This is a genomic window from Streptomyces sp. NPDC033178, from assembly GCF_055577685.1.
Genome location: NZ_JBVIPT010000037.1, coordinates 1 through 51,632 on the forward strand (window position 1 = coordinate 1; position 51,632 = coordinate 51,632).

Below are 51,632 nucleotides of genomic sequence, written 5' to 3' on the forward strand. Positions count from 1 at the left end.
GCTCCCATAAACCGTCCGGGACCATCCGCTCAACAAGCTCAGCAGTCACCGGTCCAGACTGCCGCAAGATCACACCAAACGAAATGGCGTCTAAGTCTCCGTTGGCCGGGGTGAACATCGTGTGCCCGTACGCGGAGCCACCAAGGTGGACACCGTCGGAGGAACTGGAGCGCATGGACGGCGCGTAGTAGCCGATCATCTCCAGGTCGCGGCGCCCGGCGAGATACCAGAGTGCCTCGGCGAACTGGAAGACCGGATTGACCTTGCGCTGCGCCAGGTAGGGGAGGCGCTGACGGGGGTCAGGCAACCGGAAACCGACTCCGATCGCCTCTCGCGCCTCGTTGCCGCGCGCAGCGATGCGGTGCTCGAACTCCCTTGCGGCAAGTCTGAGCAGGGCCAAGTACGCGCCTTCGACACTGCGGAAGGTTGTGGTCGTGAGCAATGCACTCTCCAGTGTTAGAGATCAGGCACGGGCGATTGCGGCCCTCTGCGCCGCCCCTGCCACGGTGGTCTTTGCTCTTCACGAGCTGCCGTAGCAGGGGCAGGCGAGGGGCGGGGCTCTTTGCCGTCAGCCGCGGGAAGCGGGGCGTGATCTGCGACGGGGCCGGACCGTGCGGGTCTCCAGCCAGGACCAGCCGACCCCGGCGAGCATGAGGAAGCACACTCCTAGGAGCGGCGGCATCCCGAACAGGATGTTGACGACGTTGTAGGTGGCGTGGGCCAGGATGAGCGGGATCACCCGGCGGTAGCGGTGATACAGCCACCCGGCCGTGATGCCCAACGGCAGTACGGCCAGGGCCGGCCACAGCCCCAGGTAGAGGTGCGGGAGGGTACGCATCAATGCTGTGACGAGCAGGACCTCCCACAAGGGCCGGCGTGCGGCCGTCAGCACGGCCACGACCACCGCTGTCGCCAGTACCTCCTCCACGGTCGCGGACCACAGCGCGTGGGCCAGATGCGGCCCGAGGTCGGGGACCCCGGCCGCGGTCGCCTGATCGCCCTTGAGGACAGGGCCCGGCAGCCGCGCCAGCACCCCCATAAGGAACACGGCCGCGCAGATCGCTGCGGCATGGGCGAAGAAGACCAGCTCCCCCAGCGCTCTCTGCGCGCGCTCGGCTTTGGTGCGCTTGCGGAACAAGCGCACCGGTCGGGCCAGGTCCAGCCGTTGGAGGGTGATCCCGCACCGGGCGGTCACCTCGACGCACAGCCAGACCCAGACCACCAGCTCGGCGAGATGCCCGGCGATCTGCGTGGAGGCGCGGTCAGCGGTGAACTCTCCGGCCTCGTCCGCCACGATCACGGCAAGCGACCCGACCAGCACCGTCACCTTCCGCACCGGCCACCCTGTGCCGTGCGGGCGAGGGCGGGTGGGGATCAGTCCCAGCAGCCAGGCCGCGGCCCCTGCGAGGCCGACCAGTCGGCCGATCTCCTCAAGGCGAGGGGCCGCGCCGGGGACCTCTGCGCCGGACAGTTGCAGGAAGGCCACGACGGCGCCGGCCAGATGAGGACCGCCGGCGAGGGCGAACAGCGTGAGTGCCAGTGCGTACGCGCGTGCCGTAGTCCAGGACACGGGCAGTCGGCCGGTGACCGAGGGCTGGCTGGCGCCGGAATCCTGCTCTTCGTGGGGCAGATTGGCCAGGTCAGGCTGCTGGGCCGGCACTGCGTTGTCAGGCATGGAACAGCCCCCGCTCTCGGTATGCGTCAGGGACCTGGCCGCAATCCGTGTCCGCGTCACCTGCGCCAGGCTGGGGGCTGGCGTCGGATGCGGTGCGCTTGGCGACCACGGTGCCGTAGTGGGCGGTCAGGCCGGCGTTCGAGAGGATGCCTTCGTCCTTCAGTGGTCGGATGGCCAGCGAGATGGTGGATTTGGCAACGCCGAACTCCTTGCCCAAGAGGGCGACGCTGGGCAGGAGTTCGCCGACGGGATAGGTGCCGTCACTGATCCGCTTGCGGACGGCGTCTTCGACGTCGTCCCTGTGCGCGACCTGCTGCCATGCCGATGGCGTGGTGCCGCACGGGGCGATACCGCCTCCGCCACCGGCTCGCGTTTCGACGAGGCCTTCCTTCCGGAGCAGCTGAACGGTCCTGCTGATCACGTGCGGGGTAGTCCCGAAACGCCGTCCCAGGTCACCGGATCGACGGACAGTGCCAGGGGCCCAGGTGCCATCAGTGATCTCTTCACGCAGGGTGGCGGCGAACTTCTTGCTGGGGTGGACCCGCAGCCAGCGGGGTACGTAGTCGGGGTCGTCACGCATCGTCGAACCCCCGTTTCAGTTCCACGTCCGTGACGCGTCCGAGCCAGGCTTCGGGGTCGAAGAGCTCCCTTGCGGTGGGCTGCAGGATTGTGTCCTTCCAGACCTTGTTGATCACGTCGGTGCCGGTTGTGGCGCTGACATCGGCGAAGAAACGGAACTCCGGCCTGTACGTTTCACGGTCTGGGCCGAGACGACCGATGCCGGGCAGGCGATTGTGGAGCCGGTAGCGCCACGACTTCGAGGCATCCCGGCGGTGATCGACGGGGGCGCCGAACAATCGGGCTGTGATGTGACGATCGGCCCAGGCGGCGTGGCCTTCTCGGAAGGCGATGACGCTATCGGGGTCGATACCCCGGACCTGGGGGAAGAGGGATTTCCACACGGTCCCGCCGGCCGCAGCGAACTGGAGATGGTGGACCAGCTCATGAGCGACCACCTGGAGAAGGGAGGGCTCGTGGGCGAGGACTCCGGCGTGGCGTAGGGATATGGGCGCCATGAGGGTCTCGTACGCTCCGCCGTCGACCTCCATACTCGTTGCGAGCATCAGAGGATCGACCAGTGCTGCGGTGACGGGGGTGATCTTGATCGATATGCGGGCGGCGGTGATGTGCGCGGGTTCCAGGAGCAGGTCCGCGGTGTCCCGGTCCAGGATGCGCTGTGCGTTCTGGACTTGCGCGTGCCGCCGGGCCTTCGGGGTCAGCAGACGGAAGCAGACGTGGGCAGGGAGGGGCAGGCCGGTGGTCGTCTCCACGTCCGGGGCCACTTTGTGCAGGATGTCGGAGATCCGCTCGCGCAAATCGTCGTGGTGGCGGGTGTCGTCGTGGACGGTAAAGCTGGTCACTGATGGTCCTGTTCAGAGATCGTCCCGGCGTCGCAAGGCACCGGCTCACACGTGGCGTTCCTGACGGGAGCAGGGGGTTTGGAAGTCGGCCGGGCGGAGTACGCCCGCCCCGGTCCGTTGACGATGAGCCCTTCCGTCCTGAGCGGTCTGATTGCCTTCGAAATCGTGGTCAGCCCCACGTCGAACTCAGTGGCCAGTTCCGGATTGGCGGGCAGTCGGCTGCCGGGCGGATAGATGCCATCACCCAGCCGCTCCCGGAGTGCCTGCCCGACGTACGCCACGGTCTTCGACGCTCTGTCGGACGGAGGAACCCCGGGCTGTCCCGGGTCGACGACGTAGGTACCCAGTGGTCTGAGCGAGGCGAGGAGCTTCTCCTGATGCAGTGGTTTCAGGGCCGTTCGGATGCTGGTGGGAGTCACCCCGAACTCGACGGCAAAGTGCCGCAGCGACGGCAGCCACGTCCTGACGGCATACGTGCCGTCGCCGATCCGCGAGCGGACGATCTGCTCGATCTCCTTGATCCCGGGGAGCGGCACGAGAGACTGCGGGTCCGGAACCCGGGTTCCGCGGCGGCCCCCCGATGAGTGGAGATCGCCGTTGTCCCTCAGCGGTTGGAGAGCACGGCTGACCATCCACTTGGGCACACCGAATTCAACGGAGAGAGTCCGCTCCGAGGGCAGCTGAGTCCCGGGACCGTACGTGCCATCGGCGAGCCGTATCCGGATGACCTTTCTGATCTGTTCGGGAGTCACGCGATGGCGATGCGATGGGGGTTCAGGCACGGTCGAACCCCCGTTTCAGTTCGGCATCCGTGACGCGATCGCGGTGCCATCCGATCTCGTGCTGGGCCGCGTAGGAGTAGTGGTTCACCGCGGACGGCCCGAACGCGTCGAGCGCGATCGTGCTGTTGTCGAAGTAGGCCAGGGATTCGCCGAGATCGGCCGGTACCCGCAGGGCATCGGCGGTGTAGGCGTCGCCTGTGATGGCGGGCGGTAGCACTGGTTTGTCGGTGAGACCGTGGTGGATGGCGGCGAGGGCTGCGGCGAGCGCGAGGTAGGGGTTGGCATCGGCGCCGGCGAGACGGACCTCCAGGTGCGCGCCGTCACCGTGGCCGGTGACGCGGATCGCGCAACCACGGTGGTCGAAGCCCCAGGTGAAACGGGTCGGGGCGAACGAGTGCGCCACGAACCGCTTGTAGGAGTTGACGCCGGGTGCCCACAGCGGGCCCAGGTACGGCATGGCGGAGATCAGCCCCGCAATGGCCCACTGCATCGTCTCGGGCAGCAAGCCCTCGCCCGGGACACCAGGGACGGCGAAGGTGTTGCGCCCGTTGTCCCACAGGGACAGGTGCAGGTGCAGGCCGCTGCCCACGCGGGCCTGGGGGCTGGCCATGAACGTGGGCGTCATGCCGCGCCACCCGCCCAGGTGCTTCACGGCATGCTTGTAGACGGTGTACGCGTCACAGGCCGCCAGAGCCTCCCCGTAGGGGAACGTGACCTCGACTTGACCAGCGGCACCCTCGGCTTTGACCGCCTCGACCGGCATCCCGGCATCACGCAGCGTCTCCTCCAGCACGATGAGGAAGTCCGTCAGGTGCGGAGGCAGGTCGAGGGCGTAGTCGAGGTTGTGGGGTGCCACCGGCTCCAGACCCTGGTACCCGGCCGCGTGCGCGTCTTGCGCGGTGCCCTGGTAGAGCACGAACTCGCTCTCCAGACCGATCCCCACGTCCAGGCCGAGATCCCTGATGCGGTCGATCTGGGTGCGCAGCATGGTGCGGGGCGCGACGTCGACGGGCAGGCCGCTGCGGTGGAGGGCGTTGGCGTGGATGAGGACCGTACCCGGCAGGTACGGCAGGCGGCGGATGGCGTTGAGGTCGGGGACGATGTGGACGTCCCCGAACCCCTGCTCCCAGCCGGTCAGTTCGAAGCCGTCCAGGTCCTCCATGTCGACGTCGGTGGCCAGGATGTAGGCGCACATCTCCGCGCCGCCCTTGATCGTCTTCAGGAAGCCGGAGGCATCGAGGCGCTTGCTGTTGTCTCGCACTGAAACGTCCGAAATTCTCTTTCATCTGAATGCCGCTTAGAAAGCTTTGTGAGCTGGTGTGTTGATTCCGTGGCGTGACATTGCACGAAAGATGGTCACGGCAAGTCATGCAAAAACACAGGACATCCCGATGCGAATCGCGTAGGAGATTTGATCTTGTTTCGTGCGACTGAAGTGCCCGGTGTGGCCTGTGAACTCGTAGCGCGGTAAATCGATATCTCTCCGTGTGTGCGGACCGAAATACACCGGGGGGCCAGAGAAGCGGTCGTGCTGAACGGAAACCTCTCCGCGTGTTGCGTGTGCGACCGAACGACGGGACTTGAACTCGGGCCGGATAGGCGGGCGGCACATCTCCGCGCGTGCGGACCGTACGTGACTTCGACCTGGCCGGGCGCTCCCTCGGTCGGTGCATCTCCGCGCTTGCGGACCGTACTTGATGCGGTCGCCGCCAGTCAGGAGCCTGAACGGTGCATCTCCGCGTGTGCGAAATGGACTTGGACTCGCGGCCCACCAGGGACACGACCTGCAGTACATCTCTGCGTGTGCGGAGTGGGCCGCGCCCAGCGCATCCTGGACAACCTCGGCGCCGGTGCATCTCCGCTCGTGCGGACCGGTCTCGTACTGGAACAGTCTGGAGTACTCGATCAGCGGTACATCTCCGCTCCTGCGGATCAGTGAGCGGCCGCGACCTGACGGGGTGCCAGTACATCTTCGCTGTGCGAGTCACGCGGAGTTTCCCTGGACTTGCACCAGACCTGGAACCAGCTCCCGGGCATCGGTACATCTCTGCGTGTGCAGAGTGGACGCGAGGATGGCGATGCCCCACAGGGACAGCCACGGTGCATCTCTGCGCGTGCGGAGTGGACCAGAGCAGACCGAGCGCCGCCAGTGCGGTCTTCGGTGCATCTCTGCGTGTGCGGAGTGGACTCGTACTGGAACAGCCGGGCGTACTCGATCAGCGGTGCATCTCCGCTCGTGCGGAGAGGACGGCGGGGAAAGGCGGTAGGGATCCTCGCCGGACGGTGTATCTCTGCGTGCGCGGACTGGACCCCACGCGGGCCCGGATCGCCGGGTGGCGGCACGGTGCATCTCTGCGTGTGCGGAGTGGGCGAGGAAGGCACACGTTCGCACCCACCAGGCGACGGTGCATCTCTGCGTGCGCGGACTGGACCCCACGCGGGCCCGGATCGCCGGGTGGCGGCACGGTGCATCTCTGCGGGGGTGGAGTGGACATCTACGCAGGGGTGTAGGGACCGAGAGGGATCGGTGCATCTCCGCGTGCGCGGAGTGGGCGTCTCCGACGCGATGGCGATGGTCTCGCCCGGCGGTGCATCTCTGCGAGTGCGGAGTGGACTGAAACATCGTCGGGCGGCCGCAACAGGGGCACGGTTCATCTCTGCACATGCGGAGTGGACTCTTGTTGACCTGCGGTTGTGTGGTGGCTTTGCCGTTACGTGATGTGGGTGCGGGGTGGGCGGCTCGGGGAGTCTGCCCCGCCTTCCGGGCTGATGATGCGTGTCATGGGGGCGATTCACTCAAGCGGGCGGTTGTGGGCAGGAGCTGGCGAGTGCCGGTGTACGGCGGGGTAGGGGAGGCCGCGTTCGGTTCCGGTGACTGTTGGGAGGATGACCGCGGGCGTGGGGGTTGTAGAAGAGAGCTGGATCGAGGGGCTGTCGTTGTGTCTGTGGGGCAAGTACTGCGCCCGGCACGGGTTGGTCTACCCGGTGCTGTTTCACATGCTCGATACGGCTGCTGTGGCGGGGGAGTTGTGGGACCGGCTGCTGACTGGGACACAGCGCGCCGCCATCGCCCGGGGGCTGGGGATGAGTGAGATGCAGGCCTGCCGTGTGGTGATGTTCATCGCGGGCCTGCATGACCTGGGTAAAGTGAGCCGTTTCCAGGCCTGTGAACCGGTTGCGTGGGCACGGGTCAGCGATGCGCTGCGGGCCGATACGGGCCGCTGGAGACTGATGCGGCACGAGCGGGCTTCCGCGCACGCCCTGGTCGGGATCCTCGCAGAGATGGGTTACGAACTGTCGGATGATGCCAGCCCGGCCGTGCGGATGGCACAGATCGCCGGCGGCCACCACGGACGTTTCCCGCAGCTTGATGTGCACGGTGCGGCCAGCACCCGGCGTGTGCAGGCCGACCTGGGCGGCCGGCTGTGGCAGGAGATCCGCTACCGCTACGCCGCCCAGGTACGGCATCTGACGGGTGCTGAGGCCACGCCGAGGCAGGTGTCCGTCACGGCTGCGGTACTGATGACCGGACTGGTGATGGCCGCCGACCGGCTGGCCAGCCAGCGCAAGGTGTGGGCGCCGCGGGCGGACATGCCCGCCTATGGTGCGGCCGAGCACTTCGCCTGGGCCCGCTGGAAGGCCCGCGAGGTGGTGGAGGAGTCACGGCTGGCACGTATCGAACTGCCGGAACTGCCGTTCTGCGCCGCGCATCCCGGTCTGCGCACCCCGAACCCGCTGCAGGCCTCCGTCCTGGACCGCCTCCCTCAACTGGCCGGTGCACGAGGCGCGGGGATCCTACTGGTCACCGACGGCACCGGCGCGGGCAAGACCGTCACCGCGCTGGAGGCGGCCCGTATCCTCAACGACGCGTGCGGCACCTGCGGACTGTGCTTTCTGCTGCCCACCACGGCTACCGCGGACGCCGCCTACGACACGGTGTGCGGCTATCTCCGTGCGCACCGTCCCACTCCGGCCGTGCTCACGCTCGCGCACAACCACAGCTGGCTGAACGCCGCCTACACCGACGAGATGCTCGCCCCCGGCGACGTCCCTGTCTGCACCGGCGACGACCCGCACACCGACGACGACGAGGACGACGACGAGGACGACGGCTGCCGGCCGGCCGGCAGCCGGGGGAGGGGCGGTACCTGGCGTCGGATCCTCCCGGACGGCTGGGTGCGTGGCTGGGACCGTGCGCTGCTGGCCCAGTTCACCGTCGCCACCGTCGACCAGGCACTGATGGCTGCACTCCCGGTGCGCGACAGCGCTCTGCGGATGCTGTCCCTGTCGGGCAAGTGCGTCATCGTCGACGAGGCCCATGCGCTCACCGCGTTCAGCCGGCGCATCCTGACCCGCCTGCTGCACTGGCTGGGCAGCCTGCGTGTCCCTGTGGTGGTGCTGTCGGCGACCCTGCCGGGACAGGAGGCGCGTGAACTCGTGTACTCCTACCTGGCCGGTGCCGGCCACCGCAGACGCAATCTGATGGCGCGCGCAGACGAGTTCACCGTGCCCTACCCGGGCTGGCTGTTCGCCGATGCCGCCACCGCCCAGGCCGCCCTCATCCCCGCCGACGCACGCACACAGCACGCCGCAGCCCAGCAGCGCACCGTCACTCTCCGATTGCGGCCGGCGCACTACAGGCGCCTCGATGTCCCGGCACGCCGAGCCAGAACGGGGGAGCGGCTGGCCCGCATCGCCGCAGAGGTCGCTCCCGTGGCCCGGCTGGGCGGATGCGCCGTCATCGTGTGCGCCACGGTTGCCGACGCCCAGGACACCTACCGCTACCTCCAGCGGTTCCTGGAGTGGCCCGCAGGGCCGCAGGAACTGCTGCTGGTGCACGCCCGGTTTCCCGGCCACTACCTCGAACGGGCTCTGGCGCAGGTCCGTACCGGGCTCGGCCCGATCGGTCCGCGCCCGGAACGGCTGGTGGTGGTCACGACCAGTCTTCTGGAACTCAGCCTCAATATCGATGCCGACCTCGTGGTCAGCGACCTCACCTCACTGGCCCGGCTCATCCAGCGCGCGGGACGGCTGTGGCGCTTCGAACAGACCTGGCAGAACGAGCGGCCTCCCGGCATCGCCCCGCGTCCGCCCTGGATCCGGGCCCGCGGCCCCCGTCTCACCGTCGTGCACCCTGTCGACCACGACCGCACCACCCTGCTGCCCGATGCCTGGGCCGCGACCGAACACCCCTACCTCCAGCACGCCACCGCCCACCTGCTCACCCTTCCCGGCCACCACCAGATCACCCTGCCCGGGCACGCCCAGCACCTGGTCGAACTCATCCACCAGTCCAGCCGGCCGGCCACCTGGTCTGACCGTCTCGCTGCCCTGCACGCCCAGTACCTGGCGGCAGAGCGGGCCGAGGAACACACCAGCAGCGCCCACCTCGTGCCCCCGCACGACCGTGTCGCCTCCCTGTCCGACCTGCACCGCCAGAAGCTGACCGCAGCCCAGGCAGCCACCCGCCCGCACGACAGGCCCGGCCGCGTCCTTGCCTGCTACCGGCACCGCGACCGCCCGCCCACCCTCGACGCGGCAGGCCAACTCCCTCTGCCCCAGGGGCCCCACCTGCGCCCAGCCGCGATCCGTACCGTCCTGCAGCACTGTGTGCCGGTACCCAGTGCCTGGGTCGCTGCCGCCACCCAGGAGCATCACGGTCCCGAGGCCTGGCAGCAGCACCCCTTGCTCGCCGACCTCGTCCTCCTCCCACACGACCCGGTCCGCCCGCAAGCGGCCCGGCTGGGCCGCCACCAGCTGTATATCGATGACGAACTGGGTCTGATCCACACCGCAACGGCCTGACCCGGCAAGACCAACGCGCGTTCCTGAACCGAGACGCCACGGGCAGGGCCGTTCACCGGTGTGCGGCATCGCCTGTCGCCGATGCCTCAACGCGCCTGCAGTGACAGTCCGTTGCCATGGCCACGTCCGCGAGGACTCCCTCAACCAGCGCACGGCCTCCTCGCCAGGCAGCACGAGCATGTCCACCCGCCCCGGGGCGAGGCGCCGGTGCGTCAGCAAGAGCCGCCCTCCGTCCCTGTGCGCAGGGCACGGCGCACGGCGGTGTACGCGGCGCGCACCGCCCCTGACGCGCGCCCCGGCCTGCGCGCCAGCCGTTGGTCACACTAGTTCGCAGGCTCTGTACGGCAGTTCACCGCGGATGCTTTCCTTGATCCATGTGACGCGTATCGCTCGTCACGGAATGTGTCCCTGCTCTCGTCTCAGCGGCCGCTTCGATCTGCTCCCGCCGCCGGAACCCCGCTCTTCACGGACCCTGCCCGGGCGCACCTCTCACGCCGCATCCCGTCCATACCGCTCTGTCCGCGCGCCTTGTGCCACGTCCTCGCCATGGCCCCGTATAGGCCGGCGGCAAGCGAAGAGGGAGTGTTTGTGATGCCACCGCCGAGTTACCGGATCGACCTGAGACCCTGCATCCCGGTGCGCTGCGGCAAGCACATCGAGTACGTCGGCTTACGCGACCTGCTGGCGGACGCACACCGCATCGACGACCTGGCCCTGCCCCTGCCGCCCGCCCAGTCCGCCCTCTACCGCGTCCTCACCGCGATCTGCGCTCCCATCACCGAACTCGACGACCCGGACCAGCACATCAAGGACTGGCTGGAGCACCGGACAGAACTGCTCAGAGGCACAGACGGCTTCGACACCGACGCGGTGCATGCCTACTTCGATGCAGATCCCGACGCCTTCGACCTTTTCCACCCCGTACGCCCGTGGTGGCAGGACGCGGCACTGGCCGTCCAGTGCTCCAAACGCAGCGGGATCAACTCCCTCGTCTACGGCCGCGCGGCCGGCCGCAACCTGGTCTGGTTCAACCCCCGTCACACCGACACCGATCCCCAGCCCGTGCCCGCCAGGGAAGCCCTGTGGAACCTGCTCGCCTACCACTACTACGGGCGCTCCGGACGGTCCACCGCACGCACCGTCGACGGCGTGAGCGGCGGACAGTTGCAAGCCGGCCCGCTGCGCTCCACCGTCTCCTTCCACCCCCGCGGCCGCACCCTGTACGAGACCCTTCTGCTGCACCAGGTGCCCTACCGCGGCGACGACCAGGCCCCCGGCAGCGACGCCTGCCCCTGGGAACAGCCCGCCGCCGATCCGCTGCAGACACCGCCCCAGGTGACCTGGCCCAGACGGCTGCTGACCGGCCGCTCCCGGCACGCCGCGCTCCTGGTTCCCGACGCGAGCGGCGAGCACGTCACCGACGCCTACCTGACCTGGGCCACCCAGCATCCCCCGCTGGAGGCCACCGACCCCTACCTCGTCTACGACATCAACCCCGCGGCACCCGCGGAGCGCCGGCGCAGCCCGCGCCGCGCGGACGCCGACTACGCCAAGTTCCGGGCGCTGTCCGCGCTGGCACTCGCCGGTGACGAACACCGGCCGGGCTGCCGGCCCGAGGCATTCACCACGATCAACAGCCTTCCCGGGGACACCCGCGCCAGTCTGCGGGTATGGGTGTGCGGATTCGATCAGGAAGGCCAGGTCAACAACCGCATCTGGTACACCGGCCTGACCCCGCCGATCTGGCCGCTGGCCCAGGAGAACGACCCCGTCAAGGCCTCCCGCATCGTCGAGTGCTGCGCCGCCGCGGAGACCCTGGGCGCCGCCCTGCGCCAGGCAGCCGACCAGGCCTGGAAGGACAGCGGCCTCACCCGGCGCACGGCAGCCTCACCCCGAAAGGGCAGCGGGAAAGGGGACGCCAGTCTGTGGGCCGGCCAGGCCCTCGCCGACTACTGGCCGCGCGCCGAGCAGGCCTTCTGGCAGCTCGTCGACGACACACGGCCCGCTTACGGGGTGTTCGCCGCCGCGGCCATCACGGCACTGTCCGAGACCACCCGCGACGCCCTCAACCGCCTGCCCAAGGCCGGCCCGGCACTTGCCCGCGCCGTGCAGAGCCTGCGACGCGCCGGCACAGCCCCTGACGACACGCTCCGCCCGACCGGAGGACCGCATGCCCAGCCGTGACGAACGCCGCTGCCACTACGACGCCTTCGTCGCCCACGTCCGCGGCTTGTGCCGCACCCCGCGCATCCGCAGCCGCCTGGAGAACGGCCGCGGCCAGCCCCTCACCGAGTGCCCAGGTATGGACGCCTACCTTGTCAAACCCTGCCAGGGCTTCGGCGCCCGCCGCGCCCACTACACGATCGCCTCCCTGATCGCGCTGGAACGTCCCGTCCCGGACTGGACCGAAACAACCCCCTCCTCGCCAGCGCACCGTGGCCTCGACCCGGACGACCCCCTGGAATCAGAATCAGCGCTGCTGGACGGCTGGTCGCGGCGCCCCAACCTCGGCCGCACTCTGGCCGACGCCGCCCGCGCACACCCCCACACCGCCGCAGGCTGGCAGCGCGAAGTGGAAGTGATGGGCGTGCTCTCCGCCGACCTGCTGCACACCCGGCTGCCCCACACGATCCGCCGGCTGCTCAATCTCGGCCTGGCATGCGACTTCGCCGTGCTGCTCGAGGACCTTGCCCAGTGGGACTTCGACCCGCTGGAAGTCGCCGGCCGCTGGCGTCACGCCTTCTTCCTGACCGTCCCCGACACCCTCCTGGAGCTGTGATGCACACCCGCTACCTCGACATCCACATGCTTGAGCACAGGCCCCCGTCCTGCCTCAACCGGGACCAGCACAACGTGCCCAAGACCATGACCGTCGGCAACGCCAAGCGCATCATGGTCCCCGCCCAGACCCAACGACGCCCCTTGCGCCTGGCACTCGAGGACACGCTCGAAGAGCCCGCCGCCCGCACCCGCTACCTGCCCCCGCATGTCGCCGAGGCGCTGCGCGCAGCCGGCTGGCCCGAGGACCTGGCCCACTTCGCCGCCGGGCAGATCGCCCGCTCCGCCACTGCCAAGGGCCTGGACACCGACCCCAAGAACGGCCACCGCACCAACGCCATGCTCCTGGTCGCCGCCGACTCCATCGTCGAGGACCTCGCCGAGCTGTGCACCGATCACCGTGCCGCCCTGGAGAAGGGCCTGGCCCGCCTCCAGAAGAAGGAGCCCGACGACAGCGCCGACACCAAGCCCGGCCGCGGCAAGCCGCCTGCCCTGCTGCCCACCGACAAGGTGGCCGCCTGCCTGAGCCGGCCCACGGCCACCATCCACCTCTTCGGCCGCATGCTCGCCGGCCTGACAGACGCCGACGTCCCCAGCGCCGTGCAGACCGCCCCCGCCCTCACCACGCACAAGAGCGATCTGCAGCCGGATTTCGTGACCGCGGTGGACGACTGGCTCGGCGCGGGCGACCGCGGCAGCGCCTTCATGGACACCTCGTTCCTGACCAGCGGAGTGTTCTACCGGTTCACCACGGTCAACCTCACCGACCTGACCCGCAAACTCGACGGCGACCAGAACCAGGCCCTGCGCCTGACCGGCCTGTTCCTGCGCGCGGCCATCATGACCGTGCTCCCCGCGAAGCAGACGTCCACCGCCCCGCACACCGTGCCCGACCTGGTCGCCTACGCCGTCCGCGACGGCCGCCCCGTCACCTACGCCAGCGCCTTCGAACAGCCCGTGCAAGCCGCCCCCGGCGGCGGCTACCTCACCCCCAGCTACCAGGCCCTGGACACCTGCGCCGGCGTCACGCACCGGCTGACCGGAACCAGCGACCTCGTCGGCCACGGCTACGCCAGCGCCCAGACCGGCGACGCAGCCCACCTCGGCACCCGGCACGACAGCTTCGACGCCCTCATCGCCGCAGCCCTCACCCACGCGGCCGCAGAAGCCACCGGCCAAACGCCGGCGGACGCCACGTGAGTGCTCTGCTGCTGCGCCTCGCGGGCCCCCTGGCCGCCTTCGGCACCAGCGCCGCCTTCCACGACCGCGACACCGCCCCCCACCCCACCCGCTCCGCCCTGATCGGCATGTTCGCCAACTGCGCCGGACGCGCGCCCCAGCACGTTCTCGATCCCTTCACTGAGCTGCCCGGCCAGCCCTGCTATCGGGACCTGGGATTCCTCATCCGCATCGACCGGCCCGGCACTCCCCACACCGACTTCCACACCGTCGGCGGCGGACACCCGCGCGACAAGCAGCTGCGCACCAGCGGCGGCCCCCAGCGCCCTCAGACGGAGTCCACCCTCGTCTCCCACCGCCACTACCTCGCCGACCCGGTCTTCACCGTCGCCGTCACCGGCCCCACCCCCCTCCTGCAGACCATCGCCGGCCACCTCCGCCATCCCCGCAACGCCCCCTACCTCGGCCGCCGCACCTGCGTCCCCACCGAACCCCTCGTCCTGGCCACCGCCATTCCCGACCCCATGAACGAACTCACCCGCCGCACCCCCCTCAGCCTCGCCCGCCCACCCCGTCCCCACACCACCACCGTCAACGTCGACTTCATCCACGAAGACCCCCCACTCGACCCCACCACCGCCATCGACCACTACGAACTGTGCGACCAGCCCGTCGACTTCACCCCCGGCCGACGCCGCTACCACCCACGCACCGTGTGGCGCACCCGCATCCCCCTGCCCACCGCCCTCTACGCCGGCCCCAACCCCCTCACCACCCTCGCCGACTACATACACCCGGAGCAGCCATGACCCCCACCGCCACCCTCACCCGCATCCGCCTCAACCCCGCCCACCACGCCGTACGCCGTGACCTGGCCGACCGCGTCCAGCTCCACAAAACCCTCATGCGTCTGACCCCCGGCACCCCCAGCCCCCACCCCCGCCGCGACGCCGGCCTCCTCTTCCGCCTCGACACCGACCAGGACGAGCCCACCCTGCTCGTCCAGACCGCCCAGCCACCCAACCTGGCCAGCCTGCCCGCCCACTACGGAACCCTTCTCGCAGCCCGCGACCTCACCCCCGTCCTGCACGCCCTCACCACCGGCCAACACGTGCGCTACCGCATCACCGCCGCCCCGGTCCGCCACCTCCGCGGACCCCTCTGCGGCCGACGACCCGACGGCCGCCTCCTGCGCCGCCGCGGCACCCCCACCGCCCTGCACGGCCACGACGCCGCCCTGTGGTGGCAGCGCAGAGCCGGCCAGTCCGGCCTCGCCCTCACCGACATCAGCCTCACCCCCCAAGCCTTCGAACGCTCCCCGCACACCCCCCACCGGCCGGGCCTCGACCACCAGCTCATTCAGTTCGACGGGCACGCCCGCATCACCGACGCCCGCCTCCTCGCGCAGAGCGTCTGCCGCGGCATCGGCCGCGCCCAGTCCTACGGCGCGGGCCTGCTCAGCCTCGCCCCCGCCTGACCAGCACCACCGCATGCAGGCAGAGCCGTCCCCTGGGAGGACACTCCGTGACCATCGAGCAGCCGCTGCGCGACACCAGCCTGCGCCGGGCAGCCGTCAGCCGGCTCATGTTCCTCGCCCAACAGAACAGCCTCACCACCGACCACATGACCACCGTCGCCGAAGTCTTCGGAGTCTGCCCGAGCAGCGTGCGCCGATGGATGGACAACGCCGCCCAGCACAACGGCCGCTACACCCCGCAACGCCCCGCCGCCTTCGCCCTCACCCAGGTGATGCGCGACGCCGTCGCCCTCTTCTGCGGCAACATCGCCGCCGCCTACCGGGACTTGTGCAAAAGAGGCCACCTGGGAGACGACCCCGTCTCCTACGCCACCTTCCACCGCGCCGTCACCACCGCCTACACCCCCGGCTTCCTCGCCGGCCTACGCGGCGGCGAGAAGGAACGCCGCAAATTCGACGTCCACTTCACCCGCGACATCGGACACCGCAACCAGGCCTGGGAAGCCGACCACGTCGAAGCAAGCGTCTGGGTCAACGTCAACGGCCACCGCCGCAAACCCTGGATCACCTGGTTCATCGACTGCGCCAGCGACGCCATCTGCGGCCTGTCCGTCTCCGCACAGACCCCCAGCCGGGAGAACATCCTCCTCGCCATCCGGACCGCCGTCCTGCGAGGAGGCGACCACGGCCCCTTCGGAGGCAGCCCCGGCCTCGTCCGGGTCGACAGAGGCAAAGACTTCCTGAGCGACACCGTCGCAACCGCCTTCGGCATCCTCGGCGTCCGCGTCGTCGACCTGCCCCCCAGGCACCCAGAGCTCAAGGGAACTGTCGAAGCCCTCAACCGCGCCGTCAAAACGATGCTTTTCCCCGGCCTACCCGGCTTCGTCCACGCCCCCCGAACCAGCCGCCGCACCAAAATCGACCCCGACGAACGCCTGCTGACCTACGAGGCATTCATCCGCATCCTCCTCGAATGGGTCCATGAGTGGAACCACGAGCACCGCATCCGCACCCGCGACAACCGCACCCCCTACGAGCTGTGGTACGACGACCTCACCCCCATCTACGACCCCGACCCCGAAGACCTCCTCTTCACCCTCGAAACCCACCCCACCCACCTGACGATCAACTCGGACGGCGTCCACTGGGGCAAACGCCACTACCTCGCCCCCTACATGCAAGGCCGCGGCGGCACCAAAGTCGTGCTGCGCTACATGCCCCGCCAGGAACGCACCGTCGAACTCTTCGACGCCAAAGACGGCACCTACCTGGGCCCAGCCGTCCTGCAGAACGCAGCCAACCCCCAGGAACGGAGTGAGGTACGAAGCGCGGCCGACCGCGAAGCCGGCCGCCTGCGCACCGCCCTGGACAAGGCGAAGCGCCAGCGCGAGGAACGCTTCGAAGGCGACACCATCGCCACCACCCCCCGCCCGGCCAGCGACATGACCCAGGAACAGGCGGCCGCATTCCTCGACGGTCATCGCCAGGACGAACTCGCCCACGAAGCACGCCCCGACCTCATCCCGCTACCCGACCCCACCGACACCTGGAACAACACCCAAAGCCCCGCCGAAAGCCGCCCGGGCTCGACTGACCCCCTGCTCCCGCCACTGCCCGACCCCACCGCCTCCTGGAAGCCCGCTCCGCTGCCTACCCCGTCCGAGGAGCCCACCGATGGACCACACGATTGACACCACCGCCCCAGCCAACGACCACTACCTCGGTCTCGCCGGCGCCCGCCTCCTGCCCACCACCGCCTCGCGTCTGACCCAACGCCACCTGGCCACCGTCATCAAGGCCCGCGCCCTGTTCTGCGTCCACGGCGACGTCGGACTCGGCAAGACCTTCGCCGTCAACACCAGCCTGCGCGACCTCGCTCCCGACAACACCCTCTGGCTCGAATGCCGCAAGGGAGCCCCGCTCGGTACCCTGCGAGCCGGCCTCTATCGCGCGCTGGCGTTGCCCGGAGACCCTCCCGCCAAAGGCGACGCATTCGACCAACTCCTCGTGCAGGCCTTCGCCGAGCAGCACCGCGTCCTGGTCTGCGACGAAGCCCAGGGCCTGACCAGGAGCTCCCTGGAGTACCTGCAGACCCTGTGGGAGAACAGGCGCACCCAGCTGACCGTGATCCTCGCCGGCGGCGACAACTGCCTCCAGCGCATCCGTAGTTGCTCCGGCCTCTTCTCCCGCATCCCGATCTACCAGCAGTACCAGCCGCTCACCCCCGACGAAGTCCTGGCCCTGATGCCGACCTACCACGCCTTGTGGCAGAACGTTGCCCCCGACGACCTGATGTGGATCAACGATGCCGCCTGCCACGGCAACTTCCGCAACTGGGCCAAGGTCACCTTCCACATCCAGGACATCCTCGAACAGCACCCCGAGACAGCCTGGTTCAGCCGCGACACGGTCCGCATGGTCCTCAGTTTCCTCGACAGCAGTATCCGCAGCTGACCCGGTGACCCACCCGGTCGGACCGGCAGCACTCAGTCGGCACGGGGCGGCTTCCCCAATCACTTCGCCGCCGCGAAACCCGACCGCACACCGATCGGACCTCGACTCCCGCATCCTCAGCGGACAGTGTTACAAGCCAACTCACTCCAGCCGTACCGGTCGAGGTGCTGTGGCCGTCCGGAGCCCGCCCCTGCGTCAGCGGAGCCGGTCCAGCAGGCGTACGCGCTCGGAGGGCGCGGGGCGGCGGTGGAGAGGCCAGCGGAGGATGGTGCGCAGCAGGTCCTGCGCACCGCCCACCGTGTTGCCGGAGACGATGTAGTGGTCTGCGGACTGTGGTTGCAGGAACGTGGGCAGGTCTGACGGGGTCCTTCCGGGCAGCACCACGGGCAGCAGCCTGGTGGTCCATGTAGCCCGGTCTGCGTGGAGGTTCTCGCGGATCAGGGCGAGTTCGGACTGAAGTCCGCGGTGCTGCGTGTTGTCCATCTGTCCGTCCCCGACCTTGCGGCACATCGGCGAGGCCACCACGAGGACGAAGTCGGCCTCCCGCACCTGTTCCGCGGCCCATAGGTACCAGTCGCGCCGCCGGTCGGTGTCCCAGCGGTCCAGGACGACGTCGAGCCCGCAGTCCCGGGCGAGGAAGTCGGCGAAGAGACGCACCTGTTCAACGTGCGGTTCGTCGTCGTGGGCGTAGGACACGAACACTCGCGGCATGCCCTCGGGGCGTCGGACTCCGACGCCGGCCCTGGCCCCGCTCCCAGGCGCGGCCTCGACTCTGGCCTCGGTCCCGAGCCCGGCCTCACCTCTGTTCCCGGCTTCGACCCCGAGCCCGCCCTCGACTACGGCCTGGGCGTCGGCCCTGGTTGTGACCACGGGGACCGCTCGCGGCGCGGGTATGGCCGGTCGCGTGGGCGCTGGCGGAAGGGCGGGCTCCTGCGCTGTCCGCGGCGCGGCGGCGGTGGCGGCCCGCGCCGCGGCGAGACGGAGCGTGAAAGCTGTGGGGACGGCGACGGGCAGACATCCCATCGCGTCGTCGGGACCGAGGTCGAAGCGAGCCGAGCACACGACGTCGACGGTGTCGCAGCCCTCGGGCACCAGCATCGCGACCCACCCCGAGTAGGAGCCGGGCCGCACGCCGTCGGGTTGTTTCGTGCTGTGCCGCCAGCGTGGTGTCGAACCGCCGATGCCGAAGACGTCGACCACGGGCAGGGCCTCGGGCAGGGCGAACGCTCCCGGCTCTCCGGGCCCGGCAGCCGTGAAGTTGAGCAGCCCGTCGAGGACCACGGTGGACGGCGCCTGCTGCGCCAGCACCGTACGGGGCACGGTGTCCGTCACCACCACCGCCGAGCCGTCGGCGCAGGAAAGCCGGAAGGCGACCTCGAACCAGAGCGGGCCCGGCACGTCCGGCTCCAGCAGCAACTCGTAGGGGAACCGCACGAGATAGGCGTCGTGCCCGGGGAACGCGTGCGGGGGTGGCAGCACCGGATGGATCTGCCGGGCTCCGACGCGAACGGCGCCGAGGGGGATGTCGGCTGGCTCGGCGTCGAGCCATCTGCCTGCGCCGTCCGACAGCAGCAGGGCGACGTCGGCCGCGGGGACACCGTCGGCCTCGGGAACACGGTCGGTCATTGGCTGCTCCTGAAGCGGGCGCACGGGCGACATATCATGCCACGGTCGTCCCGCCGGTTCCGGATGCCCCGGCGGCCGTCAACAGCCCTGTCTGAAACCGCTGTTGACCAGGGATGGTTCGGCGACGGAGAGGCGGGGCACCATGAACGAGGAGGACGCGGTCGCCGGGCAGCGTCTGCTAGTGGCGGTCAGGCAGCGCATCGCCAGGTTCGGTGAGACCCGGGATCCCGGCCTGTTGACCTGTCCGGAGGCGGACGCCGAGCGGGCCGCTCTCGCCGCCGCGACCGATCTGGAGGCTGATCCCGAATCCCGTAGCGCCCTGGGCGTCCTGCACTGGCTCCGGCACCTTGTCCTGAACCGAGATCCGGACGAACTGGCCCAGGCGGTCGCCCTGCTCGCCCCGCTATGCGAGAGCACGCCGGATCTGGTGCCCGAACCGCTACGCCGGCATCCCGCGCTCTCCCGCTCACCCGCACCGGAGTCGGCGTTCGATCTTCTGGACGCCTACCGGGCCGATGGTGATCCCGCCAGGCTCCACGAGGCCGTACGCCTCCTGCGCCAATCGCTGGCGAAGAGTAGCGCGGAGGCGAAGACAGAGGCAGGCGCCGGGGAGCGCGCCACCGCGCTCGCCAACCTGGGTGCCGCGCTGCTGATGCTGGCCGACCACACCGGCGAGGGCGACATCCTGGACGAAGCGCTGGCCTGTTGCCGGAAGGCCGTGAAGCTGACCCCCCGCTCCGGTCCCGCCCGTGCGGGACGGCTCGCCAACCTCGCCCAGGCGCTGGCCGCCTCGGGGGCGCACCGGCCGCGGCGGCGCCTGCTGGACGGGGCTCTGGCCGTCATGCGCCGGGCCGTCTCTGAGACGCCCGATGACGCTCCTGAGCTGCCCGGCAGGCTGAGCTTCCTCGCCGACGTGCCGCACGTCTGCTACACGCGCAACGGGGACGTCGGGCTGCTCCATGAGGCCCTGGTGATGACCCGGGCGTCGGTGGCTCCGGGCCCGGCCGGGCCGCAGTCCGACCCCAGGATCTGGACCAACCACGCCGCCGCGCTGAGCGCGCTGCACACCCGTACCCGCGACGCCGACGTCCTCCGGGAGGCCGTCGCGGCGTGCCGCACGGCCCTGAGCCTCTTCGGGCCCCGCGACCCGGCGCGAGGCCACCCGGCCGGCAACCTCGCCATGTGTCTGCTCGCCCGGTACGAGGCGCTGGGTGACATGGAGGCGCTGGCCGAGGCGGAGACTCTGCTGCGGGACGCCTGCGCGGCGCGGGGTACCGCACCACCGGTCCGGTTCGCCCTGCTCTCGGGGCTGGGACTGGTGCTGCGCTCCCGCGCCGAGGTGACCGGTGACCCCGACCTCCTCGCCGAGGCCGTGGCCGTCGGCCGGGTGTCGCTCACCGGGCCGCTGAACCCGGCCCACCGGGTGGCGGCCCTCGCCAATCTGAGCCTGTCGCTGCACATGTCGTACCGGGCGACCGGGGACACCGCCCTGCTGGAGCAGGCGGTGGCCCGGGGCGCCGACGCGGTGGCGTCGACTCCGGACGCTCATCCCGACCGGGCTGGCCGTCTGGCGAACTTCGGGATCGTGCTGCGCGGCGCGGCGGAGCGGACGGGTGACCTCGCGCAGGTCGAGCGGGGCATCGCGGTGTGCCGGGAGGCCGCAGCCCGTATGCCCGACGCCGACCCGGACCGTCCCGCGGTCCTGAGCACGCTCGGGTTGCTGCTGCGGCTGCGCGGGGCCGCCGGGGACGACGACAGCCTGCGCGAGGCGGTGCGCGTGATGACCGAGGTGGCTGACGCCACTGAGGAGGGCGACCCCGACCTGCCGGGCCGGCTGTCCAACCTGATGATCGTGCTGCGCGCCCAGTACGACGCCTCCGGCGCGGTGACGGCCCTGCACGACGCGGTCACGGCGGGGCGCCGGGCCCTGGCCGCCCTGCTGCCCGGCCACGGCAACCGGCCCTCGGTGCTCGCCAATCTGGGGCTCGCCCTGTCCACGCTCGCCTCCCGGACGGGCGACGACCGGACGCTCGCCGAGGCGGCCGAGGTCTACGCGGAGGCGTCCCGCAGTCCAGGCGCCCCGGTCGTGCTGCGGATCTGGGCGCTGCGCGAAGAGGCCAGGATCGTCGCGCAGCGCGGCGATCCGGGGGCCGCCCTACCGGTGCTGGAGACCGCCGTGTCCCTGCTGCCCCGGCTGGCCGGGCGCGCCCTGGACAGGCCTGACCGCGATCACGCGCTGGGGCGGGTCGGCGGCCTCGCGGCGCAGGTCGTGTCGACGGCGGTGGCGGTCGGCCGGGTGGCGTACGGCATCGGGCTGCTGGAGCGGGCGCGGGGCGTGCTGCTGACCGAGTCGATTCTGGAACGGTCGGCGGACCTGGCGGTGCTCACCGCCGTCGCGCCCGAACTGGCCGCGGAGTTCACGCGGTTGCGGCAGGAGTATGCCGCCGACACCGGACCGGGCGGCGACCTGTACACCCCCGACGGGTCCCGGGCTGCCGCCGCAGCCACCCGACGGACCCGGCTGGACGAGCAGTGGAACGCGTTGCTCGCCCGGATCCGGGAGCAGGACGGGATGCGGGATTTCCTGGACCCCGGGCCGCCCGCCGAACTGCACCGCATGTCCGCGGACGGCCCGTTGGTGTACGTGTACGCGGCCGAAGAGGCGGGCGGCGCGGTGATCCTGCCGGCCGGCGCGGGGGTGCCCCGGCACATGCCCTGCTACGGCGCCACGGCGGCGGCCGCGGCGCACCAAGCCGAGGCGTTCGACACCGCCGTCCGCGCGGCCTCGACGGCCGCTGGATACGGCGAACGGCTGCGGGCCCACCGGGAGATGAGCCGGGTGCTGGAGTGGCTGTGGGACACCGTGGCGGAGCCGGTGCTTACGGCGCTGGCGGACACGGACGGGGCGGACGGAGGCGTTGGGGTCCTGGACGGTAGGGACGAGGACGGTACGGTCGCCGACCGGCTGTGGTGGTGTCCGGTCGGCGTGTTCACGATGCTGCCGCTGCACGCCGCCGGGTACCACCGTCAGAGGTCGGGACGTACCGTCATGGACCGGACAACCAGTTCGTACACGCCGACGCTGCGCGCTCTCGACTACGCGCGGAGGGGCGCCACCCCGGACGCGGGCACCGGCCCCGACACGGAGGCCGGCCCGGACGCAGGCGCGGTGGGTGCCCTGCTGCTGGTGTCGGTAGCCGAGCCCCCCGACGCGCCTCCGCTGCCGGGGGCGGAGCGGGAGACCGAGGCGCTGCGGGCGCTGCTGCCCGACTGCACGGTGCTGAGCGCGGCCGACGCCGGACACGACGCGGTGCTGACCGCCCTGGAGGCACGCCGCACCGTCCACTTCGCCTGCCACGCCGTCGCCGACCCCCGAGTGCCGTCCCGGAGCAGGCTCCTGCTCTGCGACCACCGGGAACGGCCGCTGACGGTCCGTGAGATCGCCGGGGTGTCGAACCCGGCGGGCGCGCTCTGCTACCTGTCCGCCTGTGCCACCACAAAGGCGGCGCCCCGGCTGGCCGACGAGTTTGTGCACATCACGTCGGCGTTCCAACTGGCCGGCTTCTCCCACGTGATCGGCACGCTGTGGCCGGTGAGCGACGTGCACGCGGCGACGGTCGCGACCCGCTGTTACGAAGCCCTGCGGGGGCCTGGGGGAACGCTGGAGACCTGGCGTGCCGCCGCGGCGGTCTCGGCCGCCGCCCGGTCGGTGCGGGACATCATGCCGGGGTCCCCGCTGCACTGGGCTGGCCATGTCCACTGGGGGGCGTGAGGAGGGGTACGCCGCGGCCCGCGTCGGCGGCGACGCGGGCCGCCTTCCGCTCCGCTCGCCGCGCGGTGAACTGCCACCGGGCCGAGTCCATGGTGGGAGCGGGCCCGTTCGCAGGAGCTGCTGCAGTCGCGCGCGGCCTCCAGGGCGCGGACGAAGTGACGGGTGGCCTCCCGGGTCCGGCCGTCCTGCGCCGCGAACTAGCCCTGCACGTGCAGCGCCATCGCCGCGTCCAGGCGCATTTCGAGCGTGGTGAACAGGGCCAGCGCCTCGGCCAAGTGTTCCTCGGCGGCCTGCCCGAGGTCGGCGGCTCGTTCCATCGCCGCCGCGTCGCGCAGGGCGATGGCAAGGTTGCGCGGCAGGCCGTTGCCCCGCCGGAACGCGAGGACGGTGTGCTGTTCGGCGACGGCTTCCGCGTGTCTGCCGTGCTGGTACAGCAACCAGGCGTGGTGGGCGAGCGCGGTCGTCTCGACGAACGGGTCGCCACCGGCGCGCCATAACCTGCTCCTCGCGTGCACAGTGCAACGGCTGGTTCGAGGACAATCCGCGGGAGTTGTACGAGCGCGGGTGGAAGGTCCGCTGGCCGCAGCTCCCCGGCGAGGTCCTGGTGATGAACGCCAACGGCCGCGAGTACCAGATCACTGCGGACGGCGTGCGCTCCATCACCTCGCAGGCCGCGCTCGAGGCGCAGCAGAAGGACGGCCCGGCAGCGCGGGCGAGATCCACGGCAGCTCACCGGCGGGATCGATGACGCGACCTGCACGTTCGCGCTGTGCCGACGGGCGATCGAACGGCCGCGGACCGAGGTGTTCGGGATCGAGCTCTACCCGACAACGCACGAGAAGGCGGCGGCCCTGCTGCACTCCGTCGCGCGCCATCACGCGCTCGTCTACGGAAACAAGCGGACCGCCTGGCTCGCTATGCGTGAGTTCCTGCGGTTCAACGGGGTCAGCGCCGGCGTCGCCCCGCCGCACGTCTGCGTCGCCGGGCCGGTCGTGTAGGCCGTCGCGATGCGGCTGACCGGCTGATTTTCGCCCGTCTGAAGCGCACGGTCAGTGTCAGAAGGGTTCAGCCAGCGGTGTGCAAGCAGCCACGGCACCGCCCTCCCCCCGCGCGTAGAAGTGGCCGAACTGGTCCAGGAGGCGGCTTGGGGCGGTGCCGAGCTGGCCTGTTCTGCCGCTGGGGTGCCGTGCCGCCGCTGGGGCCGAGAGCCGGGCGAAGACGAGGTGACAGACTGGAGTGCCGACGTACAACCGCACCCGGCGGCCGCCGACCGTCGACAGCTCGAAGACGAGGCGCGAGGGAGCGCCGTGGGCGAAGCCCGCGTTGACGAGTTGGGATGTGGCGTGCACTTGGACGCCGAGCCGGGCGACGTTGGAGATGCCGGAGAGTAGGCCGACCAGCGAGGGCGCGAGGCTGATGCGTTCGCGGGTGCCGGCCAGCACGAGGACGTCCGGCGTGAGCACCACGCTGTCACCGGCTTCGAGAACGCCCTCGCACCGGGCGAAACTCTCGGGGTCCGCGGTGTCGAGAATCTCGTCGCCCTCGATGCGGCGGAATGGCTCCGCCAGCCGCAGCAGGTAGCTGTTGCGCTTGACAAGCCGTTCGTCGAACGGCGTGATGCCGATGTCGCCGCACCGGACGGCACCGAGGATGTCCTGGTCGGAGAGGATCACAGGGTCTGCCCCTGCCCGGCCTGCCGCGGCGTGACGGGCCCCACGGTCTGCGAGGCGCTGTCAAGCAGGACCACGGAGTCCGCGGCGAGCGTGTCGAATGCCTCCGCGTCCACCAGCGCGGGGACGCCCAGTTCTCGCAGCACGATCGACAGATGGCTGAGGTAGGAGCAGTTGCGGAAGACGAACCCGACGGACCTGGGGTCGCGGCCCCGGATGAACCGTTCGAGCGAGAGGTACGGCAGCCGGGCCAGTACCACGACGGGGTCGTCCGCCGGTCGGCTGCCTGCTGCGTGGGTCCGGTCGGTGTGGAAGTGGAAGTCGAGGGACTCCATCAGCAGGTCGTGATCGTCGTCGATTCGGATCACCCGCCCGCTGACCCGGCCGGGAGCGATGACGTTGAGCGCCTCCGGGGCGGCTCCCTCCGTGTCCTCGTCGACGAAGTCGATGAGGAAGAACGAGCCGTCCGAGGTGATACCGAACTCCACCGAGGGCTGCTGGTAGTACGCGCCCGCCACCGCAACGGCCCGGCAAACCTCCTCGATCTGCCGGTCGGACAGCTCCGGCGTCCTGCCGACCACGACACTCCTGGGCTGACCGTCCTCAATGACGAACGCCCTTTCCTGAAGGGTGAGTTCGTGCCCAACCACCTTGCCATCGAGGGTGCACACGTACTGCGAGGTGGTCACGACCCCCTTGGGCACGAAGGCCCCGAACCCGATCTCGACCAGGACGCGGTCGCCGAACCTGCGTGCCACCCCGGACTGGACAGCCGACCGTACCTCCGTGGCGATCAGCGCGAACTCGTCGTGGGCAGCGCCCACCAGTTGCACGATGCCGTCGAGGTCCTCGTGCCTGGTGCCGGCAGCGCTGAAACGGCGGACGATCGAACCGGACAGTCTGGCCGGGTCCTGGAGGACGAAGCTGATCTGAGAGGCGTCGCGCAGGGCCTCGGGCAGCGGGGAGGCGTCCGGTCCTGCGGAGTCGGCGGTGGGGTGGGCCCGGACGATCCAGGCCCGCCCTACCGCCAGGTCGCTCTCCTCGGCGATCAGCCGCAGCCGTACCTTGTCCAGGCCGGTCAGGCCGCCCAGTTCGGCCCGGTCGGCCGACGTCACCGGGATGAAGCGGAGGGCGAACTCCCGGTGCGCCGGTGCGGGCAGCGCGGTGATCGGACGAGCCTGCACCGGGATCACGGCGTTGTCGGCGGTGACGCACAGTTCGATGTCCTGCGGCGCCGCCCGGTGGTCGGTGACCGCCTTGCCCAGGCTCCGGATCTCCGCGATCAGCCCCAGCACGCGGGTCTCCAGCGCGGCGTCGCACCAGTCGGGCCGGTTGACTGTCCGCATGCCGTCACCCGAGAGCCGGACGGAGAAGGGCTCGGTCTCACCGCCGACCAGCGCGCTTCCCGCGCCGGGAACCACGTCCAGCAGGTAGCTCTCGCGGTCCCCCGTCACCGGGTCGGCGGTGAACAGTACACCGGACAGGTCGGCCGGCACCTGTTCCTGCACGATCACCGAGATGGGAACGCGCTCGCCGGCAGCCGCGCCCTCCCCGCTCGCGACCTCCGTCCCGCCCCCGGACTCGTCGGCTTCCATCCGCCCGGTGTAGTAAGCCGCACGGTCCGATCCGCCGGAGCGCGCGCAGCGCTCCACGGCCGCCGCCAGATCCTCGACCCCGACGTCCAGTTCGGATACGAATTGCCCCGCGTACGAGGCGTTCGCGCCGTCCTCCGCGGCGGCCGAGGAACGGACGGCGAAGGGCCGGCGCAGGCCGTGTTCGTCCACCAGCGACGCGAGCAGCCGCGCCAGCCCGCCCCGGTCGGAGAGGAGAGGGGACAGCGCATCGGCAGGCAGTACGAATCCCGGCGGGACGGGCAGGCCGATCGCGAGGAGTTCGCCCAGCCCAGCGGCCTTGCCGCCGACACGGTCGCTGTCGGCCGCGCGCAGGGAACTCAGGGCGGGGATGTCCATGAAGTACCTTCCGTGGTTCCGCTCCGGTCTGTCGCCCGGAAGGCGGGAGGTGAGCTGGCCAGGATCAGAGGGCGAGGTCGGGCAGGGCGATCGCCTGCTGCCAGAGCTCCTGGTAGTGGTCGACGAGCAGGTGGAACAGCTTGAAGTCGTCCTTCTCGGTGATCCAGAAGGTCGGCCGTTCCATCGGGGGGAGGGTGTGGAGTATCGGCTCCACGTGCGCGTATCCCGAGTGCTTTTTGGCGTCGAAGAGGATTACCGACGCCGTCGGGATGACGGGGTAGGCGCGTATCTCGATGTTGCGCTGTTGTTTGGGGGTCAGGCCCGCGTGCCAGTGCCGCAGGTGCGCCAGGTTTGCGCGCAGCACGTCCTCCAGGTTCGGGAAGCCGTGCACCGTCCCCATGTCACCGATCCACGGCACCTTGTCGCCGTTGGCGTCGACGGGACTGAGCAGGGCGAGCCTGAAGTGGCAGTCGGAGAGCGCCCGGTCGGCGATGGTGGGCAGCATGTGGTGGACGACGTGGCCCAGCTGCAGCCCGTAGATCTCGACGGTCCGGTGGGCGCCCTGCAGTTGCGCACCCAGTGCCGGGAGTTGGGAGCGGCCGGTGAACAGCAGACCGCCGCGGGCGCCGTTCATCACGGTGTTCTGCCGGATCCGGATGTCGGCCGTGGCGAGCGCGATCAGGCCGAGCAGCAGGACGACGGTCGCGGAGAAGAGGACGTCGATCCACTTCCGGTTCTGCGTGAATCCGGAGACGATCTCGAGCACGGTGACCAGGACAGCGAGCAGACACCCCGTGTACGCGTCGGGATACCGTCGTGCGCGGACTGCTCCCGCGATCCGGGGAAGGGATCCCATCGGCGTCACAACTCCTATTCCGGCGTGCGTTCTTCGGACTCAGATCACGTCGCACACGGCGAGGGCGGCGATGGTCTTGGCGTCGACGATCCGGCCTTCTCGCACCATTGCGCGCACGTTGCCGCGCGGCACCATGAAGCGCTGGATGAACTCGCCCTTGTCCGGGTGCGCGGGACCCGGCACCAGACCGGTGGCCGCGTAGACGTAGGTCGTCTCGTCGGACAGGTGCGGACTGATCCGCAGGGTGCCGACCAACTCGACCTGGTCGGCCTGGAATCCGGTCTCCTCGCGCAGTTCCCGGATAGCTGTCCGCGCCGGGTCCTCGCGGGGCTCCACCCGGCCGGCGGGGGCCTCGATCACCCACGACTGCGGCGGGAAACGGAACTGGCGGATCAGTACGAGATCGTCGCCGTCCAGCGCGACGATCAGGGCGATGGCGGGAAACCGCACGACGTGGGTCTCCATGCTATGGCTTCCGGCCAGTTGAACGGTCCGGGAGTCCACGGAGATCCAGTCGCCGAACGCAGTGGTCCTGACGTCCGACGCGTTGACGGTCGGGGCGGGCATGTCGGTCATGGCTCCTCCTCACTCGTTCCGTTCGGCGACGAGCCGGACGAAGGACTGGTGGGGGTCCTTGCGGGTGCGGCCGTGCTGTTCCAGCAGGTAGGGCACGAACAGGTCGGAGGTGAGGTCGTAAAGTGTGCGTCGGCTGAAGTACCGCTTGGCGTCACCCGGTTCGAGCTCGTAGTGGTCAGGGCCGAGTTGTCTGCCCTCGCCGTGCTCGGGGTCGTCGACGGAGTTGACCATGACGCACAGCAGGCCGCCGGGGCGCAGTACCCGCCGGAACTCGGTCATGATCTCCCGGCTCGTCGGTAGGTCGAAGTAGTGGACGCTGAGGTGCGCGTAGACGACATCGAAGGACCCGTCGTCGAAGGGGTGCGGGAAGTCCGCCAGGGAGGCGGTGACGCGTTGGACCGACGCGGACAGGGCCTCCTCGGGGAACTGGGCGAGGGCGAAGTCCGAGTGGTCCATCGCCGTCACCCGGTGTCCGGCCGCGGCGAAATAGGCGCTGTCCTGTCCCTGCCCGCAGCCGGCGTCCAGTACCGCCGAGCCGGCCGGGAAGCGGCTGACGACCTCCTGTGCGAAGTAGGTGGGGGTACGGATCCAGTCGGTGCCCCGATATGAGCGGTGCTTGGTGTTCCAGAAGGTGGCAGTCATCGTTCGGTGATCTCCAGGGGGAGCGTGCGTGCGGGCTTGCTGGTACTGCTCACGGCGACTGCGGCGGTGCGGCTCCCTCACGCGGCACGGCGGCGGTCAGGCCGTCGATGACGCGGGCGGTGCCGTGGGGCACCAGCGCGCGCCAGTCCTCTCCGGCGGCCAGGCGACGGCGCACCTCGGTCGCGGTCACCCGGCGCGGATTTCCGGGCACCGCGGAGACGGCGTACCCGGCGGTCTGGAAACGCCGGTACTTCTCCTCGTCCCAGGGCTCGTTGAGAGTGACCAGGTGGAGGCAGCCGCGGGGCAGGTAGTCGTCCCACGTGCCGGGGTCCGAGACGTCGAACGGCACGACACGCACGGTGCACGCGTCGGCCGGCACCGCCTCCGGCAGGGAGGCGGTGACCATCTCGGCCCGTTCGAAGTAGGTATAGGGGTTCGCGTCCCTGGTGTGCCGGTGGGCCGAGGTCCGCTCCTCGGCGAGCCGACCCAGGGCGGGGTTGGTGATGCCCACGATGACGTACCGGCTCCTGAGTGCGGCGATGGCGACGTATTCGAGGTGTCCGAGGTGGAAGGGCTGGAAGCGTCCGTGGACCACGGTCCATCGCGGGTTCACGGCACACTCCGTGCGGTCGGTCCGGGGGCGCCGAACGGCGCCAGGTTGTCGAACAGCGCGGCGACGTCGCCCGGCGTGGTGCAGGCGTGCACGCTGACGCGCAGCCATTCCTCGGTCGCGGCGACCGACCAGCCCCGGGCGCTCAGGCGGGACTTCACGGCGCGGTGGTCCGCGACGCGGGGCGAGCGCACCCGGACGATGCCGTACCTTCCCGGGGCCGATGCCGGGCCGAACGTGCGGAAACCCGCGTGCGCGGCGGCGACCGGCACGTCGGCGGCCGTCGTCCGGCACACCGAGGCCAGGTGCCGCGGGCCTGCACGCTGGTAGGCGGACAGGGACGCCAGCAGGCCGTGGAGCGCGGAGAGGTCCGGCAGGTTTCCCTCCAGGGCGGCTGGGCCTCCGCGCTCGCGGGGACCCGGCTGCCACGCGCCGTCCGCCGCGGTACGTGCCTCGCAGTTGCGCGGGGACAGCAGCAGCGGGGAGAGCCCGTCCAGAGCCCCGGGCGCGGCGATCACGAATCCGGCGCCCATCGGGGCGAGCAGCGCCTTGCGGCCCGTGGCGAGGAGTACGTCCACCCCAAGGGCGTCGAAGTCCACCGGGATGCGGCCCACCGACTGCGCCGCGTCCACGATCACCACGGCGGGTGACAACTTTCTTGCCAAGGAGGAGAGTTCGGCCACCGGTTGCAGTACGCCGTCGAGATGTGTCAGGTGGGTGCAGGCCACCACCGCCGTGCGCTCCGACAGCAGGAGGGCGGCGCGCTCCAGGTCGACCGGCCCGCTGGGCAGGCACGGCAGGGTGCGCAGCCGTACGTCGGCGCGCTGTCCCGCCAGCCGGCACCACGGCGCGGCGTGCGCGGGATGGTCCGCTGCGGTGACGAGCACCTCGCCGCCCGGCGGCACGGTGAGCCCGCTGGCGAGGGCCGAGGACGCCTCGGAGACGCTGCGGACGAGCGCCACTTCCGCGTCCGGCCGGGCGCCGAAGACCGTCTTGATGCGTTCCCGCAGCGCGTCCAGACCGGCCGTCCGTTCGCTCTGGAAGTCCGGCGGCGAACGGTGGGCGGCCGCCGTCGCGGAGAACTCCGTCACCGCCCGGACGCAGGCGCGGGAGAGCGGGGCGGTCGAGGCCCAGTCGAAGAACCGGCCGGTGTCGGACGTTGGTCGGAAACCGTCGTCGTGCATGGCGTGCTCAGTCATCCGCCAGCTCTCCCTTCCGTCGGGCAGCGGCGCCCTGGACCGACGCGAGGTGCTTCGCCAGTGCGGCGTCCCGGCGGGTGACCACCTGGTCCCACGAGCAGAGGAAGACGTCGTCACCGATGGCTACCAGTTGCCGGTCGGGGAACGTGCCGCCCACCCGCACCCCCGCGGCGGGCGTCGGCCTGAGTCGCGGAAGCCCCACGGCCGAGCCGTCCGGCGCGGCCAAGCGGTCCGGTGCGACCCCAGTGAGGGCCGGGTGACCTGTGTGGATCATGGTCGGGCAGGCGTCCGATCGCAGTCGCCACCGGGTCAGGTCGGTCCGCGCCATCAGCCGCACCAGCAGCTGCTGCGGCAGGGTGCGGTCGCTGAGTGTGACGGACAGTCGCCGGTTGTAGAACACGGCGCACTGGCCGGCTCGTCGGGCGGCGACGAGCGGCCCTCGGCGCCGGCGCAGCGTCGACCGGTACGCGTGGACCGCGTTGACGGCGGCGCGCCGGTGCCAGTTGCGGTCGTGCATGCGCCAGAGCGGTGAGGTGCGCCCGCCGCCAGCGGCGCGGCGCAGAGTCCGCGCGAAGCCGCCGATGCGCGGGTCGCGGTAGAGCCTGGTCAGGTGGTCGGCGAGCAGCAGCGCCTGCGGCTCCAGCGAGTGCCGCCGGATCTCCCGTGCGAGGCGGCCGAAGTCCACGTCGTCCCGCGTCAGGGCCAGCGACACGGTGTCGTTGACGTCCTTGACCGACACGTACCCGTCGGACAGGGCGTGGGCGAACATCACCAGCAGGGTCCCGGTGGGATTGACGCCCTGGTAGCCGAGATCCGGTGCGACCGGTTCGTAGAAGTCGGTCAGCGGGAAGTCGAGGTAGTCCCCGGCCCCCACCGAGTAGGTGCCGAAGTGGATGTCCACCCGGGAGAACCGGCCGTCCTCCGCGCGGACCAGGAAGAGCTGGCCGTATTCGGCCCGTCCGTGCTCGAACTCTGCCTTGAACCAGGGGCATTCCTCCTCGTCGAAGACGTAGCCCCGCTCGCGCAGCAGTCGGACCACGGCGAGGCAGGCTGCCCAGTCGGGGACGTACACGTCGACGTCGCGGCTCCAGCGAGGTGACGGATCCCGGTAGAAGCGGGCGTTGTTGAAGCCCTTGATGACCGCCAGGTCGGCGCCCGCCACCTCCGGCTGTCCGGCGAGCCAGGCCAACTCCGAGCGCAGCAGTCGCAGATGGTCCGCGAGATGGCCAGCCTCGGCGGCGTACCAGGACTTGGCGGCGGCGGCCCGCGCCCGGTGGCTTTCGGGCCCCGAGGTCGCCAACTGGTCCAGCCCGTACTGGAACTGGGGAACGGCCTTGTGCAGCCGTAGGACGTCTCCGACCGCCCTGCGTCGGCCCTCCAACCGGTGAAGTCCCGCCGCCGCACGCTCCGTCCGCTCTGGGTCGACGAACATCGTCGCCCAGGTGTCGAGCACCGACGACGCGAACCGGTTGCCGCCCGTCGCCTGCCTGCTCACGACAGTGCCTCCAGTGCGGGCAGGCGAGGCACGGCACAGAGCTCCAGGGTGTCCCGCAGCGACGTGAGCACCTCGTCGAAGGGCCGCTCGCCGTCGAGTCGGTACACCGCCGGATGACCGCTCAAGTCGATCTCCCACTGCGCGAGCAGGCACTCCTGGAAGCGGACGAAGCCGGCCGCCTGGCCGCTCGGATCGTCGAACCGCTCGTACGGCGCGCAGGTCCCGCCCCTGCGTGCCCAGGCCGTGCGCGGGTCCACGTCGAGTAACACCACCGCGTCCGGCACCGGGAGTAGTTGGCGCAACTCGTCGAGCGCCGGACTCAGGCGGCCGAGGGCACGCTCCTTCGCCAGCACCTTGTACCAGTACGAGTCCAGCAGAACGTGCCTGCCTTCGACGACCTCCGGTCGCACCAAGTACTCGTACTGGGCCACAATGTGACCCCCGACGAACATCACGCGCGGCACGTTGGAGAGCCGGTCCTTGATGGCGCTGGGTGCGTCCGGCGCCATGACGGCGGGTAATTCGTGGTTGCGGAGGTCGCGCCAGCCGACGGTGGCGAACGTGCCGCCGCGCAGCGCGGAGAGGAGACTGGTCTTGCCGCTTCCGTCGATCCCGAGCAGCACGATGAAGAGCCCTCTGGTGCCAGTATCCATGTCTTCTCCTCGCCCTCACGCGTTCGATCCCGCGCACTGCCGACCGGACGGCACCCACCATGCGCCCTGCGGCGGCGCACTGCCGACAGGTTTCCCTCCACAGGAAACCCGTGGAAACACCGGCGGCCGGATCGCCGCAGCTCAGCGGGTGGAAACCCGGGCGGTGACGGGGGAGTTGTGCAACCCCCCGTCACCCGGAAGCGGGGCGCGCGAGGGACAGCGGCGGCGATCCGCCGCGAGCGGCACGCCGATGGGCCGGGCAGGAGAACGTCCGGCATGACCGGGCGGGACCCACATGGACGGGACGGGACCGGCCAAGGCGCGGGAGCCGGGTTCGGTTTCTCGCTGCGCCGACGGCGGACAGCCGCAGGACTGTCCCTGGCCGACCTCTCCCGCCTCGTGCACTACAGCAAGGGCTACCTCAGCAAGGTCGAGAGGGGACTGGCCTTACCGAGCGCCGAGCTCGCGCGCCTCTGCGGCGACGTGCTCGGCCCCGACGACCTGTCCCCGGCCGCGACGGCGCCCGAGGACTCGGTCCGCCAGATCCCGAGGCAGCGCTACGCCCTGCCCGAGCCGAGCGGGCACTTCGTCGGCCGCGAGAACGAGACGAAGCTGATCGAGTCGCTCGTCCTGGATGCTGGCCCCCGTCGGCGTGCCGGGACAGTACTGTGCGCGATCACCGGGATGGCCGGCGTGGGCAAGACGGCGCTAGCGCTGCGGATTGCCCACCGGACGGAGGCCCACTTCGCCGACGGCTGTCTCTACCTTGACCTGCACGGCTACTCGCAGGACCTGCCCGTTGTCACGGTCGCGGACGCCCTGGACCGGTTGCTGCGCATGCTGGGCATGCCCGCCGAGACCATTCCCCACCACGTGGAGGACCGGGCCGCTGTCTACCGGGGGGCCATGACCGGCCGACGGGCCCTGGTGGTCCTGGACAACGCCGTCGACTCCCACCAGATCAGGCCGCTGCTGCCGCGTGAACCGGGCTGCCCCGTCCTCGTGACCAGCCGGAGTGCCCTGCCCTCACTGGACGAGGGCCACCACGTCCCGCTGGGTCCGCTGCCTGCACTCGACGCGGAGGCACTGTTCAGCAGCATCTCCGGGATCGGCACGGGCGACCGGGGCACTTCCGGCGAGGGCCCGCCCCCGCCGGGGGTACGCGACGTCGTTGAACTGTGCGGCCGGCTGCCGCTCGCGCTGCGCATCGCGGCCACCCGGTGCCGACCCGGCGGACCGCGGACGGTGGCGGACTTTGCGCTGCGGCTGGCCGATCGGCGTTGGGGGCTAGCCGAACTGGACGACGGGGAGCGCAGTGTGGTCGCGCCGCTCACCGTCTCCTTCGACGCGCTCGACCCCTCCGAACAACACCTGTTCGCGCTGCTCGGCCTGTTGCCGGGCGACGACTGCGACGCCGCGTCGGCCGCCGTCATGGCCGACTGGGACCTACCCGCCGCGGAGCGGGCACTGAACCGGCTGGCCGACGCCCACCTGCTGCTGCGGACCCGTCCGGGCCGCTTCCGCCTGCACGACCTGCTGAGGGTGTTCGCCCGGCAGGTCGCGGACCGCAGATTCGCGCAGGGCACCCGGGCGGCGGCGACCGCACGGCTGGCCGGGCACTACGTCGCCGCGGCCGACGCGATGGGGCGCGTGCTGGCACCGCACCGCTACCGTCTCCCGGTCACCGACGGCCTGGACGTGACCGCCGCGCTGCTGCCGCCGGTCGCCGGACGTGACGAGTCGCTGGCGTGGTTCGCCGCAGAGCAAGAGACCGTCGTGGCCCTGGTCCGGGAGAGCGCCCGGCTCGGCATGGACGCCGAGTGCTGGCGACTGGCGTACGTCCTGCGGGACTTCTTCTTCCTCACCAAGCGCTGGGACGCCTGGGTCGCCAGCCACCGTGAGGCCCTGCTCGCCGCGCACCGCGTCGCCGATCCCGCCGCCGAGGCGGTCACCGCGAACAACCTCGGCCTGGCCCTGATCGAGACCGGTGACCTCGACGGCGCCGCCGCGCACTACGAACGCGCCCACCGCATCTTCCACGGCATCGGCGACGAGCACGGTGCGGCCAACGCCGTCGGCAACCGAGCCTGGGTGCACTTCTACCGGGGCGAACACTCCGAGGCCATGCGGGAGTTCAGCACAGCACTGGCCTACTACACACGCAGCGGCGCCCGCCGTAACGTCGCCATCACACTGCGCGGCATCGGCCTGACCGAGGTGGAGCTGCACCAGTTCGACGCCGCCATCGGGCATTTGAAGACCGCGCTCGCCACACTGGACGACCTGGGCCTGTACCTGGACACGGCCATGGCACTGAACTGCCTCGGCGAGGCATACCTGCGCAGCGGCCGGCCGCGGGAGGGCGCCGAGTGGCTGGAGCGTGCCGTCGTCGTCAGCCGCACGTGCGGCAGCCGCCACGAGGAGGCGAGGGCACTGCACCATCTCGCCCTGGCAACGGCGGAGTTGTCCGGCGCGGTGCCGCGCACCGACCGGAGGAACCAGCAGGACGGGTGAGGGGGAGGCCGTGGGTTCGGCGGGAGCGGAGGGTCCGGCGCGTTCCGGGCACAGATACGACGTGTTCCTCAGTTACGCCTGGGAGGACATCGACCTGGCGGTGCGCTTCCAGGAACTGCTTGAGGCCCACGGCCTGTCGGTCTTCAGGGATGTCACCGGCATGCGGGACTACGACGACATCCCGACCGTCATCCGCGCCGCCCTCGACGGCTCACGGACCCTGGTGGCGCTCTACACGCCCAGTTTCCCGGAGAGCCAGTACTGCCGCTGGGAGATGTACACGGCGCTGACCCGCTCCTACCACCTGTCCGGGCAGACCCGCCGGGTGATGGCGGTCGTCCGTGGCATGAGGTTCTCGCAGGTGCTGTCTTCCCGGCTGAAGTGCCTGCGGCTGCCCGCCGTCACGGCCGCACTGGCCGACGTGTCGGACTCCGTGCACCGGCTGGTCGACGGTATGGACCACCGGACCTTCGGCGACGCTCCCGAACCGCCGGTGCCGTCCTGGTATCCGGAACCGGCCGTCGGCAGCCGGCACTTCCGCGGCCGGCTGCAGGAGCTGTGGCAGATCCGAGACGCCTTCGACGGCGACGACGGGGCGGGCAGCGACCTCCCGCCCGTGGTGTTCCTGGTCGGGGGCGGCGGCATCGGCAAGACGATGCTCGCGGAACAATACGGGCGGCTGTTCGCCGAAGACCATCCGGGCGGCGTGTTCGTCCTCGGGGGTCTCGGCTCCCACCTTGACGGCTCCCGGGACCCGCTGCGGGTGGCCGCCCTGGTGGACGACCGGATCACGGCCATCGCCCGCCGCCTGGAACTCGTCGGATCCGATGCCCCGGCCGCGGCGGCCCGCGCGGCGCTGAGCACGCGTCTAGCCGCTACCGGCACGCCTTACCTGTGGATCCTCGACGACCTGCCAGCCGGGGTGGACACGGCCGTCTTCCGCACACTGGTCGCTCCCACGGCGCTGGGCAGGACACTCGTGACGTCCCGCGCCCCGGGACCCGGGGGTCAGGGGGCGCGCATCGACGTCGGGGAGCTGGGCGAGCTGGACTCCCTGGCGCTGCTGTCGAGCAGGCTGTCGCCGACACCCGGTGCGGAGCGCCAGGCACACCGGAGGCTGGCGCAAGCTCTGGGGCGCCATGCGCTGGCGATGGCCGTCGCGGCGGAACTCGTCACGCTGCCGGAGACCGGAGGCTTCACCGGTCTCCTCGCCTCCTTCGCCGAGCCGAGCCCGGACGTCCTGGAGACCGCGGAGCGGCTCGGCGTCCATCTGCCGACGGCCCACGGCGTCAGCATCTGCGCCACCCTGCTGCGCGGGATCGACCGGCTGACGCCTGAAGGCCTGACCGTTATGCGGCTGGCGTCCCTGCTCGCGCCGGCGCCGTTCTCGCCGAACTTGCTCACGGACATCCTCGCGGAGTCGCACGGGGAGGGGCGGGACCGGCAGGAGTTCTGGGAATCGGTCCGCCGCGGTCTCGCCGAGGCCGAGCGGCTGGCACTGGCCCGCCCCGACGGCACGGGGAGCTTGAGTGTGCACGCCCTCGTCAGCCGAACCGTTCGGCTCGCCGACCACGACGACACTGCGCGCGAACGCGCTCGCCGGGCCGCCGTCCGGGTGCTCGGGGAGAGGCTGGAAGGACCTGCGGCGGGCGCCGCCGCCCGGTTCAGGACCTTCGAGGCGCTTCCGCACGTGCGGACGGTCGCCGTCGCGCTGGCGGAGCGGGACGATCAGCACCTCCTGAACGAGGCGGGCCGGGTGCGTTCCGAGAGCGGTGACCCCGGGACCGGGCTCGGACTCCTGCGCCTGCTCCACGACGGGTGCATCGCGGCTCTCGGCCCGTCCGACATCACCACCCTGCGCGTGCTGGCCGGACTGGCGGTCGCCCACGGGATGTGCGGAGACCACGACACGGCGGTGCGTCTCAAGCACCAGGCGTACGACGGGCTCGCCGCCCTCCTAGGACCGCACCACCCCGATACCCTGACGGCGCTCAACAACGTCGGAGTGACCGAGCTCGACCGCGGCGAGTACCGCACGGCATGGCGGGTGTTCGGGCAGGTGTACAGGGCGAGGTCCCGCAGGAACAGCGCGCAGCACCCGGACACCCTGCTGGTACTGGCCAACGCCTCGGTCGCCGCCTCCCTGGAGGGCCGCCACGCGTTGGCCCTGCGGCTGCGCACCTCTTTGCTCGCCCGCACGGCCCGGGTGCTGGGCACCCGGCACCCGCAGTACGCGGACGCGCTGAACGGCATGGGCACCACCGCGTACGCGCTCGGGCACCGCGCGGAGGCGGCCGACTGGTTCGACCGGGCGTACCGGCTGCGCCGGGACCTGTATGGGGAGCAGCACGGCGACACCCTCGACGCGCTGGAGAACCACCTGATCGCCGCGTCGGCCAACCACGACGGGACGGCGGGTCCGGACCGCGAGGAGGAGGGCTTCCGCGAGGTGTACCGGTGCAGGCTCGACCTCCAGGGGCCGTCCCACCCGGCGACGGTCACGACCCTGCGCCACTGCCTCGTCGCCTGTCGCCGCGGGACAGCCGCCGACGGCCCGGCCGGCGACGAGGGTCCGCCCCTGCCGACGCCTCGGATGGAGCCTGTGCAGACGCTGCCGCACGGGGTGACGTCCGGCGGTGTCCGCCTGGAGGCCGACGATATGGACCGAAGGATCGAGACCTTCGAACTGGCCTGCTCTGCACAGGAATTGATGGCAGACAGCGGCGAGGACGACGAGGTGCGGGCGCTGATGACGCAGCTCTGGCTGGCGCACGCCACCGCCCTGCTGGACCAGATGGACGGGCAGCGCGAAGTCGCCCTCGCCGTTGCGGAGGACACCGAAGCGGGTCTGGCACGGGAGCTCGGACGTGACCACCCCCTCACCCGGACCGCGACGTCCCTGTACCGGTGGATCGAGGAGTTGGTCGACGCGGCGGTGGAGTGGCCGGGAGAAGGACGGACCTCCATCGACTGACGGCGTGCCAGTGACGATAGGGGGAGACCGAGTCAGTCGGCTGTGCGGACGTGCATGGCGATCGGGTAGTGGTCGGAGTAGCCGTCCTCGTTGATCTTCTTGCCCATGCCGCCGTCGGCCACCGTCTGTCGGATGTACTCATTGGCGGAGAGCTTCAAAGCGGCAGCGTGGGCGGCGAGTGCGGTTTGTTCCTCGGGAGTGAACATGATGGCGGGGACCTTCTCGGGCTACGGGAGTCGCTCGACTGGAGCGTCGGCGGGACCACGCGAGGCTATCCGGTGAGAGCGTGCACGGATCATCCACCGGCCGCATCTGTCATGGACCCGCACTGGCACGTTCCGCTCTCTCGCTAGGCAGCCGGGCGCCAGCTGACCAGGCTGTTGTTCCTCGGGCGCGCAGGGGTGTATCCGCGGTTGGGTTGAGTTCGACGGCCCTCGAGCGAGCACGTCCCGAGCGATCCGTGCGCGGAATGCTGTCCTCCGCGCGCCTGTGTCGCGCCGTTTGTGCTTCTTTCGCGCCCCATTCGCGCTCCAACTGCCCCTGTTTCAGGGTGTCTTGGTCTCCCTACGTTGGTCTGTTCGCTTCAAAAAGGCGGGCTCCGGTGCTGCGCGGGCCGGGTTGGTAACCGTTTGAACCCGGGGAGTGATACGTGGAAGCGATCGTGGGGTAGGCGCGTCGGCAGATGGTGGCCGCCCGGGCACATGAGTGGGCCGACGCCTTGATCGACTTCGGTCCCTACAACACACTGCTGCACTTCAAGGACACCAAGACGGCGTCCCTGGATGTCACCGCGGCCGCGCCGCAGGCGGTGACCTCCCTGCTGGCCGGCCGTACGACTCGGCTGATCAGCCTTTTCCCTGAGGCCGCCGATCACACTGCGGCCTGCGGCCGGGCCCGGAGCCTGCGCCGCAAGATGGTGGAACTGGACGAGGAGCAAGGCATCGAAGCCGGGCGCCTCGCCCTGAGCCTGCTGCGCGCGGAACCCCCCTCCACCCGCGGGAAGGCACCGGTGCCTGCGCTGCGTGCCCCGCTGCTCCTGCAGCCGCTGGCCATCCAGCCACGCACCGCCACCGAGAACGACTTCGTCCTCGAGACGGCGGGAGAGACGGAGATCAACCCAGTGCTGCTGTATGCCCTCAGCCGCCAGTACGGCCTGGACGCGGACACCGAGGCGCTCGCCGACAAAATAGCCACCGCCGTCGAGGAGTGCGCCGATCCCGCAGACCGTACGCGCCTGGCCTACGAGATCCTCTAGGCCGCCTGTACGCGCAGCGGCCTGACAGTAAATGGGAAGAGCGCCTTGTGGCGGGCGTCTTCAGCTTCGACCGGCTGCCCATGGTCAAAGACCTCAACGGCGCCACCGGCCTGCTGACGGGCCATCCCGTTATCGCCGCCCTGGCCGGAGACCGGGAAGCCAACCGGGCCCTGGCCGAAGACAACGGCGCGCGCATGCCGGCCGGCGCCGACGGCATCGCGCCCCGCTCTGAATACCTGGTCCTGGATGCCGACGCTTCCCAGCAGAAGGCCATCAGCACTGCCCTGGCCGGATCCCATCTGGTGATCGAAGGGCCGCCCGGCACGGGCAAGAGCCAGACCATCGCCAACCTGATCGCCGCCCTCTCCGCCCAGGGTAAAAGGATCCTGTTCGTCGCGGAGAAACGTGTCGCCATCGAGGCGGTCACCGACAACCTCGCCCGCGTAGACCTGGATGGGCTGGTCTTCGACCTCCACGGCACCAAGCTCAGCCGCCGCCAGATTGCCCAGCAGCTGCACGAGGCGCTGGACCGAGCCGGCCGACAGACCGCGCCCCGCCCCGCCGACCTGCACACCAACCTGGCCCACTACCGCCAGCTGGCTCTGCAGCACATCCAGGAGTTCCACCAGCCGCTGCCACCCTGGCAGATCAGCACCCACCAACTGATCACCCGACTGATGGGCAGCCCGCCCGATCACCACACCCGCCTGCGCCTGCGCGGCCGCGCCCTGCACCAGTTGAGGTTGGCGCTGACCACGGCGACCGCGGAGCTCTCGCAGCGGCACGGCCGCTCGCCCACCGTGCACGAGCTGGCCGAGAAGCTGGGCATCTCGGAGGAAGAGGTCCTGGAGGGCCTGGAGTCGGCCAACGCGTACTCCACGCTGTCCCTGGACGTCCCCGACACGGACGACGAGTCCCCGGCCGTTGCCGCCACGCTCGGTGCGGAGGAGGAAGCGTTGGAGGGCGTCGAGTAGCGCGAGTCCCTCAAGCCCCTCCTTGAGGATCTCCCGCCGCGCGAGAAGCGCATTCTGCTGCTGCGCTTCTTTGCCAACATGACCCAGGCTCAGATCGCCCAGGAGGTGTGCATCTCTCAGATGCACGTTTCGCGCCTGCTGGCCCGGACCTTGGCCCAGCTGCGGGGAGAGGCTGCTGGTGGAGGAGTGAATCGCCTGCGCAACCGTTGCTCATAGCAGCCACAGACGGAGCCCGCGACTTGTCGGGATCCTTGGGGAAGCGACTGTGCATCTCACCCGCGTGATTTTGGCAAAGGGAACGGGAGCGCGCCGATCGGAGCGCTCCCGTTCGCGGGGTCCGTCAGGCGAAGCCCAGGCGTGCTGCGGCGTCGGGGTGCTTGTTCAGCCAGGCCGTTGCGTCGGAGTTTTCCCGGAGCCAGCGGGCGCAGACGGCCCACTCGACGTGATCGCTGCCTGCGTCACGCAGAACGATGTCGGCGACGAGTGGGGTGCAGGCTGCGGCTGTGCCGTGCGCGCTGCACGCTGCTTTGGTGTTGGAGTGCGGATCGATGGACAGGATGCTGGACTCCATCGATTGGGCGCCGTCGGTGTAGGTGCTGTCGAACCACTGGATGAACTGGTGGACGGTGCCGATCCGGGCGACGCGGTCGTGCAGGGCCTTCTGGTCGTGTCCGGGCAGGAACCAGCCGAGGGTGACCGGTGACTGGCAGCCGCAGCCGCACGTCCGTGCGGCGTGGGGGGAGTCGAAATACGTCACGGGGTTGCGGGTCGGCTCGACCGGCTGAGGCTTTCCGACGTACGCATCGTGGACCGGGTGCCCGGCCTCCAGGTACCGGCCCTCGATCGCCCGCCGCCCGCCGGCCACCGGAACGAGGTGGTCGATCTCGATCGCCTGGCGCACGGTGCCCTGAGAGGAGAGCAGAGCATACTGCTCCCGGTCGGCTCGTTCACCAAGGACCCAGCATCCCCGGTTGGCGCGGAACAGGGCCGCGTCGTCCATGTTCGGGTCCCAGCCGACATGGTCGCGGCCCAGCTGGTCTTCCTTCGGGTTGACGTAACGCATCGCCCCGAGCGTGATGTGAATCATCAGCGCACCCCCATAGATGGATAGCCGGGGCCCCTTGCCCTGCGACTATCCGTATCGTGCCTCACGAGCTCAATACCTTCAACCCCTAGAGGGCTAGGGTTATCTGTCGAAGTGTCAGGGCTGCCGTCGCGACGTTTTGTGCGCGTAACTGGTTCACCGTGGACCGCAATCAGTGCGTTTCATGCTCACCGGGCCGTGCTGCTGGGGGATGTGCCAGAGGATCTCGTCGGTTTCGCGGCAGTGCCGCCAGGCGGCCAGTGTGTGTGATGCGGTCAGCCGGTCGAGGAGTTCGGCGGTCTGGTGGGGTGAGTGTCCGCACAGGCGGGCGAGTACCTCCATGTCGACGCTGCCAGCTTCGCCCGAGGTGAGGTGCGCGGCCAGAGCGAGCGCGGTCAACTGCATGGCCGGAGGCCGTCCAGCCGGCAGTGCCAGTGGAGTGGGGCGCAGAGCCCAGTGCGCGGCGCGGGCCCGCGCTCGGCTGCCCGGTTGCTGGCAGAGGACGGCGGCATCCAGCAGCCGCGCCTCCACAACAGGGGGTCTGTGTCCCGTGCAGCGCAGCCACCCGGCCTGCTCCAGTTCCTCCCACAGCTCCGTGCGGCCGCGCAGTCGCATGCCGCGCATGAGGCCTGCGGGCAGCCGGACATGGCCACGGGTGTCGGCACGCAGGGTGCACTGCAGGGCGAGGAGCCGGGTGGCGGGGGAGGTGAACTGGGGAAGTGCTGCTGCCAGGTAGGTCAACATCTCCCGCACGCGGGTGCGTTCGGCCGGGCCGCCCGGTGGCGCGGGCTGGCGCCCGGAGCGTCCGGGCCGGCGCGGAGCGAGCAGGGTGGCGGGGACGACGGCCGTGTGACTGGTGGCGGCCGCGCAAGCGGCGCAGGCGTCGGCGAGACGCCAGGTGCGGCCGCTGCGGTCGCGGGTGAGAGCAAGGAGCACCGGCCCGGCGCAGCCGCGGTGACGTGGATGCCAGGAGCAGCCCCTCGCCCGGCACTGACAGGTGCGCAGATATCCCGGCAGCGCGTCGGTGCGCGCATGGCAGGCCAGATGTGCCAGAGCCGCGGACCGCGCGGAGGCGGCCTTGAGGGGAGTGGCGTGCACGGTGCAGTGGGGGCAGACCAGACTCGGACCGCCCGCCCGTGAACGCAGTTCAACCGTCCAGATACGCCGCACTGCGGCAGGCGTGCCGGCAAGCCTCATCGGCCCGTTGTCCTCCTGTCTGTCCGAGCCTCTGTGGCGGGTGTTCCCGCCGGAAGCATCCAGGACGCACGCACGGTAGTGCAGATTCCTGCACCGTGAATGTCACCCCCACTTCGACCGATAGTGCAGAGGTCTGCACTGACAGGGCAGGGTGCTGCACCGTCGGATGGTGGGGTGACGATCTTGCCGCCCGACCCCGACCTCACCGCGCTGCGCGTGACGCTCGCGCGGCTGAGGAACGAGCGCGGCTGGACCTTCGACGAACTCGCCCGCCGCAGCGGCCTGGCCCGGCGCACCCTCATCGACCTCGAACACGGCCGCACCACCGGCAGCGTCACCACCTGGCACGCCCTCGCCCACACCTTCGACATCCCCATCGAGCACCTGCTCGGCACCCTCTGCGACGACCACACCCCACCCGGCACACCGAACCCCTGACCACGCAGCGCCCGGTCGCGCACCGCTTTACGAATCACCCGAACCGGTGAGCACACACCGAACACTTGGGCGCCTGCTGGCGCACGCGTTCGGGGCAGCTGGGCTGTTCGTGGGATACCGCCCTGTCCACCCCCGCCACCGTGGGGTGTCGCCTGGCACGGTCCCCGCTATGCACCCCAATACCCTCTCCACCCTCTGCCCCCGGGACGGCAGCCCCAGCACCGCCCGCCCCCGCCGCCCGCTGCGGGTCGCCGCCGCCAGCCCCAGCCGCCTGCTGCGCACGGGCCAGAGCGGCCGCTGCCGCCGGTGTGGCAACCGCATCGACTTCTATCCGCGTGCCGACCAGCGGCCCATCGCCCTGCACCCCGCCGAACTGGCCACCGCCCACGTGCCCGCTGCCTGCCGCTGGCACCTGAGCTGCGGCATCGCCCACCCGCACGGCGACGGCAGCGCCTGGTGCCGCATCCCGCACACGATGCTCTGCCCGGACGGCACCCCCACCGCCCCGGCCGGCCCGCACCTCGAGGCCATGCGTCGCCAACTCGCCGTCCGTACCCGCCGCCTGATCGACACTGGCGCCTTCACTCCCGCCCCGGTCACCGCCTGCGAGCCACCCGCCGGCGCAACGGGCTGTCCCGCCCGGCCTGTTGTGCAACTGCTGCTGGGCCGCTACCTCGCCGAGACCGCCATCGAGGACCTCCGGTGCGTAGCCCAGACCCGTCAGCGCCGCCGCTGCCCGCACCCCGTGCTCGCCCCTCACACCCCCCAAGGCGTGTGGACGCTGCTGCCCGCGAGTCCGCAACGTGGCCAACTCGCCCTGCCCGCCGCTCTGATGGCCGTCTACGACCTCAGCCGCCTGCCCTACGACGAGCAGCGGCGCTGGCGCACCCAGCGCTGCACGGACCATGCCGCAACCCCGGGCGCCGCCGATCTCGCCCTGGCCGGATGGCAGGTCTTCGACCCCCTCCTGCACACCGTGCACATCCACACCCGCCTGCCGCACCCCACCCCCGGTCAGCGCGGGAAGGCATGACGATGCCGCACCACGCCCTGGACATCACCCTGACCCGGCCCCTCACCCCGGCCGAACTCCACCAGGCCACCCGCACAATGCCGCTCGCGGCCAACCACGACGCCACCCACCTCCTGGCCGTGGTGCGCGCCAAGACCCCGGGCAAAGCCCTCAACCGACTGCGCCGTCAGGTCGGTGGACGGCTGCCCGTCGACGTGATCACCACGCACTACCCCGACTCAGGCGGCCGGATCCTCCTCAACGTTGCTTTCCCGCCCGCCACACACACCGCCCTGAAGGCCGTCGCCGACGAAGCGGGACAACCGCTCCCTGTCTTCCTGCAGCTGGCCGTCCACCGGGCCCTCGCCCGGCACAGCCGCGAGGAGGCCAACCGCCTCGACCAGGAAGTCCACCACCTGCTCGCCCACGCCACCGCCCCGCACCTCCTGGCAGCCTTCGGACGCGCCCTCACCTACACCCCCGGAGCCGCGCCATGCTGAACCCCACCGACGAACAGCAGGCCGCAGCCGACGCCTTCCACTCCGGCCACCACCTGGCCCTCCAGGCTGGCGCGGGCACCGGCAAGACCACCACGCTGGCCCACCTCGCCCACGCCACCAGCCGCCGCGGCCGCTACCTCGCCTACAACCGGGCCATCGCCCAGGACGCCCGTACCCGCTTCCCCTCCACCGTCAGCTGCAAGACCGCCCACGCCCTGGCCTACGCCGCCGTCGGCCACCGATACACCCAGCGTCTCAACGCACCCCGCCGCCCCGCCTGGCAGACCGGACACGCCCTCGGCATCACCAAAGCCCTCCGCATCGGCGAACGCGACCTGTCACAAAAGACCCTCTCCAACGCTGCCCTGCGCTCCGTGGCCCGCTTCTGCCACACCGCCGATCCGACGATCACCGGCCGCCATGTCCCGCGCCTGCGCGGTCTCGAAGACCGCGCCCTGCATGCCCAACTCGCTGCCCACATCGTCCCGTTCGCCCGCAAAGCCTGGGGCGACCTCCAGCACCCGGACGACGGCGTCGTGCGTTTCGACCACGACCACTATCTGAAAATCTGGGCCCTTACGAGTCCGAAGATCGACACCGACTTCCTCCTGCTCGACGAGGCCCAGGACACCAACCCCGTCGTCGAGCAGATCTTCCTCGACCAGCGTGGTCACGCCCAGCTGGTGATGGTCGGTGACTCCGCCCAGGCCATCTACCACTGGCGCGGTGCCAAAGACGTCATGACCGGCTTCGACGGCACTCAGCTTGTCCTGTCCCAGTCCTTTCGCTTCGGCCCTAGGCTCGCTGACGAGGCCAACCGGTGGCTGGCCATCGCCGGCGCCCCGATCCGCCTCACCGGCACCGAGAGTGTGCCCACCGAACTCGGCCCCCTCACCCGGCCCGACGCCGTGCTGTGTCGTACCAATGTCGGCGCCATGGCCCAGGTGATGGACCTGTTGACCGCCGGACACCGCGTTGCGCTGGTCGGGGGAGGAGACAGCCTGCGCGGTCTGGCCCTGGCCGCCCGCGATCTGAAGGAAGGCCGCCGCACGACCCATCCCGAACTGGTGCTGTTTCCCTCCTGGGGCGATTTGCAGGACTACGCCGCCTACGACCCGGCCGGACGGGATCTGCAGTCGCTGGTCGACCTCGTCGACACTCACGGCACCGACGCCATCCTGTCCGCCGTTGCCCAGCTTGCCCCCGAGAACCAGGCAGAGGTGACCGTCTCCACCGCCCACAAGGCCAAAGGACGCGAATGGGCGCGAGTGAAAATCGCCGACGACTTCACCCCGCCCAAGGACACCGACCAGCTGGATGCCACCGGCAACACGATCCCTGGTCCGATCGACGACGGCGAAGCTCGCCTCGCCTACGTCGCCATCACCCGCGCCCGCCACCGGCTCGACACCAGCGGCCTGTCCTGGATTGAGAACCACCCTGACGTACCCGAGCCACCGACACCGCGGGCCAAGGACGGGCCCACGTAGACCCGGCTCACGAGGAGAGGGGTCAAGAACCGCCCGGACCTGGACGAACGGCGGGCCGATTCGCCAGACCGGCTCATTGGGCGCGCAGCCGGTCTATGCCTGATCTCGCAGGGCGTTCAGTTCCGCACGCAACGCTTCGTTCTCGGCCACCAGTTCGTCCTTGCTACGCCGATCTGCGGGCGGTTTCCGGGTGGCGCGGCCGGGCTTCGGGGAGTGCTTGTCCGGTGAGGGAGAGGCGATGGGCCCCAGGGGCTCGAAGGCGACGATCACGGCGGGGTCCAGACCGCACTCCGGGCAGCGCTCTTTGTCGCAGCTTCGTCCATCGGGCCGTGGGCTTTTCCGATTACGGGTCGCTTCGGTGATGTGTCCGCAGTACAAGCGTAGCCGCCACCGCTGCAGTTCCCACGCTGGGGTCGGAGGCCCGAGGAGTTGGCACATCTGCTCCCAATGCTCGTCTGACCAGCGAGGGGCCTGGACTGCGTGGCGTTGAGCCCACTCGTGGTCTTGCACGGCTTCGTGCTGCCGACGATGGTCGGCCCGGGTCAGCTGGTAGTCCGTCAACGGCACGCCATGGCGTAGGTATTCAGCCTCCATCTCGGTGACGGTAAGCCACGGATGCCGGTCTGGGAGAGGCTTTCAGATGCCAGTGGTGTCTGTGTGCCGATGTTGGCCGCTTATGTCACAAGGAATGCGGTGATGGCACCGGTCAGCAGTAGGGCGATGAGGATCAGCCACACTATGAGGCGGGGCAGGTGCGGGCGTTGTCCGGCTGTGAGCGGGGTGCTGGTGGCGTGGGCGCGGACGGTCCCGCCGACTTCGACGACAACGGGGACGCCGCCTACTTCGGGTGGGATTTCCTGGCGTACTTGGCGGTTGTCCTCGCGCAGATTGACCCGGACGATCCAGTCACCGCCCCGTTGCCCCAGTCCGACTCCGGTGACCTGAGTCGTGTCGCTCATCCTGCTGAGAACGGTGTTCAGGACGTGGCTCTTGGCCTCGCGCGCTGCTGCCTGGTCCGGCATGAGAAAGCCTCCATTGGGGTGTATGGATCTCTTTCGCGCCGTTAGGTAAGTGCAAGATCTGCGTTCACGGCATCGAGCGCAGCGGGCAAGGGCACCGCGTAACTCAAGTGGCCTGGCGAGCCACCCGAATGACCACCTGCGAAGATCAACGCATAGCCAATGTGGCTATAAGGAGAGTAGACCATGGATCCGCTGTCGCCGGGTTGAGAAAACGGAGTGTCGTTCGTTCCCCTGATGGCGATGACATCCGTGAAGTTCAACCGGGCCAGGGTGCCATCGAAGTCATACTCGACGTTGAAAAGCGTCTGTTCGACGGCGTGGAGCTCTCCTCGGGTCAGTCCGGTGGTTCTGCCTACTTTCGCCAATTCCGGGTCATCGAAATGTGGGTTTGCGGCATCCTTTAGTGGGCCTTCGGGAAGCTCATTTCCCGTAATTTCGATGTCCGGATCCAGCAGGGCTGCAGCCACATCCAGCTGATTGCTTACCTCCTGCTCAAGGTCAACAGAGGCAGCCAGAGAGCCGATCTTGTCTCCGGGGCACCCCTTGTCGGCTGCGCCCGGCTGCAGAATGGCGTCACCGATCCCTGCCATGTTCGAGGCTGCGAGAACATGATTGTTGGACAGGATTCCGATTCTGCCTGGTTTGTCCCGGAGTCGAATGAAGCATCCCAAAGTCCCCGCAGTCACCAGCTCATGCCCAACAGAGCAGCCCACCTTGACCGGTCGATGTCGGCGTGTCTGTGTCCGTGGACTCCAGTCGCGGGCAGAGATCTTGCCGACGATCTGGATGTTGACCTCCCGGTTGGCGCGGCTAACGAAGCGCCTCACGGCCGGATGGTTGCGGAGTTCCTGCTTTTCCAGACCCAACTCCATTCGGTAGTCTCCGGGTTCCCTTATTGAGATCCCCACGGAAATCGACTCCTCGAGTGGAGGATGTTCCACTGCCTGTGCTTTCACGCACGCCGGTCCATCCACCCTAGGTGATGGAAAAAGCTGCGCAGCCAGTTGATCGCGCAACTCTCTGGCGCTGTTAATGTGCAATTTGGGTGCTCCTTCTCTTGTTACCCAACTCTAGCGAGAATCAAAGGCTCCATTAAGGAAAAACGGGGCAGGAGACAGCGGCCTCGTCTCGATGTGCCTGAATGTGATCGCCTGATGAGCGAAATGGATGCCTAGATGAACGAAGTTGACCGAAATTCGGTGTGTGGCGACTCTGTGCACCAGCTCGCCGATCGCGATTGCCGACGTCATGCCAGCAAGGAGGCGCGCGCCCCTTGAGGGCGCCCGCCGCACCTCAACGCGCCCGGGGCCTACGGGGAGGCGTCTGGAATATGCGTCGCGATCACCAGCAGTTGGGCACTAGAGGAGGCCGGATGGCCATAAGTGAGCAGGAGCAGGCTGCCCGGCCATGAGCGTCTGCGGAGGCCGCGACCTAGCGGTGACGAGGACAACTGCGTGCGAGCCCCCCTTGTCTGACCGGTCTCGCCTCAGCCTGCGCACAGGGACTGGCTAGGGTGCGGCGGGTGGCGTGGTGTTCACGGCGGTGCGGACGAGGGCGGAAGGGTGCTGGAGAAGGGTGGAGACCAGTCGCCGACGGAGTCCTGTGTCGGCGCACGTGTCGGGCAGGGCGGCGGCGACAGAATGGGGAGTGCGGCAGCCGGGGTCGCTTGCTGCGGCCAGGACGGCTGTCTGGCAGGCTTCGTTGGATGTCCGGGCCAGCGCCCGGGTGAGGGCTGCTGCTGCTATGGCTCTGACGTTGTCGTGTGGGTCGCAGGCCAGTGCGAGGAGCATGCCCTGCGCCAGCGGGTCGTCGGATCGTGAGCCGGCGTGCGCGAGCAGACGTGCGGCGGACAGTCGTTGTGCTGTGCTGCCGCGCAGCCACCGGGCGGCACCTGCAAAGACCGATGCCGCATGATGCACGCCGAGGCCGAGGCCAAGAGCGAATGCAGCTTCCTGCAGCCTTTCCGGGGAGGCGACGATGCCAATACCCCGGAGCTGGTCTGGTTGGACGGCCACGGATTGTCGGAGTTCGTCGGCTACGGCCTCGGGCAGGTCGTCGGTGCGGCGGGCCAGCAGGCGCAGCGCGCCGAGCTTGTGATCGTTGGCTGTCCTCGGGTGGGTGATGAGTTCCAGCACGGTGGGCCACTCGGCACGCTCGGGAACCGTCAGGCTGCACCACACCAGCAGTGCACCGAAGTCTGCCCCGCCTCCGCCCCAGGAATTGTTCTGCGCATCAGTGATCTGCGAGCGGCACTGCTCGGCGGCCAGGCGTGCCAGCACATCACTGGCCGTTTCCGCCTTCCGTGCCTCAGGCAGGGCATCGAAGGCTTCGATGTCTCCTTCCTGCGCGCGGCGGATGAGAACGTCCTGTGCCTCGGTGTCGTCGGCGTCTGCCAGCAGGCCGAGCATGGCCGAGGACAGTCCCGGATGGGTTTGGGCGAGTGCTGCCTGGCGCCACTCAGAGGCGGCGGATGCCAGTGCGGAAGGCCGCAGCCCCATCACCAGACGGGCGAGATCCTCGACCCTCCCGCCGTCGCGACTGAACGCGGCCAGGAGATGCGAGACCGCCTCGACATGGGTGTCGTCGCTTGCTGCCGACAGGATCCGGCCCAGTGCCGCACATGTGTAGTGGCCGCTGACGAAAGTCGGCCGTACTTGCTGTTCGAAGGTGTGCGGATCGCCCAGGATGCGAAGACAATCTGCTGCTGCCGCATCCGCCTGTTCGGCAGGGAGCAGGTCACCCGCCAGCTCCCACAGCAGCAGCTTGGTCCGTGCGGTGGTGTGCCGCCACGGGGCATCCAGACAACGATCGAGGGCTCGGGCCACGCAGTCGGTCGGCCCTGCGGCCCACAGGCGCCGCACGGCCGCAGTGAGTTCCTTGGTGTGCCCGTATCGGCGCAGCACATCCACTGCATCCGCCAGCGCCTCGGTCTGGGTATCGGTGGAGGCTGTTGGTGGAAGGCTCCGCCAGTGTGCCTGATGGTGCATCACTGCATGGCAGGCACGCTGGGCCAGGGGACGGGCCGCACTGCGCCGTGCACCGCTGAAGGAGGCCTGCAGCCAGACCCCCTTCAGCCGGTCTTCCGCCCAGTCCACCAGCTGCGTGCCGGGCTCCTCGCCCGCACCCCAGGAGACGAAGGCCTTCTTGTCGTGGTCGCTCAGCGCCCAGGCGACGGACTGGGAACGCCACCACGATGAAGCGGTATCCCCCGTGATCAGCGTTTCCTTGAGGTTGCGCGTGTCCCAGCGAGAGGATTCGAAGAGAAAGGAGGCGGCTGCTGCAGCAATCGCCCGAGCCGTGACGTCATCCGCGTCCAGCCCCACCGTGCGCTGGCTTTCGGCCGCCAGTCGCCGTGCATGGGCCATGTCCCCTCGCTCACCGGCCAGCAGCGCCTGGTGCACCAGGATCCAGGCGTGGTCGACCGGGGCCAGGTCGTCACCCGCGGCCTCCAGCACGCTCTCTGCCTCGTCCCAGCGCTCGCCGTCAGCGAGGAACACGGAGCAGACCACTGCTACGGCTGCGCGCCGGTAGGCGTGCTTGGGATGATACGAATCCTCGGCAGCCGCCAACTCCAGCAGCGCGGTTGTGGTGCCGTCCTCGACCGCTCGGAGATAGGCATTCAGGAAGCGCCAGCGCCAGCCGGTCTGCTGCTCCAGTTGCTGCAGGGGCGCAGTGGTCGCCCGGTAGAGGTCGAGGTTATCCCTTCGTCCCTGGGAGACCAGGGCGATGGCCTCCTCGGGCTCCAGCACGCGGTCACTGCCGGTGTTGGGGTGCGGGGCAATCAACCGTGGCGCCACCAGCGCGTGACGCACCTTCCGGCCAGGGGCCACCGCTTTGGCTCCCGCAGCCCAGGCACTGCCCTCGAGCGACCACGCTGCTTTCCCTGAGGCCGCGACATTGAGCAGCGCAGGCAGCTGCGTGGGGTCGACTTGCTGGCTGGAGGGCACGAGGACCTTGAAGCCTTCGCCAGCGGGCTCGACGCTATTCTTGGTGACATGAGCCCAGTACGACACCCGGGCTTCAAGGTTGTGCAGCACCAGTAGATGCGGCAAACCGTGCTGGACCCAGTCCTCGAATCGGCGGGCATCCGATTCCGCATACCACCATCCCGTTACCGCGCTAGCCTGATCATGCTCGGGACTGCTGAAGTAGCTGGTACCCGCTTTGACCTGGGCTGTCATCAGTACGGCGCGGTCGAATCGCCGTTCGTCGCGCACCTGCAGGAACAGATCAATACCCAGATCGTGCTGGTTGTTCTCCTCTGCGCCCCAGCCCAGCTCCTCGAAGTCCGCCATCACCCGGTGTACTCCGGCCGAACCTGTGGCCTCCTGCTGACTGCTGCGCATCCCCACGCCACAGGCCCCCTTCTACCCAACGGCGACGGCCAACAGTTCAAAGAGACCACAGTGCTTGCCGCCCTCCCTGGCTATCGGCAAAGGGTGTGGCTCTCCTGTAGGGAAGCCCTGAGCTGGGAGAACACTGGTTGACGGTGTGGGCGGGGTAGGCGTCCTTCTACTGTGGCGGGTGAAGTA

Annotated in this window: 40 protein-coding genes and 4 pseudogenes; 20 read left to right on the top strand and 24 right to left on the bottom strand. The window is 70.0% G+C overall.

Features of this window, described 5'->3' with window-relative positions; all coding sequences use genetic code 11:
• The 7 genes and pseudogenes from ACZ5VQ_RS47830 to ACZ5VQ_RS47860 all read right to left on the bottom strand — a co-directional run.
• On the bottom strand, positions 1-442 hold a 442-nt coding region (locus tag ACZ5VQ_RS47830; protein ID WP_469110501.1), incomplete at its 3' end, for a thymidylate synthase family protein.
• A 126-nt stretch (positions 443-568) separates the two neighbouring features.
• The gene (locus ACZ5VQ_RS47835; protein ID WP_469110502.1) at positions 569-1,675 is read right to left on the bottom strand and encodes a CPBP family intramembrane glutamic endopeptidase; all 1,107 of its coding nucleotides are present in this window, start codon (positions 1,673-1,675) and stop codon (positions 569-571) included.
• Complete coding sequence (locus ACZ5VQ_RS47840) at positions 1,668-2,255, bottom strand: GntR family transcriptional regulator (protein ID WP_469110503.1); 588 nt, start codon at positions 2,253-2,255, stop codon at positions 1,668-1,670. Before ACZ5VQ_RS47840 ends, ACZ5VQ_RS47835 begins: the two co-directional genes overlap by 8 nt.
• Entirely contained in the window at positions 2,248-3,096 is an 849-nt protein-coding gene (locus ACZ5VQ_RS47845) for a hypothetical protein (RefSeq protein WP_469110504.1), read from the bottom strand. The genes ACZ5VQ_RS47840 and ACZ5VQ_RS47845 overlap by 8 nt, the downstream gene beginning before the upstream one ends.
• A complete protein-coding gene (locus ACZ5VQ_RS47850) occupies positions 3,093-3,632 on the bottom strand; it encodes a GntR family transcriptional regulator (RefSeq protein ID WP_469110534.1) in 540 nt (179 codons plus the stop codon). Before ACZ5VQ_RS47850 ends, ACZ5VQ_RS47845 begins: the two co-directional genes overlap by 4 nt.
• A gap of 30 nt (positions 3,633-3,662) precedes the next feature.
• Positions 3,663-3,878, bottom strand: a pseudogene (locus tag ACZ5VQ_RS47855) (GntR family transcriptional regulator); the annotation flags it as partial.
• Positions 3,871-5,139 carry a type I glutamate--ammonia ligase gene (locus ACZ5VQ_RS47860; RefSeq protein ID WP_469110505.1) on the bottom strand — a complete coding sequence of 423 codons (1,269 nt, stop codon included), beginning with the start codon at positions 5,137-5,139 and terminating at the stop codon, positions 3,871-3,873. The gene ACZ5VQ_RS47860 and the pseudogene ACZ5VQ_RS47855, both read right to left, overlap by 8 nt.
• A gap of 1,637 nt (positions 5,140-6,776) precedes the next feature.
• Between ACZ5VQ_RS47860 and ACZ5VQ_RS47865 the strand changes: the two genes are divergently transcribed.
• The 8 genes from ACZ5VQ_RS47865 to ACZ5VQ_RS47900 all read left to right on the top strand — a co-directional run bounded on the left by ACZ5VQ_RS47865 (position 6,777) and on the right by ACZ5VQ_RS47900 (position 17,571).
• Positions 6,777-9,683, top strand: a complete 2,907-nt coding sequence (locus ACZ5VQ_RS47865) for a CRISPR-associated endonuclease Cas3'' (RefSeq protein ID WP_469110506.1) — start codon at positions 6,777-6,779, stop codon at positions 9,681-9,683.
• Between the two features lie 591 nt (positions 9,684-10,274).
• A complete protein-coding gene (casA, locus tag ACZ5VQ_RS47870) occupies positions 10,275-11,867 on the top strand; it encodes a type I-E CRISPR-associated protein Cse1/CasA (protein WP_392791399.1) in 1,593 nt (530 codons plus the stop codon).
• Complete coding sequence (gene casB, locus ACZ5VQ_RS47875; protein WP_469110507.1) at positions 11,854-12,462, top strand: type I-E CRISPR-associated protein Cse2/CasB; 609 nt, start codon at positions 11,854-11,856, stop codon at positions 12,460-12,462. Before casA ends, casB begins: the two co-directional genes overlap by 14 nt.
• On the top strand, positions 12,462-13,661 hold the full coding sequence (gene cas7e / locus ACZ5VQ_RS47880; protein ID WP_469110508.1) for a type I-E CRISPR-associated protein Cas7/Cse4/CasC: 1,200 nt from the start codon (positions 12,462-12,464) through the stop codon (positions 13,659-13,661). The genes casB and cas7e overlap by 1 nt, the downstream gene beginning before the upstream one ends.
• Positions 13,658-14,449, top strand: coding sequence for a type I-E CRISPR-associated protein Cas5/CasD (gene cas5e, locus ACZ5VQ_RS47885; RefSeq protein WP_469110509.1), 792 nt, complete (start codon positions 13,658-13,660; stop codon positions 14,447-14,449). The genes cas7e and cas5e overlap by 4 nt, the downstream gene beginning before the upstream one ends.
• Positions 14,446-15,117, top strand: coding sequence for a type I-E CRISPR-associated protein Cas6/Cse3/CasE (gene cas6e / locus ACZ5VQ_RS47890; RefSeq protein ID WP_469110510.1), 672 nt, complete (start codon positions 14,446-14,448; stop codon positions 15,115-15,117). The genes cas5e and cas6e overlap by 4 nt, the downstream gene beginning before the upstream one ends.
• Positions 15,118-15,164: 47 nt before the next feature.
• Positions 15,165-16,808, top strand: coding sequence for a transposase (locus ACZ5VQ_RS47895; protein ID WP_469110511.1), 1,644 nt, complete (start codon positions 15,165-15,167; stop codon positions 16,806-16,808).
• Positions 16,792-17,571: an AAA family ATPase gene (locus ACZ5VQ_RS47900; RefSeq protein WP_469110512.1), complete on the top strand. Its 780-nt coding sequence runs from the start codon at positions 16,792-16,794 to the stop codon at positions 17,569-17,571. The genes ACZ5VQ_RS47895 and ACZ5VQ_RS47900 overlap by 17 nt, the downstream gene beginning before the upstream one ends.
• A gap of 195 nt (positions 17,572-17,766) precedes the next feature.
• Here ACZ5VQ_RS47900 and ACZ5VQ_RS47905 read toward each other — a convergent pair whose 3' ends face one another.
• Complete coding sequence (locus ACZ5VQ_RS47905) at positions 17,767-19,197, bottom strand: SEFIR domain-containing protein (protein WP_469110513.1); 1,431 nt, start codon at positions 19,195-19,197, stop codon at positions 17,767-17,769.
• Between the two features lie 142 nt (positions 19,198-19,339).
• Here ACZ5VQ_RS47905 and ACZ5VQ_RS47910 point away from each other — a divergent pair, with 142 nt between their 5' ends.
• Complete coding sequence (locus ACZ5VQ_RS47910) at positions 19,340-22,969, top strand: CHAT domain-containing protein (RefSeq protein WP_469110514.1); 3,630 nt, start codon at positions 19,340-19,342, stop codon at positions 22,967-22,969.
• A 197-nt stretch (positions 22,970-23,166) separates the two neighbouring features.
• On the opposite strand, the gene ACZ5VQ_RS47915 is transcribed toward ACZ5VQ_RS47910, so the two are convergent.
• Complete coding sequence (locus ACZ5VQ_RS47915) at positions 23,167-23,484, bottom strand: hypothetical protein (protein ID WP_469110515.1); 318 nt, start codon at positions 23,482-23,484, stop codon at positions 23,167-23,169.
• A gap of 35 nt (positions 23,485-23,519) precedes the next feature.
• Between ACZ5VQ_RS47915 and ACZ5VQ_RS47920 the strand changes: the two genes are divergently transcribed.
• Positions 23,520-23,717: a hypothetical protein gene (locus ACZ5VQ_RS47920; protein ID WP_469110516.1), complete on the top strand. Its 198-nt coding sequence runs from the start codon at positions 23,520-23,522 to the stop codon at positions 23,715-23,717.
• Positions 23,710-23,964, top strand: a pseudogene (locus tag ACZ5VQ_RS47925) (type II toxin-antitoxin system death-on-curing family toxin); the annotation flags it as partial. The gene ACZ5VQ_RS47920 and the pseudogene ACZ5VQ_RS47925, both read left to right, overlap by 8 nt.
• 60 nt (positions 23,965-24,024) lie before the next feature.
• Here the strand turns inward: ACZ5VQ_RS47925 and dcd are convergent.
• From dcd to ACZ5VQ_RS47970, 9 genes are all read right to left on the bottom strand, one after another.
• The gene (gene dcd / locus ACZ5VQ_RS47930; RefSeq protein WP_469110517.1) at positions 24,025-24,642 is read right to left on the bottom strand and encodes a dCTP deaminase; all 618 of its coding nucleotides are present in this window, start codon (positions 24,640-24,642) and stop codon (positions 24,025-24,027) included.
• Positions 24,639-26,609 carry a PEP/pyruvate-binding domain-containing protein gene (locus tag ACZ5VQ_RS47935; protein ID WP_469110518.1) on the bottom strand — a complete coding sequence of 657 codons (1,971 nt, stop codon included), beginning with the start codon at positions 26,607-26,609 and terminating at the stop codon, positions 24,639-24,641. Before ACZ5VQ_RS47935 ends, dcd begins: the two co-directional genes overlap by 4 nt.
• A 64-nt stretch (positions 26,610-26,673) precedes the next feature.
• Entirely contained in the window at positions 26,674-27,465 is a 792-nt protein-coding gene (locus tag ACZ5VQ_RS47940; RefSeq protein ID WP_469110519.1) for a hypothetical protein, read from the bottom strand.
• A 39-nt stretch (positions 27,466-27,504) separates the two neighbouring features.
• On the bottom strand, positions 27,505-28,041 hold the full coding sequence (locus ACZ5VQ_RS47945) for an NUDIX hydrolase (protein ID WP_469110520.1): 537 nt from the start codon (positions 28,039-28,041) through the stop codon (positions 27,505-27,507).
• A gap of 9 nt (positions 28,042-28,050) precedes the next feature.
• Positions 28,051-28,683: a class I SAM-dependent methyltransferase gene (locus ACZ5VQ_RS47950; protein ID WP_469110521.1), complete on the bottom strand. Its 633-nt coding sequence runs from the start codon at positions 28,681-28,683 to the stop codon at positions 28,051-28,053.
• A 49-nt stretch (positions 28,684-28,732) separates the two neighbouring features.
• On the bottom strand, positions 28,733-29,296 hold the full coding sequence (locus ACZ5VQ_RS47955; protein WP_469110522.1) for an adenylyltransferase/cytidyltransferase family protein: 564 nt from the start codon (positions 29,294-29,296) through the stop codon (positions 28,733-28,735).
• Complete coding sequence (locus tag ACZ5VQ_RS47960) at positions 29,293-30,492, bottom strand: aminotransferase class V-fold PLP-dependent enzyme (RefSeq protein ID WP_469110523.1); 1,200 nt, start codon at positions 30,490-30,492, stop codon at positions 29,293-29,295. Before ACZ5VQ_RS47960 ends, ACZ5VQ_RS47955 begins: the two co-directional genes overlap by 4 nt.
• Positions 30,485-31,987 carry a nucleotidyltransferase family protein gene (locus tag ACZ5VQ_RS47965; RefSeq protein WP_469110524.1) on the bottom strand — a complete coding sequence of 501 codons (1,503 nt, stop codon included), beginning with the start codon at positions 31,985-31,987 and terminating at the stop codon, positions 30,485-30,487. The genes ACZ5VQ_RS47960 and ACZ5VQ_RS47965 overlap by 8 nt, the downstream gene beginning before the upstream one ends.
• Positions 31,984-32,640 carry a dTMP kinase gene (locus ACZ5VQ_RS47970; RefSeq protein WP_469110525.1) on the bottom strand — a complete coding sequence of 219 codons (657 nt, stop codon included), beginning with the start codon at positions 32,638-32,640 and terminating at the stop codon, positions 31,984-31,986. Before ACZ5VQ_RS47970 ends, ACZ5VQ_RS47965 begins: the two co-directional genes overlap by 4 nt.
• A gap of 276 nt (positions 32,641-32,916) precedes the next feature.
• On the opposite strand from ACZ5VQ_RS47970, the gene ACZ5VQ_RS47975 reads away from it, so the two are divergent.
• Both ACZ5VQ_RS47975 and ACZ5VQ_RS47980 read left to right on the top strand, forming a co-directional pair.
• A complete protein-coding gene (locus ACZ5VQ_RS47975; protein ID WP_469110526.1) occupies positions 32,917-35,154 on the top strand; it encodes an ATP-binding protein in 2,238 nt (745 codons plus the stop codon).
• Positions 35,155-35,215: 61 nt separating this feature from the next.
• Positions 35,216-38,128 carry a tetratricopeptide repeat protein gene (locus tag ACZ5VQ_RS47980; RefSeq protein ID WP_469110527.1) on the top strand — a complete coding sequence of 971 codons (2,913 nt, stop codon included), beginning with the start codon at positions 35,216-35,218 and terminating at the stop codon, positions 38,126-38,128.
• Positions 38,129-38,160: 32 nt separating this feature from the next.
• On the opposite strand, the gene ACZ5VQ_RS47985 is transcribed toward ACZ5VQ_RS47980, so the two are convergent.
• Positions 38,161-38,334 carry a hypothetical protein gene (locus ACZ5VQ_RS47985; protein WP_469110528.1) on the bottom strand — a complete coding sequence of 58 codons (174 nt, stop codon included), beginning with the start codon at positions 38,332-38,334 and terminating at the stop codon, positions 38,161-38,163.
• 476 nt (positions 38,335-38,810) lie between these two features.
• Here ACZ5VQ_RS47985 and ACZ5VQ_RS47990 point away from each other — a divergent pair, with 476 nt between their 5' ends.
• The 3 genes and pseudogenes from ACZ5VQ_RS47990 to ACZ5VQ_RS48000 form a co-directional block, all read left to right on the top strand.
• Positions 38,811-39,383 carry a hypothetical protein gene (locus ACZ5VQ_RS47990; protein WP_469110529.1) on the top strand — a complete coding sequence of 191 codons (573 nt, stop codon included), beginning with the start codon at positions 38,811-38,813 and terminating at the stop codon, positions 39,381-39,383.
• A 194-nt stretch (positions 39,384-39,577) separates the two neighbouring features.
• Positions 39,578-39,907, top strand: a pseudogene (locus tag ACZ5VQ_RS47995) (AAA domain-containing protein); the annotation flags it as partial.
• A 198-nt stretch (positions 39,908-40,105) separates the two neighbouring features.
• A pseudogene (locus ACZ5VQ_RS48000) lies at positions 40,106-40,547 on the top strand (sigma-70 family RNA polymerase sigma factor); the annotation flags it as partial.
• A 150-nt stretch (positions 40,548-40,697) separates the two neighbouring features.
• On the opposite strand, the gene ACZ5VQ_RS48005 reads toward ACZ5VQ_RS48000, so the two are convergent.
• Both ACZ5VQ_RS48005 and ACZ5VQ_RS48010 read right to left on the bottom strand, forming a co-directional pair.
• Positions 40,698-41,444 (bottom strand): hypothetical protein, encoded by a 747-nt coding sequence (locus ACZ5VQ_RS48005; RefSeq protein WP_469110530.1) that lies wholly within the window; start codon positions 41,442-41,444, stop codon positions 40,698-40,700.
• 153 nt (positions 41,445-41,597) lie between these two features.
• Positions 41,598-42,539, bottom strand: coding sequence for a hypothetical protein (locus ACZ5VQ_RS48010; RefSeq protein WP_469110531.1), 942 nt, complete (start codon positions 42,537-42,539; stop codon positions 41,598-41,600).
• A 273-nt stretch (positions 42,540-42,812) separates the two neighbouring features.
• Here ACZ5VQ_RS48010 and ACZ5VQ_RS48015 point away from each other — a divergent pair, with 273 nt between their 5' ends.
• From ACZ5VQ_RS48015 to ACZ5VQ_RS48030, 4 genes are all read left to right on the top strand, one after another.
• The gene (locus tag ACZ5VQ_RS48015; protein WP_306935175.1) at positions 42,813-43,076 is read left to right on the top strand and encodes a helix-turn-helix transcriptional regulator; all 264 of its coding nucleotides are present in this window, start codon (positions 42,813-42,815) and stop codon (positions 43,074-43,076) included.
• A gap of 169 nt (positions 43,077-43,245) precedes the next feature.
• Positions 43,246-44,109 (top strand): DUF6083 domain-containing protein, encoded by an 864-nt coding sequence (locus tag ACZ5VQ_RS48020; RefSeq protein WP_469110532.1) that lies wholly within the window; start codon positions 43,246-43,248, stop codon positions 44,107-44,109.
• The gene (locus tag ACZ5VQ_RS48025) at positions 44,106-44,588 is read left to right on the top strand and encodes a hypothetical protein (protein ID WP_469110533.1); all 483 of its coding nucleotides are present in this window, start codon (positions 44,106-44,108) and stop codon (positions 44,586-44,588) included. Before ACZ5VQ_RS48020 ends, ACZ5VQ_RS48025 begins: the two co-directional genes overlap by 4 nt.
• A complete protein-coding gene (locus tag ACZ5VQ_RS48030; protein WP_469110535.1) occupies positions 44,585-46,078 on the top strand; it encodes a UvrD-helicase domain-containing protein in 1,494 nt (497 codons plus the stop codon). The genes ACZ5VQ_RS48025 and ACZ5VQ_RS48030 overlap by 4 nt, the downstream gene beginning before the upstream one ends.
• 674 nt (positions 46,079-46,752) lie before the next feature.
• Here ACZ5VQ_RS48030 and ACZ5VQ_RS48035 read toward each other — a convergent pair.
• The 3 genes from ACZ5VQ_RS48035 to ACZ5VQ_RS48045 all read right to left on the bottom strand — a co-directional run bounded on the left by ACZ5VQ_RS48035 (position 46,753) and on the right by ACZ5VQ_RS48045 (position 51,446).
• Entirely contained in the window at positions 46,753-47,100 is a 348-nt protein-coding gene (locus ACZ5VQ_RS48035) for a hypothetical protein (RefSeq protein ID WP_405541045.1), read from the bottom strand.
• A 41-nt stretch (positions 47,101-47,141) separates the two neighbouring features.
• Positions 47,142-47,972, bottom strand: coding sequence for a chymotrypsin family serine protease (locus ACZ5VQ_RS48040; protein WP_405541044.1), 831 nt, complete (start codon positions 47,970-47,972; stop codon positions 47,142-47,144).
• Positions 47,973-48,608: 636 nt separating this feature from the next.
• Positions 48,609-51,446 carry a DUF4365 domain-containing protein gene (locus tag ACZ5VQ_RS48045; protein ID WP_469110536.1) on the bottom strand — a complete coding sequence of 946 codons (2,838 nt, stop codon included), beginning with the start codon at positions 51,444-51,446 and terminating at the stop codon, positions 48,609-48,611.
• Between the last annotated feature and the right edge of the window lie 186 nt (positions 51,447-51,632).

Excerpts from the sequence above, each read along its gene's own strand:
- ACZ5VQ_RS47910 (WP_469110514.1), top strand. The coding sequence starts at position 19,340 with ATGAACGAGGAGGACGCGGTCGCCGGGCAGCGTCTGCTAGTGGCGGTC.
- ACZ5VQ_RS48025 (WP_469110533.1), top strand. The coding sequence starts at position 44,106 with ATGACGATGCCGCACCACGCCCTGGACATCACCCTGACCCGGCCCCTC.
- ACZ5VQ_RS47940 (WP_469110519.1), bottom strand. The coding sequence starts at position 27,465 with ATGGGATCCCTTCCCCGGATCGCGGGAGCAGTCCGCGCACGACGGTAT.
- ACZ5VQ_RS47945 (WP_469110520.1), bottom strand. The coding sequence starts at position 28,041 with ATGACCGACATGCCCGCCCCGACCGTCAACGCGTCGGACGTCAGGACC.
- ACZ5VQ_RS48005 (WP_469110530.1), bottom strand. The coding sequence starts at position 41,444 with ATGATTCACATCACGCTCGGGGCGATGCGTTACGTCAACCCGAAGGAA.
- ACZ5VQ_RS48040 (WP_405541044.1), bottom strand. The coding sequence starts at position 47,972 with ATGGAGTTGGGTCTGGAAAAGCAGGAACTCCGCAACCATCCGGCCGTG.
- casB (WP_469110507.1), top strand. The coding sequence starts at position 11,854 with ATGCCCAGCCGTGACGAACGCCGCTGCCACTACGACGCCTTCGTCGCC.
- ACZ5VQ_RS47990 (WP_469110529.1), top strand. The coding sequence starts at position 38,811 with ATGGTGGCCGCCCGGGCACATGAGTGGGCCGACGCCTTGATCGACTTC.
- casA (WP_392791399.1), top strand. The coding sequence starts at position 10,275 with ATGCCACCGCCGAGTTACCGGATCGACCTGAGACCCTGCATCCCGGTG.
- ACZ5VQ_RS47900 (WP_469110512.1), top strand. The coding sequence starts at position 16,792 with ATGGACCACACGATTGACACCACCGCCCCAGCCAACGACCACTACCTC.
- ACZ5VQ_RS47835 (WP_469110502.1), bottom strand. The coding sequence starts at position 1,675 with ATGCCTGACAACGCAGTGCCGGCCCAGCAGCCTGACCTGGCCAATCTG.
- ACZ5VQ_RS47985 (WP_469110528.1), bottom strand. The coding sequence starts at position 38,334 with ATGTTCACTCCCGAGGAACAAACCGCACTCGCCGCCCACGCTGCCGCT.
- ACZ5VQ_RS48035 (WP_405541045.1), bottom strand. The coding sequence starts at position 47,100 with ATGCCGGACCAGGCAGCAGCGCGCGAGGCCAAGAGCCACGTCCTGAAC.
- ACZ5VQ_RS47840 (WP_469110503.1), bottom strand. The coding sequence starts at position 2,255 with ATGCGTGACGACCCCGACTACGTACCCCGCTGGCTGCGGGTCCACCCC.
- ACZ5VQ_RS47950 (WP_469110521.1), bottom strand. The coding sequence starts at position 28,683 with ATGACTGCCACCTTCTGGAACACCAAGCACCGCTCATATCGGGGCACC.
- cas6e (WP_469110510.1), top strand. The coding sequence starts at position 14,446 with ATGACCCCCACCGCCACCCTCACCCGCATCCGCCTCAACCCCGCCCAC.
- ACZ5VQ_RS47975 (WP_469110526.1), top strand. The coding sequence starts at position 32,917 with ATGACCGGGCGGGACCCACATGGACGGGACGGGACCGGCCAAGGCGCG.
- ACZ5VQ_RS47970 (WP_469110525.1), bottom strand. The coding sequence starts at position 32,640 with ATGGATACTGGCACCAGAGGGCTCTTCATCGTGCTGCTCGGGATCGAC.
- ACZ5VQ_RS47960 (WP_469110523.1), bottom strand. The coding sequence starts at position 30,492 with ATGACTGAGCACGCCATGCACGACGACGGTTTCCGACCAACGTCCGAC.
- ACZ5VQ_RS47935 (WP_469110518.1), bottom strand. The coding sequence starts at position 26,609 with ATGGACATCCCCGCCCTGAGTTCCCTGCGCGCGGCCGACAGCGACCGT.
- ACZ5VQ_RS48045 (WP_469110536.1), bottom strand. The coding sequence starts at position 51,446 with ATGCGCAGCAGTCAGCAGGAGGCCACAGGTTCGGCCGGAGTACACCGG.
- ACZ5VQ_RS47905 (WP_469110513.1), bottom strand. The coding sequence starts at position 19,197 with ATGACCGACCGTGTTCCCGAGGCCGACGGTGTCCCCGCGGCCGACGTC.
- ACZ5VQ_RS48020 (WP_469110532.1), top strand. The coding sequence starts at position 43,246 with ATGCACCCCAATACCCTCTCCACCCTCTGCCCCCGGGACGGCAGCCCC.
- cas7e (WP_469110508.1), top strand. The coding sequence starts at position 12,462 with ATGCACACCCGCTACCTCGACATCCACATGCTTGAGCACAGGCCCCCG.